The following is a 57,130-nucleotide window of genomic DNA, read 5'->3' as shown; positions in this document are numbered from 1 at the left end:
ATCCGGGACTTTCTCCGTCAGGCCCATACGCAGGAACCAGCGGTAGGCCACGTTGACCTGGATTTCTTTGACCAGGCGACGCTCAGAGGGGATACCGAAGAGGTAGCCCAGCAGCATCATCTTAATCAGGCGGACGGGGTCAATGGCGGGCCTGCCATTATCGGGGCAGTAGAGATGAGCCACAGCATCGCGAATAAATTCAAAGTCGATGACGGCATCGATTTTGCGGACCAGATGGTCCCCGGGAACGAGTTCGTCGAGGGTGATAGTTTCAAACTGGTACTGCTGTGGGGAGGGTTCTCTGAGCATGGCGGTCAGTCCGTTTATTGCACTGACCTTATTAGATCAAAGTCCTGACTTTTCAGCCAGGACTTTGTCAGCAGTCTGAAAGCGCCCTAAAGGCGCTTTTTTGCTATCAGCGATGTAAAGATTTTTACCTGCCACAGTACACGAGCCGCCCGCGGCAACGATAGGCCCACCTCCCTGTGCTAAACCCGCTAACACGCTATAACCCCCAGACGCTGAAGGCCATAAAAACAGGCTAAAAATTTCAGCAAATTTACGCCTCCAACTACCTCGACAAAAATGCCGAATGTCCCTCCGCCCGAACGTTAATGACCATCACTTTTGCCTCTCCCTTTTGAGAATAAAAACACAACCATTTGATTTTATTAAATTTAAATAATGGCATTGTTTGTGCATTACAAAGCTGAACTTTTTGTTTCTTCGTTAAGGAGCCGACATGAACCGCTTTGTGGTTGCCGATCCTCAGTGGTGCATAGGATGTAACACCTGTCTTGCCGCATGTTCCGAGGTGCATAAAACACAAGGTCTACAACGACATCCAAGACTGGCGATGGTAAAGACGACAACACAAACCGCGCCCATCCTCTGTCGTCACTGTGAGGATGCCCCCTGTAAGCAGGTTTGTCCGGTTAACGCCATCTCCCTTCAGAACGATGCGATTCAACTGAACGAAACACTCTGTATCGGTTGCAAACTTTGCGGTCTGGTATGTCCTTTTGGCGCGATTGTTCCTTCCGGAAGCCGACCAGTAAACGCGCCAGAACAGTTTGCGCATCTGGCGCAAGGAGAGCTTAGCGACACACCGGAAAGCACGCCGTCTCTGCATCCTTTTTTACGTTGGGAGGCGGGGGTACAGGCCATCGCAGTGAAATGCGATCTCTGTTATTTCCTTCCGGAAGGGCCAGCCTGCGTGCGTGCGTGCGTTACTCATGCCCTGCACCTGGTTACCGACGATCTCTTAAAACAGCAGGTGAAACAGAAGCAGCGTCTTACCGCAGAGTATTTGAACGACGGCGGTGTGGCTTCTCTTTCCTTTACTTCGGAAAAATTGTAATGGATGCTCTGCAATTATTGATGTGGTCACTGACGCTGTATCTCGTTGGCGGGGTAGCGTCACTGTTGCTCTGTGGACGGGATAAAAGCGCCATTAATATGGCTGGCATTTGCGCCATGCTCGGCGGCATTGCCGGCATTGCTGGCGCCGTCACGCAGCTCAAATCCGGCACAACGCTAACCTGGCACGCTGTAACCCCCTTCCCCTTCGCTGAACTCAGCGTGCGCATGGACACGCTTTCTGCCTTTATGGTGCTGGTCATTTCACTGTTGGTTACGGTCTGCGCGCTCTATTCGCTGGCTTATATGCGCGAATACATCGGCAAAGGTGCGGCGGTAATGGGCTTTTTTATGAATCTCTTTATCGCATCAATGGTCGGATTACTGGTGATAGACAACGCGTTCTGGTTCATCGTGCTGTTTGAAATGATGTCGCTGGCCTCCTGGTTTCTGGTCATTGCTGAGCAAGATGAAGAATCTATCCGGGCGGGGATGCTCTACTTCTTTATCGCCCATGCGGGATCTGTGCTCATTATGATCGCCTTTTTCCTGTTCTGGCGGGAGACCGACAGCCTCGATTTTGCCAGCTTCCGCCAAACTTCGCTTTCACCTGGCGTGGCATCCGCCATCTTCTTGTTAGCATTTTTCGGCTTTGGCGCCAAAGCCGGGATGTTGCCGCTGCACAGTTGGCTACCGCGCGCCCACCCCGCGGCACCGTCGCACGCCTCGGCCCTGATGTCCGGCGTGATGGTGAAAATCGGTATTTTCGGTATGCTGAAAGTCGGTATCGATCTGCTGGGACATAGCGGCATCGCGCTCTGGTGGGGCATTGTCGTTCTGGCATTCGGTGCCGTATCCTCGGTACTGGGCGTGTTATACGCCCTGGCGGAGCACGATATCAAACGCCTGCTGGCATGGCATACCGTCGAAAATATCGGCATCATCCTGCTCGGCGTTGGCGTCGGGATGATTGGACTATCGCTGCACTATCCCGTGCTGGCGGCGGTTGGCCTGCTGGGCGCCCTCTTTCATCTGCTTAATCACGCCCTGTTCAAAGGTCTGCTCTTCCTTGGCGCCGGTTCAATTATCTGGCGTCTGCACACCCGCGATATGGAAAAAATGGGTGCGCTGGCGAAGCGAATGCCGTGGACCGCAGGCGCGTTTCTTGTTGGCTGCCTGGCGATTTCAGCCATGCCGCCACTCAACGGATTTATCAGCGAGTGGTACACCTATCAGTCACTCTTCGCGATGACCCGCATTGACGACATCGTGCTGCGTCTCGCTGGCCCTGTCGCCATTGTGATGCTGGCAATCACCGGGGCGCTGGCGGCAATGTGTTTTGTCAAAGTGTACGGTATCAGTTTCTGCGGCGCGCCGCGAAGTGAAGCAGCAGAAAAGGCGCAGGAAGCCCCCTGGCAGATGACCGTAGCCATGTTGATACTCGCTGCGCTATGTGTATTAACCGGTGTTTTCGCCTGTTGGGTCGCGCCGCAAATCATGTCTGTCGTGCTTACCTTTACCACCGTTTCGGCCATACCGGCGACCCAGGGCGTAGCGCTCATTCCAGGTGAAATGCATCAAACCCTGCTGACGCCCTCGGCAATCTTCCTGTTGCTTATCGCCCTGCCCATTTTGCCGGGCCTGTTCTGGCTGGTAAACCGTCCACGCCGTGGCGCCTTCCGCCGCACCGGCGAGGCCTGGGCCTGCGGGTACGGCTGGGAGAGTCTGATGGCGCCTTCCGCTGGCAGTTTTACCCAGCCGTTGCGCGTCATGTTCTCCGCGCTTTACCGAATGCGTAAACAACTCGACCCCAGCGCCTCACTTGCCGGAGGGCTGGCACACATGACCCATGTGGCGCAACACACCGAACCGTTCTGGGATGAATACATCATTCGCCCGATAGTACAGACGACACACAGGCTGGCGCAACGCGTACAGCACTTGCAAAGCGGCGATTTTCGCCTTTATTGCCTGTACGTTGTCGCCACGCTGATTGTTCTACTGTTGGCTATTGCCGTCTGAGGAAACCGCTATGACACATCAACTCTCCGACGGATATCTGGTGATTTTTGCCCTGTTACAGGCGCTTATATTGCTGTTGATCACGCCATTATTCACGGGCATTTCACGGCAAATCCGCGCCAGAATGCATTCTCGTCGTGGACCGGGCATCTGGCAGGACTACCGGGACCTCAACAAACTATTAAAACGCCAGGAGGTGGCTCCGGCCTCTTCGGGTCTGATGTTCCGCCTGATGCCCTGGGTGCTGTTGAGCAGCATGCTGGTTGTCACGATGGCGCTGCCGCTGTTTGTCCAGGCGTCGCCTCTTGCTGGCGGCGGTGACATCATCACGCTGATCTATTTGTTTGCCTTGTTCCGCTTCTTCTTTGCTCTTTCCGGCCTGGACACCGGTAGCCCGTTCTCCGGGATCGGCGCCAGTCGTGAACTGACGCTGGGCATTCTGGTGGAGCCGATGCTAATCCTCGCTTTACTGGTCGTCGCGTTAATCTCAGGGTCAACCCATATCGCCGCCATCAGCACCACGCTGGCGTCAGGCTGGCTTTCGCCTGTCGCGACGATGCTGGCGTTACTGTCCTGCGCTTTCGCCTGTTTTATCGAAATGGGGAAAATTCCCTTTGACGTGGCCGAAGCCGAGCAAGAACTACAGGAAGGGCCGCTGACAGAGTACTCCGGTGCCGGACTAGCGTTAGTGAAGTGGGGAGTGGGCCTCAAACAAGTGGTGATGGCATCGCTATTTATCACCCTGTTTCTGCCATTTGGCAGCGCTGAAACCCTCTCTTTCGGCTCTCTGCTGCTCTCCCTGGTCGTCACGCTCATCAAGCTACTGCTGATTTTTGTGATTGCATCCATCGTAGAAAACTCGTTAGCGCGGGGACGATTTTTACTGACGCATCATGTGACCTGGCTCGGCTTCGGCCTTGCCGCACTGTCGTATGTCTTTTGGTTAACCGGTCTGTAAGGAGCATCGTCATATTATGGAAACTCTTGCTCTGACGACACTGTTGCTGCCTTTCGTCGGCGCACTCGTCGTTTCGCTCTCGCCCCAGCGCCAGGCCGCGAAACTGGGCACGCTGTTCGCCTTGCTGGCGACCCTTAGCATGTTGTGGCTTGAAGCGGTTTTTTATCTGGCAGGGAAAGCGGCTGTCACCATTTCCCTCGCCAGTATTGGCGATGTCGTGCTTTTTGGCCTTACCATCGACAGGCTCAGCACGCTGATCCTGTTTGTTGTCGTGTTTCTGGGGCTGCTGGTCGCCCTCTATTCCACCGGCTATTTAACGGAAAAGAACCGCGAGCATCCGCATGACGGCGGCAACCGGTACTATGCGTTTCTGCTGATTTTTATCGGCGCTATGTCCGGGCTGGTACTCTCGTCAACGATTCTCGGTCAGCTGATATTCTTCGAAATCACCGGCGGCTGCTCCTGGGCGTTGATTGGCTACTATCAGAGCGAGAAAGCGCAACGTTCGGCACTGAAGGCGCTTCTGCTTACCCATATCGCCTCTCTTGGGCTCTATCTTGCTGCCGCCACGCTGTTCCTGCAAACCGGCACCTTCTCGTTAAGCGCATTGAGTGAGCTGCAGGGAAATGCCCGTTATCTGGTATACGGCGGCATTCTTTTCGCCGCGTGGGGGAAATCGGCCCAGTTGCCGTTGCAGGCCTGGTTACCCGACGCGATGGAAGCGCCGACACCGGTCAGCGCCTATCTCCATGCAGCATCGATGGTTAAAGTCGGGGTCTATATCTTCGCGCGAGCCATTCTTGAGGGCGGAAATATCCCGCATCTCATTGGCGGGATCGGCGCGGTGATGGCGCTGGTAACCCTTATTTATGGTTTCCTGATGTATCTCCCCCAGAAAGACATGAAGCGTTTGCTGGCCTGGTCGACAATTACCCAGCTGGCGTATATTTTCCTCGCACTCTCACTGGCAACCTTTGGATCGCGTCTCGCATTTGAAGGCGGGGTTGCCTATATCGTCAACCACGCTTTCGCTAAGAGTCTGTTCTTCCTGGTGGCGGGTTCTCTCAGCTATAGCTGCGGGACACGTCTCCTGCCTCGTCTACGCGGCGTTTTGCATACGTTGCCGCTGGCTGGCGTGGGTTTCTGCGTCGCTGCGCTGGCGATTACCGGCGTGCCCCCGTTCAATGGATTCTTCAGTAAATACCCGCTGTTTGCCGCGGGCTTCACCCTTTCAAACCAGTACTGGCTACTGTTGCCCGCCATGATTCTGGTTTTGATTGAATCTGTCGCCAGCTTTGGCTGGTTTATTTACTGGTTTGGGCGCGTAGTGCCAGGCAAGCCGAGCGACGAGGTTGCCCACGCGTCGCCGCTGCCGCTTTCTATGCGCGTGGTGTTGGTCGTACTGATTGTGATGTCGCTTGCATCCAGCGTCATCGCCGCAGCCTGGCTTCAGTAAGGAGGTGAAGGATGAGCGGAACAATGATTGTTAATAATCTGGCGGGCCTGATGATGCTGACATCGCTGTTGGTCATCAGTGTAAAAAGCCACCGCCTTTCATGTGTTTTTTATGCCATCCAGTCATTGGTGCTGGTATCTATCTTCGTCACGTTATCCAGAGTCTTTGCGGCTGAACAATTACTCATGTGGTCCATTGGCGCGTTTATCACCAAAGTGGTCATGGTGCCATTAATTATGGGATTCGCCATGCGCAAATTGACCACGATTAATACGCAACCTGCATTGTTCGGACCCGCCATTATGGCGTTACTGGCAGCGCTCATCGTTCTGCTATGCGCTTTCGTCGTTCAGCCGGTGAATTTACCGATGGCGGTTGACCTCAAGCCCGCGCTGGCGGTGGCGTTAGGCCACTTCCTGTTAGGCCTTCTGTGCATCGTCAGCCAGCGCAATATTCTGCGGCAAATCTTTGGCTACTGTCTGATGGAGAACGGTTCCCATCTGGTACTGGCGCTGCTCGCCTGGCGCGCGCCGGAACTGGTGGAGATCGGGATAGCCACCGACGCGATTTTCGCCGTCATTGTGATGGTTCTGCTGGCCAGAAAGATAGGGCGTGTTCACGGCACGCTGGACGTGAACAACCTGACTGCGCTTAAGGGATAATGAAATGAGTCATTCTGTCATCTTCACCTTACTGTTGCTGGTACCACTGGTTTTCTCGTTATTGTGCTTTGCCTGCCGGATAATGGGAAATGCCGCTGTCGGGACAGTCACCATCCTGCATGCGGCGGGCATAACACTGCTGCTGATTCTGGCGCTATGGACGGTAAATGAAGCTTTACGTGAAGGCGAAATATTCGCCGCACACCAGTGGCTGCATATTGATAGCCTGAGCGGATTGTTTCTGGCGATTCTCGGCGCGATCGGCTTTCTCACCGGTATTTATTCGATTGGCTATATGCGCCACGAAGTCGCGCATGGTGAGATCTCACCGGTCACGCTCTGCGACTACTACGGATTCTTCCATCTCTTTTTATTTACCATGCTGCTGGTGGTCACCAGTAACAATCTGATTGTCATGTGGGCGGCGATCGAAGCCACGACGCTAAGTTCGGCGTTTCTGGTGGGTATCTATGGGCAACGTTCCTCGCTCGAAGCGGCATGGAAGTACATTATCATCTGTACGGTCGGCGTCGCCTTCGGCCTGTTTGGCACGGTGCTGGTCTATGCCAACGCCGCCAGTTTTATGCCCGACCCTAATCAGGCGATTTTCTGGACGGAAGTCCTTAAAGAGGCGACGCGGCTGAATCCAACGCTGATGCTGCTGGCTTTTGTATTTATTCTGATTGGTTTTGGTACCAAAACTGGGCTGTTCCCGATGCACGCCTGGCTGCCGGATGCCCATAGCGAAGCGCCGAGTCCGGTCAGCGCCTTGCTCTCAGCGGTGTTGCTGAACTGCGCATTACTGGTGCTGATTCGCTACTACATCATTATCTGCCATGCCATCGGCAGCGATTTCCCCAGCAAGCTACTGCTTATATTTGGTCTGCTTTCGGTCGCCGTGGCAGCATTTTTTATCCTCGTGCAGCAGGATATGAAACGTCTGCTGGCCTATTCCAGCGTGGAAAATATGGGGCTGATTGCCGTCGCGCTGGGGATTGGCGGTCCGCTGGGCATTCTGGCGGCCCTGCTCCATACCCTCAACCACAGTCTAGCGAAAACCCTTCTGTTCTGCGGTTCGGGGAACGTACTGCTGAAGTACGGCACCCGCAATCTGGATGTCGTCTGCGGTATGCTGAAGATCATGCCCTTTAGCGCCGTGTTACTTGGCGGCGGCGCGCTGGCGCTGGGAGGAATGCCGCCGTTCAACATTTTCCTCAGTGAATTCATGACCGTCGCGGCGGGCCTCGCCCGCGATCATATCGCCATCACCATTTTGCTGTTGCTGCTGCTGACGCTGGTACTGGCAGGGCTGGTGCGCATGGTGGCGCGGGTGCTGTTTGCCCACCCGCCGGAAGCCGTGAGCCGCGGCGAACTGGGCTGGCTGACCACTGCCCCGATGGCCATTCTGCTGGTCATGATGCTGGTCATGGGGACGCATATTCCACACCCCGTAAGCCAGATTCTGGAAAATGCCTCGGCCATTGTCCTTTCAGGCTCGCATGAACAGCCTGTGCAAATAAACGGCTGGCAAGATTTTATGAATCCCACGACCGCCTCAGTACCGGAGAATAAAAGTGAACTATTTGGACAGCGTTAATTTATCTTCAAACTGCGGCGAAACCTGTCTGGCCGCGGTAAAAGCACAGTTTCCCGGCGCCATACTGGAGGAAGAGCGACAGACGCCAACGCAGGTTACGATTACCGTGAAGACTAACCTGCTGCCGGATGTGGTGCATTATCTCTATTACCAGCATGAAGGTTGGTTGCCTGTTCTGTTTGGCAACGACGAGCGTAGCCTGAACGGACATTACGCCGTGTACTATGCGCTCTCAATTGAAGGAAAAGAAAAGTGCTGGATTGTGGTTAAAGCACTGGTTGATGCCGATAGCCGGGAGTTCCCCTCCGTCACACCGCGCGTCCCGGCCGCCGTTTGGGGGGAGCGGGAAATTCGCGACATGTACGGTCTGATTCCTGTCGGCCTGCCGGATCAACGCCGTCTGGTGTTACCGGATGACTGGCCAGACGATATGCATCCGCTACGTAAAGATGCGATGGATTATCGTCTGCGGCCGGAACCGACCACTGATACGGAAACATATTCTTTCATTAACGATGGCGACAATGACGCACGGATTGTTCCCATCGGTCCGCTGCATATCACGTCTGACGAACCGGGCCATTTTCGGCTGTTCGTTGATGGTGAGCAGATTGTCGATGCGGACTATCGCCTGTTCTATGTCCATCGTGGTATGGAGAAACTTGCTGAAACGCGCATGGGTTACAACGAAGTAACCTTTTTGTCGGATCGCGTATGCGGCATTTGTGGCTTTGCGCATAGCGTGGCCTACGCCACATCTGTGGAAAATGCGCTGGGTATTGAGGTTCCGCAGCGGGCACACACCATTCGCTCCGTCCTGCTGGAGGTGGAGCGACTGCATAGTCATCTGCTCAATCTTGGTCTTTCCTGCCATTTCGTCGGCTTTGATACCGGCTTTATGCAGTTTTTCCGCGTACGAGAGAAATCAATGACCATAGCGGAACTGTTAACCGGTTCACGCAAAACCTACGGACTTAACCTGATTGGCGGAATTCGCCGGGATATTCTGAAAGAACAGCGCCTGAAAACGCTGCAACTGGTCAGAGAGATGCGCGCGGAAGTCACTGAGCTGGTTGAAATGCTATTAGACACGCCAAATATTGAGCAGCGCACGCAGGGGGTTGGTATCCTTGACCGGCAGATCGCCCGTGATTTCAGCCCCGTGGGGCCGTTGATTCGCGGCAGTGGCTTCTCCCGCGATCTGCGATTCGATCACCCCTACGCCGATTACGGCAACCTGCCAAAAACGCTGTTCACCTTCGCTGGCGGCGATGTTTTCTCCAGAGTGATGGTCAGGGTCAAAGAGACCTTTGATTCGATGGCGATGATCGAATTCGCCCTCGACAACTTGCCCAACACGCCGTTGCTCACAGAAGGCTTCAGCTATCGTCCGCACGCCTTCGCGCTTGGCTACGTTGAAGCGCCGCGTGGCGAAGACGTTCACTGGAGTATGCTCGGCGATAATCAGAAACTGTTTCGCTGGCGATGCCGCGCCGCCACCTATGCCAACTGGCCGGTACTGCGCTACATGTTACGCGGAAACACGGTTTCTGACGCGCCGTTGATTATAGGTAGCCTCGATCCCTGCTATTCATGCACTGACCGTGTGACGCTGGTCGACGTTCGTAAACGTCAGTCCAGGACCGTGCCATATAAAGAGATCGAACGTTATGGCCTGGAGCGAAATCGCTCACCGCTAAAGTAAGGACAGAAAAATGCTGAAATTACTGAAAACAATCATGCGGGCCGGCGAACCGACGGTGAAATACCCTTTTGCCCCACTGGAAGTCTGCCCTGGTTTTCGCGGAAAGCCTGAGCTGGATCCGCGCCAGTGTATTGCTTGTGCGGCCTGCACCTCCGCCTGTCCGGCCAATGCTCTGACAATGGAAACGGACGATAAAAATAACACCCGGACCTGGCAACTCTATCTGGGGCGGTGCATTTATTGTGGGCGCTGTGAAGAAGTGTGCCCTACCCGGGCAATACGTCTGTCGGAAAACTTTGAGCTCGCCGTCACCAATAAGACGGATCTCTATACGCGCGCCACCTTCCGTTTGCAGAAATGTACGCGCTGCCAGCGGCCCTTCGCGGCGGAAAAATCTATTGAGATGGCGGTAGAGCTACTGGCGCAACAGCAACATACCCCGGACCTTCTGGAAACGCTGCGTCAACAGGCATGCATTTGCCCGGAATGCCGACGCCATGCCGCGTTATTTCATGGCGGCAGTGAAAATATTTCCTTTGCGATTAAGGAAAAACTATGACGACCTCGTTTGAAACGCATCGCCATCATGTCAGCCAGCCCATCACCCTGGATGACCAGGCGCAGAAAATGAAACAGCTGCTTCTGCAGGACATTCGCCGCTCAGCGTATGTTTATCGGGTGGATTGCGGCGGTTGCAACGGCTGTGAAATTGAAATTTTCTCAGCCATTACGCCGCTGTTTGATGCCGAACGCTTTGGGATCAAAGTCGTCGCGTCGCCGCGCCATGCCGATATTCTGCTGTTTACCGGCGCGGTAACGCGCGCCATGCGCATGCCTGCGCTGCGGGCGTATCATTCGGCGCCGGACCATAAGATATGCCTCTCCTACGGTGCCTGCGGCGTCGGTGGCGGTATTTTCCACGATCTTTATTGCGTGTGGGGAGGCAGCGACACAATCGTGCCTATCGATGTGTGGATTCCGGGCTGCCCTCCGACGCCTGCCGCCACGATTCATGGTTTTGCGGTCGCGCTTGGCCTGCTTCAGCAAAAGATCCATGCGGTCGATTATCTGGAGGCCGCCGCCGAATCCCCCCAACTCCTGTGGCCGCACATTCCTCCCGCACAGCGTGTTGCCGTAGAACGCGAAGCCAGACGTCTTGCGGGATACCGTCAGGGAAGGGAAATATGCGATCGGCTTTTCACGGTACTTACCCGCGATCCCACCGGAAAGCAGGTTGAACACTGGCTCCGGGAAGCGAACGATCCACGACTGAATGATATTGTCCATCAATTATTACTGACGGTTCGGGGGGGATATGACGGAAAACAGCGGTGAGATCGTCTTCTGGACGCTGCGGAAAAAGTTTATCGACAGCAGTGTCTCCATGCCAGAGAAAAGTCGTCAGGTTATGTATTACTCACTGGCGATTGGCCATCATGTCGGCGTGATTGATTGTCTCAATGTAGCGCTGCGTTGCCCTCTGCAGGAATACCGTGAATGGATTGACTTGTTAAGTGATGAGCAGGCGCGGCGAAAAATGGCTGGCGTCTTAACCTTTGGGGAAATTGTAATTGATGCGTCGCACACCGCCATGCTGACTCACGCCTTCGCGACGCTGGCTGACGATGGCGCGGCCCCCAGGAAATCGCTGAGTATCCAGTTTATTCATTTGTTGGATGATATTGTTCGCGAACCCGCCATTTATCTGATGGCAAAAAAGATCTCGTGAGAAGGATAACATTACAAAATGAAGGGATAGGCTATAGTATTATAAGGCCAGGATAATCAATCTAACGCGCCATCGTTACGTGGAATGTCCCTTCATTAAAAAGGACTCTTGATGACTATGTTTGACGAGGCAACTCCTGCCCCGCCTGAAGAGATACCGCAAGATAATCTCATCAATGCACTGTTACAGTTTTTGACTCAGCAGAATGATAAGGCGTCTCTGTTGCGCGCTTTCATTCCGCTCCCGCCCTCTTTTCGTACTGTACAGCTTATTGAGCTCCACATTATTGGCAGCGAGATTTGGTATCGTTGCTTTGATGACGGAAGCGACGAGACGGCAACAGAAGCCTGGCAAGGTGACTACGCAGACTGTTCGCGACATGTGGTGCAGCCTGACAATGCCCTGATGATAGAACTGCGTTTCATTTGTATCACTGGCGACCCGTTCTCACCCCAGGATATCATGCTGTTCAACTGGCTAACGCGCATCATCACGCCCGTTCTCGCCGCGATGATTGAACAAACCAAACAGCGGGTAACGCTACAGGCAGTGGCGAAAGAGCGCGATCATCACCGGGTGCTGGTCGATATCACCAATTCTGTTCTGTCCCATCTCGATCTGGAAGAACTTGTCGCCGACATCGGCAACGAAATTCATCATTTCTTTGGCACAACATCCGTGAGTCTGGTTTTGCGTGATAGCCGACAGGCGGATAAGTTCCATGTGTGGTGCACCCACTTTTCAGATTCGGAGCCTGAGTACACGCAATATCATCTGCCTGGCAGCAGCGAGATTCTCATGCAAACGCTGCGTGAGAACCAGCATCGCTTACTTCATCTTGCTGAAGATCCGGCCCTGTGGCAACGGGACGCTTTGCTGGAGAAAATCGCGGAACGGGGCCTGGAAGCCGCAGTGATACTCCCAATGACCTTCGGCAATCGTACGCCAGGCATACTGTTCCTGGCACATACTTCAGCCAGTGTATTTAGCAAAGAAAATTGTGAATTACTGCAGCATATTGCCGATCGCATCGCTATTGCTGTCGATAATGCCAACGCCTGGCGCAATATGACAGAGCTGAAGGAAAGTCTTAAACAGGAGAATCGCCAGCTCAGCGAGCAGTTATTTTCCAGCCAGGGGATGGGCGATATTATTTATAAAAGCCGGGCTATGGACGAGCTGCTACAGCAGGTCGAAATTGTGGCGCAAAGCGACAGCACGGTTCTCATCTGCGGAGAAACCGGAACCGGCAAAGAAGTTATCGCCCGCGCCGTACATCAGTTAAGTCTGCGGCGCGATAAACCACTGGTGAAAATTAACTGCGCCGCCATCCCCGCCAGCCTGCTGGAAAGTGAATTATTTGGCCACGATAAAGGGGCCTTTACCGGCGCAATTAACACCCATCGCGGTCGTTTTGAGATTGCCGATGGGGGTACGCTGTTTCTTGATGAGATCGGCGACCTTCCATTAGAGCTACAGCCCAAATTATTGCGCGTATTACAGGAAAGGGAAATTGAGCGCCTCGGCAGCAATAAAACTATTCCGGTTAATGTCAGAGTCATTGCCGCCACCAATCGTGACTTATGGCAAATGGTTGAAGACAGGGAGTTTCGCAGCGATCTTTTTTATCGGCTTAATGTCTTCCCTCTGGAATTACCGCCGTTGCGCGAGCGGCCGGAAGATATTCCTCTGCTGGCGAAATATTTTACGCAAAAAATGGCGAAACGGATGAATCGTACCATTGATAGCATCTCCTCCGAAACGCTCCAGCAACTGATGTCATGGGACTGGCCTGGTAATATACGGGAACTGGAAAACGTTATTGAACGCGCCGTGTTGCTCACTCGCGGCACCACCCTGAATTTACATCTTAATACCCCGCAAACTCACCTGTTGCCGTCTTTAAGTCATGACGTTCAGCCGCGAGGTTCAATGGCGCAAATGTTAAATCCCGCCGCGCCGGAAACCGATGAAGAGGAACGCCAGCGAATTATCCAGGTGCTCAGGGAGACGAATGGTATTGTCGCCGGGCCGCGCGGCGCGGCAACCCGCCTGGGGATGAAGCGCACGACCCTGCTGTCGCGGATGCAGCGTCTGGGCATTGCCGCACGGGAAGTACTCTAGCGGTTGTAAAGTGAAATGGATCACATATTAGCACCGAATGACGAAGGCATTCTGGTACGCACTATGCATATATGAAGGTAATCATGCATGTCTTAATGTAATCCAGGAGCCTTCGATGAAGAATGATATTTCTTTCGATTTGCGCATGCCCGCAGAAATGGCAAAAGTCGCGGAACAGGCCGGTGTCTATAAAGTTTCCAAGAGAAAAGATCTCGCATTTTTTCTGGCTATAACCGCGGGAGTCTTTATTTCTATTGCCTTTGTTTTTTATATCACGGTAACCACGGGGGCAACGCCGGCAACATCATTAACAAAACTCGCCGGTGGCCTCTGTTTTACACTCGGTCTGATTCTGGTTGTCGTATGTGGTGCCGATCTTTTTACGTCGACAGTAATGACGGTCATGGCGAAAGCCAGCGGCTTAATTAGCTGGCGGCAGTTAATTGTGAACTGGATTATTGTTTATTTCGGCAATCTTGTCGGGGCGCTCTTTTTTGTTTTGTTGATCTGGTTTTCCGGACAAGCCATGAGCAGCAATGGCTTATGGGGGCTCAATGTTCTGCAAACCGCCGATCATAAAATGCACCATACCTTTATTGAGGCGGTCTGCCTGGGGACGTTGTGTAATTTAATGGTTTGCCTTGCCGTCTGGATGAGTTATTCCGGCCACTCTCTGACGGACAAAATCGTCGCAATGTTGTTGCCTATCGGCATGTTTGTCGCCAGTGGCTTTGAGCACAGTATTGCCAATATGTTTATCATCCCGCTGGCGATCGTGATTCGCGACTTTTCCCCCGATCAATTCTGGAGTATGACGCAGACCACAGCGGATAATTTCCCGATGCTGACGGTGCATAATTTTATTATCGATAATTTAATCCCGGTAACCATCGGCAATATTATCGGCGGCGGCGTTCTGGTCAGTATTACCTACTGGATAATCTATTTGCGCGAACAGAAACATGAACATTAAGCTATCGCCCCCGCGAGGCGCCTTATTCTGAAGTCAGGCGCCCGCGTCTGAAAAATACGATTCAAAGTCCGGACAACCGTTCGGACTTCAGATGGATATCTCAGTCTGCGAGTCCGTCGGGAGCGTTTTGCGTCTGCCCAGGCCGGGTAACGCGCTCATTTCCCTCGCCCGCGGCATACGGCATTCAATTCGTCAGCACTGAGACCATTTTCTCCAGAGCGGGGGTCACCTGCTGGTGGTCATATACGATGTATAAATCGGCCGGAATACGCTCCTCCAGTGGACGAAACACGACGCCAGGCCATTGCATCTGCGCATAGCTATCGGCGATCAGTGTGATACCCATTCCCATGCTGATCATCGCCAGAACCGTTTGCGGCTCCATCACTTCGCGGACAATCATCGGCAAAAATCCCGCCCGCTGACATACGCGTTGCAAAAACGTCCAGTCGGTATGTATTGACGGCATAGTGACAAAATATTCGTTACGCAGCAACGCAAGAGGGATCTCCTCAAGCACGGTAAGTGAGTGCTCTTCCGGCATTGCAACCAGAAAAGAGGATTCATGCAAACGCTGGCTGGTAAACCCTGGAGAAGGCTCTATTGCCATTCGCCAGATCCCGGCGTCCAGCTCCCGTCGTTCCAGCATCGCCATCTGCATAGCAGGCATGTTCTCTCTAAAAAGGACTTCAACATTCGGATTTTCCTGCAAAAAATGGCGCATCGCCAGGCGCATGTTTCCCCACATTGCCGTGCCGATCACACCTAATTCTATCCGCCCCGCTTCACCCCTCCCAATCTGCTCCACTCGCGCCAGGGCCTGGTTCGCGTTGGTAAGCAGACGGCGGGATTCCTCCATCAGAATTTTTCCGGCATGCGTCAACGCCACGCTGCGGGAATGACGAACAAACAACGGCGTACCGAGGTGCTGTTCCAGATCTTTAATATGAATACTCAGCGGAGGCTGCGACATATTCAGGCGGGCGGCCGCTCGTCCAAAATGCAGCTCTTCTGCGACAGCAAGAAAGTAGCGCAATAACTTCAGATCGATACGATGCGTGCGTTCCATATGTAATGCGTTCCTGAGCGGAAGAGAATACGCAAAGTTACCACATGGCATCATAGAAAATGAAACGGCGGGGAAATGACCCCGCCACCGGAAAGCTACGGCGCCATTTCTTTCTTCGTCAACGCCTCAGGCTCATGCCGCTCTCGGAAAAATAGCGCAAAAAGAACCGCCACCGCCAACGCATAGGCCGCAAACACCAGCCAGATGGTCTGCCAGTCCTTCACGCCATCGACAGAGAAATAATCCACCGCCATGCCGCTCAGAATTGACCCCAGCCACGCGCCGAAACCGTTCACCATTGTCATAAACAGCCCTTGCGCGCTGGCACGAATGTCTGGACTGACGCTCTGCTCCACGAACACCGATCCCGAAATATTAAAGAAATCAAATGCGCACCCGTAGACGATCATCGACATCAGCAGTAGCACAAAACCGAGCGGAGAAGGATCGCCAAAAGCAAAGAAACCGAAGCGCAACGTCCACGCCAGCATACTCATCAGCATCACTGTTTTAATGCCAAAGCGCTTAAGAAAGAACGGAATAGTGAGAATAAAACCGACTTCCGCCATCTGCGAAACCGAAAGCAAAATAGAGGGATACTTCACCACAAAACTATCTGCAAACGCCGGATAGCGGGCAAAATCATGCAGGAACGGGTTACCAAAGACATTCGTAATTTGCAACACCGCCCCCAGCATCATAGCGAACAGGAAGAAAATCGCCATTCGCGCATTTTTAAACAGCACCAGGGCATCCAGCCCCAGTTTACTGGCAAACGTTGCCGCCGATTTTTTCCCGGCAACAGGGATTTTTGGTAGCGTAAACGCATACATCGCCAGAAATAACGAAGCGCCAGAGGCGATATACAGTTGCGCGCTGCTCAGTTCCAGTCCCATCAGGCTCACCGTCCACATCGCGACAATAAAACCCATGGTGCCAAATACGCGAACTGGTGGAAATGCGGTCACCGGATCCTGGCCAGACTGCGCCAGACAAGCGTAGGAGACACTGTTGGACAACGAGATCGTCGGCATATAGGCCATCGCGTTAATGAGCATCACCCAAAACATCGTCTCCGGGTCGGTAACGGTCGTCGCATAAAGCAACACCCCGGCGCAGACCAGATGGCAGAGCATATAGGCGCGTTCCGCACGTAACCATTTGTCGGCAATGATCCCCATAACGCCCGGCATAATAATCGCTGCCAGTCCCTTGGAACTATAAATCATACCGACATTCGCCCCGGTGAAATGCAGGGTGTTGATCATGTAAGAACCCAGAGTTACCAGCCAGCTTCCCCAGATAAAATACTGCAAAAACGACATGAGCTTTAAGCGAGATACGATACCCATTTTCCGTTCCTTGCCCTTAAAGTAAAACTCCGCAAATGGGAGCAATATTATTGGTGTTATGGTTTATTCAGACCAGTTTGCGCAGGAAGCCGCAGATCAGGTTGATAAAGTTCTGCCGGGAAAGTTCTGCCGCCGCCAGGGTTTGCGCATGAGATAATTTCACATCCCCCAGACCTTCAGCCAGATTGGTGATTGCCGCGACGGCCACCACTTTCAACCCGCAATGACGGGCCGTAATCACTTCCGGTACCACGGACATCCCCACCACGTCGCCGCCAATAATCTGCATCATGCGAATCTCTGTCGCGGTTTCAAAATTAGGCCCCGAATAAGAAACAAACACACCTTCGGTAAGCGGAAAACCTTCTTCGGCCGCAACACGCTGCAAAATGGCGCGATAATCCGCGTCATAGGCATTGGCCATAGAAAAGAAACGCTCGCCGAAGCGTTCATCATTCAGGCCAACCATTGGCGTCCCCGGCATGGTGTTAATGTGATCGCTTAACGCCACCAGACTGCCGGGCCCGGTTTCCGGGCGTAAAGAGCCCGCCGCGTTAGTGCAGAACAGCAATTCACACCCCAGAAGTTTTAGCGTCCGGATGGCATCGGTCATCACCGTCATGCCACGCCCTTCATAGAAATGCCCGCGACCTTTCATACATGCGACAGGAACGCCAGCCAAATAGCCGAGTACCAGTTCACCTGCATGTCCATGCACGGTACTGACAGGGAATCCCGGCAGCTTCTCGTAAGAAATCGCCACGGCATCGTCAATTTGTTCTGCCAGCGCCCCGAGGCCTGAGCCAAGAATAAACGCGACCCGCGGCGTAAAATCTGGCTTATAGCCGCGAATAATGTCTGCGCTATACCACGGGTTCTGTGAGAAAAGAGAATGGCTCATGAAATGTCCTTAAAAACTGAAAAATTGATCTGGCACCAGATTGTTATAACGATGCTACGCAATCGATTACCAATACAGTTTTCCAGGACGTTCAATACCTAAAAGCTATTGATTTTATATCTGATACAAGGGGTCATGCTCGCGCAACGCGGTTAATTGGCCGGCCTGATGTCGGACCACCTCCCACAACGCTTCTGCCGCGGTAGATAACGAGCGATTTTTACGTCGTGCCAGCATCAGTTGCCGCTCAACCACCGGCGTAAGCCGTTTCACCTGTAACTGACTGCCTTGCGGAAGCGGCAGAGCTAACGCTGGCAATATGCTGATACCTATCCCCGACTCAACCATGGGAAACAGCGTTGCCGGGTGGCCAATCTCCTGCACAATATTTGCCTCAACCGAAAATCGCGCAAGCGCGGTATCAATAAGCGGACGGCTACCTGATGCATAATCCTGTAACACCAGTCGCTGATGCTGTAGCGCCTGCCAGCTCACCGAGTCACGAGAAGAAAAAGAGTGATCCCGACGGCAAAGCAACAAGAAAGGCTCCGCGAGAACCGTCTCACACTGTAGATCAGTGACAGCGCCGGGATCGATCACAATGCCAAAATCCACCTCGCCCTGACGAATGCTCTCCAGCACCCACTGCTGAGGGCGATCGTGCAGAACGAAATCGATCTCCGGATAATACTGATTACTATAGGCAATGCACTGCGGGATCAGATGCGCAGAAATGGTCTGACTGGCCGCAACCCGGACGGTTCCCGTCAGTTGCTGTCCGACACGGCCCGCTTCGCGCAACGTACTGTTCAGTTCATCTAGCAGACGTTCAAGCCTGACGGCCAGTTGCTGACCGGCCTCCGTGAGTACCACTTCCCGGGTCGTTCGATCGAGCAAACGCACGCCGGTGCGATGCTCCAGGTCTTTAACACTATGGCTGACCGCCGACTGACTGAGACCGATATTCTCCCCCGCCCGACTAAAGCTTTTAGCGCGTGCGACGGCCACAAACACTCTTAATTGACGTAGCGAGTAATTCATTTCTTTTTTTCATGAATAGATGCAATAAATCAATTTTATTTCTCAAACTAAAGAAAGCACAATAGCGGCATCGATTTTCAGGAGCGTTTATGAAATTTTTCCGCATTATTGATCCATTCACTCTCACGTTAGTCACCGTGGTCCTGCTGGCCTCCTTTTTCCCTGCCCGCGGTGGGTTTGTTCCCTTCTTCGAGCATTTGACCACCGCCGCCATTGCCCTGTTATTTTTTATGCATGGTGCGAAACTCTCTCGTGAGGCGATTGTTGCCGGAGGAAGCCACTGGCGCCTGCATCTCTGGGTAATATGCAGCACGTTTATCGTATTCCCTGTGCTCGGCGTACTGTTCGCAAAGTGGGCCCCCATCAACGTTGATCCGGCGCTGTACACCGGTTTTATTTATCTGTGTATTCTGCCCGCGACCGTCCAGTCGGCGATTGCGTTTACTTCGCTGGCTGGCGGTAACGTCGCGGCTGCCGTGTGCTCGGCTTCGGCCTCAAGCCTGCTGGGGATTTTTATTTCGCCCTTGCTGGTCGGTCTGTTGATGAATCTGCACGGCGCAGGCGGAAGTCTGGAGCAGGTCGGAAAAATTATGCTACAACTGCTTCTGCCGTTTGTGCTGGGGCATCTTTCTCGTCCCTGGATTGGCGACTGGGTGGCAAAACATAAAAAGTGGATCTCAAAAACCGACCAGACGTCCATTCTGCTGGTTGTTTATTCGGCCTTCAGCGAAGCGGTCGTTAACGGTATCTGGCATAAAGTCGGTATCGGATCGCTGCTGTTTATCGTCATTGTATGCCTGGTACTTCTGGCCATTGTGATTACGATTAACGTCGTTGTCGCGCGTAAATGCGGCTTCAATAAGGCGGATGAAATTACCATTGTGTTCTGCGGGTCGAAAAAGAGCCTGGCAAACGGGATCCCGATGGCCAATATTCTCTTCCCGACCTCAATACTGGGGATAATGGTGCTGCCGCTGATGATCTTCCATCAGATTCAGTTAATGGTGTGCGCCGTTCTGGCGAGGCGCTATAAACGCCAGAACGAAGCATTACAGGCACAGGAAAAGACCCGCGCCTCCGAGGCTTAACGAGGACGCTTCAGGGGCTGAACCAGGTCGGTCAGCCCCTCCGTTTTAATCAGCAACGTCAACGCCATCAGCTCGCCAAGATGCCCGGCGGGAAATTGATCTTTACGGGCAAACCACAGCAAATACTCTTCCGGCACATCAATTAAACGACGTCCTTTGTATTTACCAAACGGCATTTCCGTGTTGGCAATCTCAATAAGCCGGGCTTTATCCACGCGATTCTCCAAGCAGGCGCAGCATTTCGGCTTCATCAATCACCGTAATCCCCAGTTCCTGCGCTTTGACCAGTTTAGACCCCGCGGCTTCCCCGGCGATGACCAGATCAGTTTTCTTCGACACGCTGCCCGCGACCTTCGCGCCCAACGCAACGAGCTGCGCTTTCGCATCGTCCCGCGACAGCTGGCTCAGACTGCCCGTCAGAACCACCGTTTTACCGGCAAATGGGCTATCAATCTCTTCGGCGTTGACCACGACAGGCGCGGGCCAGCGGACGCCTTCTTTACGCAATTGCGCAATAACGTCACGGTTGCTCTCTTCAGCAAAGAAATTACGCACATGCGTAGCGACAACAATCCCCACATCGGGCACTTTTTGCAGGTCGTCAATGGAAGCCTGTTCCAGTGCCTCAATGGTGGCGAAATGCGCGGCTAAACTTGCTGCCGTGGCCTCCCCAACTTCACGGATACCTAGCGCATAAAGAAAACGGGCAAACGTGGTTTCTTTGGATTTTTCCAGTGCGTCCACGACATTTTGCGCGGATTTCGGCCCCATGCGATCCAGCCCGGTGAGTTTACCCGGCGTCAACCGGAAAAGATCGGCCGGCGTATGCACGTACTCTTTCTCAACCAGTTGATCGATGATCTTATCGCCCATACCATCGACATCTAACGCACGACGAGAGACAAAATGCTTGAGAGACTCTTTACGCTGCGCGCCACAGATCAGACCGCCTGTACAGCGAGTAACGGCTTCACCCTCAACGCGCTCAACATCGGAGTGGCACACCGGGCAATGGGTGGGAAATACAATCTCGCGCGTCCCTTCCGGGCGTTCCGAGAGAACCACATTGACCACCTGGGGGATAACATCCCCGGCCCGGCGAATAACCACCTTGTCACCAATTCGTAGCCCCAGACGTTCGATTTCGTCCGCATTATGCAGCGTCGCATTGCTGACTAACACCCCGGCGACATGGACCGGCTCCAGACGCGCAACGGGCGTAATGGCGCCGGTACGCCCAACCTGAAACTCAACATCGCGTACGAAGGTCATCTGTTCTTGCGCCGGAAACTTAAACGCCACCGCCCAACGCGGCGCGCGGGCCACAAAGCCCAACTGTTCCTGCAATTCCAGTGAATCAACTTTGATAACCACGCCATCAATATCAAACCCCAGACTCGGCCGATCTTCTTCCACTTTGCGATAGTAAGTAAGCACGTCTTCTGGCGTGTGACAGAGCGTTACGCGATCGCTGACCGGCAATCCCCAGGCTTTAAATTGCTGTAAACGCGCTGAATGGCTCTCCGGCAACACGCCGCCTTCCAGCACACCCACGCCATAGCAAAAGAATGTAAGTGGTCGCTTCGCCGTAATGCGCGGATCGAGCTGACGTAAAGAACCGGCAGCCGCGTTACGTGGGTTAGCGAACACTTTCCCGCCGGTTCGGCGAGCCTCTTCATTGATTTTTTCGAATCCAGCCTGAGGGAGAAAAACTTCACCGCGAACTTCCAGCCGCTGTGGGATATTGTCGCCTCTCAGCTTCAGCGGGATAGCGCGAATAGTACGCACGTTGGACGTAATGTCCTCCCCGGTTGTTCCGTCGCCGCGAGTCGCCGCCTGTACCAGTATGCCGTTTTCATACAGAATACTGACGGCCAGGCCATCCAGTTTTAGCTCACAGCAATAGACAAGATCGTCGGTGTTTTTCAGGCGATCCTGAACGCGCTTATTAAACGCGAGGAAGCTCTCTTCATCAAAAACGTTATCCAGCGACAGCATCGGGACTTCATGACGAATCTGGCTAAATGAGGCCAGCGGTTCGGCGCCGACGCGCTGGGTTGGCGAGTCCGGCGTAATCAGTTCAGGATGTTGCGCTTCCAGCTCACGCAGCTCACGCATTAAGCGGTCATATTCAGCATCAGGAATTTCCGGTGCATCCATGACGTGGTACAGATATTCATGATGGCGAAGCGTGGTTCGCAGTTCAGTCAGTTTTTGTTCATTCGATTCCATATCACACCATCAATGATAAAAAACCCCCGACGGGCGGGGGTTCAGGCTCAGCAGACGAAACGCAGGAAGATGAATCAGGCGTTAGCCTCTTTCACTTCACGGATGCGGTCCTGGTATTCACGCAGTTTTTGCGGCGTCATCATGCGACGCTGATCATCCAGCACCACGCCGCCGACTTCATCAGCGATGTATTGGGCGGACTGTAGCATCAGTTTAAAGTTTTGCAGTTCATCGCCAAAGGACGGAACCTGCATAAAGATCGTCACCCCGGGGGTTAGCATATCCGCCATACTATCCGGATTAAAAGTCCCTGGTTTGACCATATTCGCGAGACTAAACAGAACCTGCCCGCTGCCATCCGGGCTTAAATGACGATGGAAAATGTCCATATCACCAAATGTAAAGCCAGCCTGCTGGATGCTGTTGAGCAACAGCTCGCCATTAAGCTGCGAACCATGATGCGCGGCGACGTTCATCACAATCACCGTCTCCTTGCGCTCTTTTGGCTTTGGCGCCGCCGGCGGTGGTTCAGGCGCCTGCGGTTCAGGCGCGGGTTGCGACGGAGGTGCGGCCACCGGCTGGGCAGCAGATTGTTGCGCCGACTGTGGCCGGGGCACAGGTTGTTGTACCGGCTGCGGTTGTTGTACCGGCTGAGGTTGCGTCACCGACTGCGGCTGCTGAACCGGCGCCTGAGTATGAACAACTGGCTGGTGATGTGGCTGCGGCGGATGCGGCTGCTGCGGTGCGCGAACAGGCTCTTCCTGGCGCACTGGCTGCGGTTGCGCCTGACGCTCATAGGGAGGCTGATACTGGTGCTGCCGCGGCTGACGGGGTGCTTCATGCTCCCCATGAGCGCTATTCGGCGCATGATTGGCTCGATGAACCCGAACTTCACCTACACCTTCAATATCATCATCATCAAAGTCATCGCCTTCCAGCGCTTCTTCGTCGCGAGACTTCATACGTTTAAGTGGACGATCGCGAAACATCGAGGAGCGCTCTTTACGGCTGGTCCAGAAACCGTGTACCAGTAAAGCGATTATAGCGATCGCGCCAACAATGATTAATATCAGACGCAAATCCTGCATCATTATATTCTCTGTTGTTCTAACACCTTGCCACCACGGCAAACATTTACTCACTAAGAGTATTTGGCGATTACACCAAGTGCAAGTGCGTCAGGAACTTTCACTACATAAAGATGAACTAAATCGTGCTTTTTGCTGTTTTTTCGAACATTTCCTAACTGGTTATTATCCGTTAACCCGATAAAATAGCCCGGCATTCAGCCCGGATGTTAAAAAAAGGAGCATTACCTGACTATGGTTTCATCATCCGTAACGGCCCCACGTAGTGGCGTTTACTATTTCTCACAAGGCTGGAAACTAATCAGGTTGCCGGGGATCCGTCAATACGTGTTCCTCCCTTTACTCGTCAATATTGTTCTGATGGGCGGCGCATTCTGGTGGTTGTTCAATCGTCTGGGTCATTGGATCCCTTCGCTGATGAACCATGTGCCAGACTGGCTGCACTGGCTCAACTATCTGTTATGGCCAATCGCGGTCATTTCAATCCTGCTGGTTTTTGGCTACTTTTTCTCCACGATTGCCAACTGGATTGCCGCACCCTTCAGCGGCCTGCTGGCCGAACAGCTTGAAGCCCGCCTCACCGGCGCAACACCTCCGGATGTGGGGGTTTTCGGCATAATGAAAGACGTGCCGCGTATTATGAAACGGGAATGGCAAAAATTCGCCTGGTATCTGCCACGCGCGATCGTACTGTTACTCCTCTACTTCATTCCCGGCATCGGCCAGACTGTTGCCCCGGTATTGTGGTTCCTGTTCAGCGCATGGATGCTGGCCATTCAGTACTGCGATTACCCGTTTGATAACCATAAAGTGCCGTTTAAAACCATGCGTGAAGCGCTGCGTACCCGCAAAGTGACCAATATGCAATTTGGCGCCTTAACCAGCTTGTTTACCATGATCCCGGTATTAAATCTGGTCATCCTGCCGGTAGCCATTTGCGGCGCAACGGCTATGTGGGTCGATTGCTATCGCGACAAACACGCCATGTGGAAGTAACACTGTCTTTATTCGGAGCGGCTTATACCGCTCCTTATTACTTCTGGCTTGCCATTATTTCTCTTCCGAATATAGATATGCTAAATCCTTACTTCCGCATATTCTTTAAGCGGGTATGCTGAAGCTGTACTCCCAAATTTCATACAGTTAAGGACGGGCCATGAGTAAGATTTTTGAAGACAACTCCCTGACTATCGGTCATACGCCGCTGGTACGACTGAACCGCATCGGTAACGGGCGCATTCTGGCAAAAGTAGAATCTCGTAACCCAAGCTTTAGCGTTAAATGCCGCATCGGTGCCAATATGATTTGGGATGCCGAAAAACGCGGCGTGCTGAAACCTGGCATTGAGCTGGTCGAGCCGACCAGCGGTAACACCGGTATCGCCCTGGCCTATGTCGCTGCCGCGCGCGGTTATAAGCTCACGCTGACGATGCCGGAAACCATGAGCATCGAACGTCGCAAGTTGCTGAAAGCGCTGGGCGCCAATCTGGTTCTGACCGAAGGCGCGAAAGGCATGAAAGGCGCCATCCAGAAAGCCGAAGAGATCGTCGCCAGCAATCCGGAAAAATACCTCCTGCTTCAGCAGTTCAGCAATCCGGCAAACCCGGAAATTCATGAAAAAACCACCGGCCCGGAAATCTGGGAAGATACTGACGGCCAGGTCGATGTATTCATCTCCGGTGTCGGCACGGGCGGTACGCTGACCGGCGTAAGCCGTTATATCAAAGGCACGAAAGGCAAAAAAAATCTGATTACCGTTGCAGTTGAACCGACCGATTCTCCGGTTATCACCCAGGCGCTGGCCGGTGAAGAACTGAAACCTGGGCCACATAAAATTCAGGGTATCGGTGCCGGCTTTATCCCGGGCAACCTGGATTTGAAGCTGGTTGATAAAGTGGTTACGATTACCAACGAAGAGGCGATTTCCACCGCACGTCGCCTGATGGAAGAAGAAGGTATTCTGGCCGGCATCTCCTCTGGCGCTGCCGTTGCCGCGGCACTGAAGCTACAGGAAGATGAATCCTTTACCAATAAGAATATTGTGGTTATCCTACCTTCCTCAGGTGAACGTTATTTAAGCACCGCATTGTTTGCCGATCTTTTCACTGAGAAAGAACTGCAACAGTAATGCCAGCTTGTTAATATTGTGTAAAAAAGCACCTTTTCAGGTGCTTTTTTGTGGCACAGGTCAAACTTTTACCCCTCCTGGCATTGATTCACTTCGTTGGGTCTGGTATTTAACCAGCACATTTATTTTGATGCGCGAAATTATTCCGATTTGGATTTCCGTAGGCTGAATCGATTTTATGATTTGGTTCAAGTCTTCCTTTAGCGGCATAATGTTTAATGACATGTAGATGTCAACGGCCTGAAGGTTTCCACAGCAATACTCTGCTCCTGGTGCCTGAGCCGGACATGTGATGCCGGCGCTAACGATACAGGCTAAAGTTTAGCCGTTAAGCTAAACTTTAGGTCCACAACACTAAACCTATAAGTTGGGGAAATATAATGTTCCAGCAAGAAGTTACTATTACCGCTCCGAACGGTCTGCACACCCGCCCTGCCGCTCAGTTTGTTAAAGAAGCTAAAGGCTTCACTTCTGAGATCACTGTAACCTCCAACGGCAAAAGCGCCAGCGCCAAAAGCTTGTTCAAACTGCAGACTCTGGGTCTGACTCAGGGGACTGTTGTGACTCTCTCTGCCGAAGGCGAAGATGAGCAAAAAGCCGTTGAGCATCTGGTAAAACTGATGGCTGAGCTCGAATAAGTTCACGGGTTCTTTTTAATATCAGTCACAAGTAAGGTAGGGTTATGATTTCAGGCATTTTAGCATCCCCGGGTATCGCTTTCGGCAAGGCGCTTCTGCTGAAAGAAGATGAAATTGTCATCGACCGGAAAAAAATTTCTGCCGATAAGGTTGATCAGGAAGTTGAACGTTTTCTGAGTGGCCGCGCCAGAGCCTCCGCCCAGCTGGAGGCTATCAAAACCAAAGCTGGTGAAACTTTCGGTGAAGAAAAAGAAGCCATCTTCGAAGGGCACATCATGCTGCTGGAAGATGAGGAGCTGGAGCAGGAAATCATAGCCCTGATTAAAGATAAGAACATGACGGCTGACGCAGCTGCGCATGAAGTTATCGAAGGTCAGGCTTCTGCACTGGAAGAGCTGGATGATGAATACCTGAAAGAGCGTGCGGCTGACGTACGTGATATCGGTAAGCGCCTGTTGCGCAATATTCTTGGTCTGGCGATCATTGATTTGAGCGCGATTCAGGACGAAGTGATCCTGGTTGCCGCCGATCTTACGCCGTCAGAAACCGCACAGCTAAACCTGGACAAAGTGCTGGGTTTTATCACTGATGCAGGCGGTCGTACTTCCCACACCTCCATCATGGCGCGTTCCCTTGAACTGCCAGCCATCGTGGGCACTGGTAACGTGACAGCGCAGGTGAAAAACGGCGACTATCTGATCCTCGACGCGGTGAATAATCAGGTTCTGGTTAACCCAGACAACGAAAAAATCGAAGAGCTGCGCAATCTGCAGTCTCAGGTCGCGGAAGAAAAAGCAGAGCTCGCTAAGCTGAAAGACCTGCCGGCGATTACCCTTGACGGCCATCAGGTTGAAGTCTGCGCCAACATCGGTACCGTTCGTGACGTCGAAGGCGCGGAGCGTAACGGCGCGGAAGGCGTGGGTTTGTATCGTACCGAATTCCTGTTCATGGATCGCGATTCGCTGCCAACGGAAGAAGAACAGTTTTCCGCTTACAAAGCGGTTGCCGAAGCGTGCGGCTCACAGGCCGTTATCGTTCGCACCATGGACATCGGCGGCGACAAAGAGCTGCCGTACATGAATTTCCCGAAAGAAGAGAACCCGTTCCTCGGCTGGCGCGCCGTGCGTATCGCAATGGATCGCAAAGAGATTCTGCGCGATCAGGTGCGCGCAATTCTGCGAGCCTCTGCTTTCGGTAAACTGCGCATCATGTTCCCGATGATCATCTCTGTTGAAGAAGTGCGCGCACTGAAAAAAGAGATTGAGTCCTACAAACAGGAACTGCGCGGCGAAGGTAAAGCTTTTGATGAAGCAATTGAAATTGGCGTCATGGTAGAAACCCCTGCCGCGGCGACCATTGCTCATCACTTAGCCAAAGAAGTTGATTTCTTTAGTATCGGTACCAATGATTTAACGCAGTATACTCTGGCGGTTGACCGTGGTAATGATATGATTTCACATCTTTACCAGCCAATGTCGCCGTCTGTACTGACGCTGATTAAGCAAGTTATTGATGCTTCTCATGCTGAAGGCAAATGGACTGGCATGTGCGGTGAGCTTGCGGGCGATGAACGTGCTACACTTCTGTTGCTGGGGATGGGGCTGGACGAGTTCTCTATGAGCGCCATTTCTATCCCGCGCATTAAGAAGATTATCCGTAACACGAACTTCGAAGATGCGAAGGTATTAGCAGAGCAAGCTCTTGCTCAACCGACAACGGACGAGTTAATGACGCTGGTTAACAAGTTCATTGAAGAAAAAACAATCTGCTAATCCACGAGATGCGGCCCAAATTACTGCTTAGGAGAAGATCATGGGTTTGTTCGATAAATTGAAATCTCTGGTTTCTGATGACAAAAAAGACACCGGAACTATTGAGATTGTTGCTCCGCTCTCTGGCGAGATCGTCAACATCGAAGACGTGCCGGATGTCGTTTTTGCGGAAAAAATTGTGGGTGATGGCATTGCAATCAAACCTACTGGCAACAAAATGGTTGCTCCGGTAGATGGCACCATCGGTAAAATTTTTGAAACTAACCATGCGTTCTCAATCGAATCTGATAGCGGCATTGAACTGTTCGTTCACTTTGGTATTGATACCGTTGAACTGAAAGGTGAAGGTTTCAAACGCATTGCTGAAGAAGGCCAGCGAGTGAAAGTCGGCGATACAGTTATCGAATTCGATCTGCCGCTGCTGGAAGAAAAAGCCAAATCAACGCTGACCCCGGTTGTTATCTCCAACATGGACGAGATCAAAGAGCTGATCAAACTGTCCGGTAGCGTGACCGTCGGTGAAACCCCGGTTATCCGCATTAAGAAGTAATTCTTATTGCAGAAAAATGGCGCCTTCAAGGGCGCCATTTTTTATCACACTCTGTTTTCTCACGCCACGGTATCGCCATTTTCTGTATCCTTCCCCTGCGGAGGAAGAATAAGTTCATCACAACCTTGTTCCTCGGTCCAGGTCATTACCGCCAGTACCCGTCGCGCAGCGGTATGAACCGCATCATGCAATGAGACCCCGCAAACCAGACCGCTCACCAGCTCTGCACAGAACAGGTCACCAGTTCCTTTCAGGTCGGTTTCCACCCGTGGATGCGCCACCACCTCAACCGCTTCAGCGCTGACCACCATCACGTTGATTGTCGAGCTGTCCATTCCCGGCGCGCTGGTAATCACCACCCATTTCAGTGACTCGGATAACAGGCTCCGGGCGGCAACAACCGCTTCCTGTTGATTCGCGCAAGGAAGGCCGCTCAGCATCTCCAGCTCAAACAGGTTTGGCGTAATCCCCTGCGCCAGGGGCAGTAAATGGCTGCGATAGGCTTCCGGGATCTCAGCCTTCACGTAGATACCGCTATCCACATCGCCAATGACCGGATCGACCAGAATACATACTTCAGGGTGGCGTTTGCGGATTCGACGTAACCATTGCGCGAGCCGCGCAATCTGTACCGCACTTCCCATATAGCCGGTCGTCACCGCCTTGAGCTCGCGAAGGGCATCACGCTCTTCCAGCGCCTTTAAATAACCGACAAACCACTCTTCCGGGATCACGCCACCATACCAGGTATCATAATGCGGAGTATTGCTGAACAACACGGTCGGTACCGCCACTACCCGCAGCCCATGCTGCTTGATTGCCGGTATTGCGATACTGTTTCCCACACTACCGTAAACGACCTGCGATTGAACGGCCACGATATCAGCCTGTTGCGCCCGGCTTTTATCGCTAAAGAGCACCGATTGTATTTCGTCTTCTTGCTCCATCCTTTTCTCCCCCACTGGACAGCTTGTCATCCCCTGATTATCATTTGTCCTATGCTAAAATTCATTTTGTCATAGGTCAATAATGATTGGCGGGAAAACAGCCAGTGAAATCTTCGACAACATCCGTCACCTTGTACAAAATGGTGAACTCAAACCAGGGGATGTTTTACCGCCAGTGCGCGACCTGGCGATCGACCTGGCGGTCAATCGCAACACCGTCGCTGCCGCCTATAAGCGACTGGTGACTTCAGGATTGGCTACGGGTCAGGGACGCAATGGTACAGCCATCAAGGCACCGACTCCTCTTCCTGCCCTTGAAGGTGGCGATCCGTCTTCTCCGCTCAAGGATATCTCCAGCGGGAACCCCGACCCTGCCCGCCTGGCGCACATCAAGAACTACTTTGACGCTATCGCAGAGGCGCCGCGTCTGTATGGCGATGCGGCAGTTGAACCACAACTGGCAGCCTGGGCCCGGAACTGGATGAACAACGATCTGGGGATAGACGCCGCGATTAATCTTACCAACGGCGCTATTGATGCGTTTGAACGGTTGCTGTGCGCTCTGCTGCTTCCGGGAGATAGTGTGGCCATCGAAGACCCTTGCTTTCTCAGTAGTATCAATATGCTGCGCTATACCGGCTTTCACCCCTCCCCCGTTCCGGTCGATAGTAAAGGCATGCAGCCAGACGCACTTGAGAAGGCGCTGAGCAACGGCGCCCGGGCGGTGATGATTACCCCCCGGGCGCATAATCCGACCGGCTGTAGCCTCAACGCAACCCGCGCCCGCAAGATACGCCAGATACTCGCCCGTTACCCGCAGGTTCTGGTAATTATTGATGACCATTTCGCGCTGTTATCCGCCACCCCCTGGTACTCACCGCTTCCCCCGGAAACGAAGCGCTGGGCGCTGGTGCGCTCGCTATCGAAAACACTGGGGCCGGACATGCGTCTGGCTATTGTCGCCAGCGATGCTGAGACTTCGGCGACGCTACGCCTTAGGCTCAATTCCGGCAGCCAATGGGTCAGCCATTTATTGCAGGATCTGGTGCTGGCCTGCCTGAACGATGAGATCTTTATGGCATCCCTGGCGACCAGTCGGCGCCACTACCGTCAGCAACATGAAAAACTCATTGCCGCGCTGGTAAAGTGCGGGATCACCCACCTGACGCCAGGGGATGGGCTGAATTTTTGGTTCCCGCTGGAGAAGCCGAGCCAACAGGCGGCACTTCGCCTGGCGCATGCAGGCTGGCGGGTTCGCGAAGGGGAAGCTTTCGGTATTGGCACACCATCCCACGGGCTACGGCTTTCACTTGCAACGCTGAATGATGATGAAATTCACAAACTTGCCAATGATTTATACCAGGTAACAGGCTATATCCCGTAACAGCTCATAATGTCGTCGTTGCGTCCAAACGGGTCACTTGCGTTCAAGCCTGATACACAGAGAACGAATCTGAGGAGCACGAGCCTCCATGCTGACGACGCAGACACCGGTGATACCGCTCAGCCCGACGGCTTAAATCCCCGCGCCCTGGCTGAAATGCTCTTCACCAAAGACGCCGGTAGAAAGGTAGCGATCGCCGCGATCGCAAACGATCGCCACCACCACAGCGCCGGGATTTTCCCGCGCAATACGTAAGGCGCCGGCTACCGCGCCACCTGAGCTCACGCCGCAAAAAATACCTTCCTTCACCGCCAGCATCCGCATGGTGTTTTCTGCATCCCGTTGATGAATATCCAGCACCGCATCCACCAGTTGCGCGTTAAAAATACCCGGCATATATTCAGCAGGCCAGCGGCGGATCCCCGGAATGCTGCTGCCTTCTTCCGGCTGTAACCCGATGATGCTGACCTTTTTATCCTGCTCACGCAGAAAGCGTGAAACACCCGTAATCGTACCGGTGGTGCCCATGCTGGAAACAAAATGCGTAATACGCCCGTAAGTCTGTTGCCAAATTTCCGGCCCGGTGGTGGTGTAGTGCGCGTACGGGTTATCGGGATTATTAAACTGATCGAGCAACTTACCTTCCCCACGCCGGGCCATCTCCAGCGCCAGATCGCGCGCCCCTTCCATCCCCTGCTCTTTGCTGACCAGAATCAGCTCAGCGCCATAGGCGCGCATCGCCGCGCGGCGCTCCTGGCTCATGTTGTCCGGCATCAGCAGTTTCATCTGGTAGCCTTTGAGCGCGGCGATCATCGCCAGCGCAATGCCGGTATTGCCGCTGGTCGCTTCAATCAGCACATCGCCGGGCTTAATCTCTCCGCGTTTTTCCGCTTCGACGATCATCGACAGCGCCGCCCGGTCTTTCACTGACCCGGCAGGGTTATTGCCTTCCAGCTTGACCCAAATTTCACTGCCGTTATCCGGCACCATCCGCTGCAATTTCACCAGAGGCGTATTGCCAATTGTTTGTTCTAATGTGTTCACTTCTCTGTCCAGTAAAAAGCCCGGTGGCGCTTCGCTTACCGGGCCTACGCAGATCATATTGTAGGCCGGGTCAGCGCAGCGCCACCCGGCAAAACTACGTGATATTAACCTATCAGGCTGATTCGGCCAGAGCAAGCTCTTCACGCGGCTCAATGCGCTCATCGCCGTTGTACAAACGGGCGTTCCGCAAGCCGACAAACAGGCGCTCCCCACGATACGGAGCGTCATTATCCTGCAGTACCACGGTTAACGGTTGGTCATACCACCCAAGCGGCTGAACGACGAGTTGGGTATAGTGCCCTTTGGGACTGGCTTCCAGCACCTGTACCGGCAAGGGTGAATCCAGGCTGGTACGGCGGCTGATATCCACTTCCCACGGGCGCAGGAACAGGTCGACCGGCCCCTGGTACGCGGGAGTATAGCCTAACGGCCAGCGATGTGCGCCGACATGAAACTGACCGCCGCGAATTGTGCCCTTCAGGCGATTAACCTCGCCCATAAACTCCAGCACAAAACGGGTGGAAGGTTCACGCCACACCTGCTCCGGCGCATCGGCCTGCTCGATATTCCCCTGACTCATCACCACAACGCGGTCAGCGACTTCCATCGCCTCTTCCTGGTCGTGCGTCACAAATACGCTGGTAAACTTCAACTCTTCATGCAACTGACGCAACCAGCGTCGCAACTCTTTACGTACCTGAGCATCCAGCGCGCCGAAGGGTTCATCCAGCAGCAGAATTTGCGGTTCGACCGCCAGCGCACGCGCTAACGCTACGCGCTGCTTCTGCCCGCCAGAGAGCTGGGCCGGATAGCGATCGGCCAGGTGCGCCAGTTGGACCATTTCCAGCAACTGAGTGACTTTGGCCTTGATTCCGGCTGCATTTGGCCGTTCACGACGCGGCAGCACCGTCAGACCAAAGGCGATATTGTCAAACACCGTCATATGACGAAACAGCGCATAGTGCTGGAACACAAAACCCACTTTACGGTCGCGGGCATGTACCCGGCTGACGTCAGTTCCATGAAAACGAATATGACCGCTGGACTGATTCTCCAGCCCGGCGATGATGCGCAGCAGCGTGGTTTTACCAGAGCCTGACGGCCCCAGTAGCGCAACCATCTGCCCGGAAGGAATATCCAGCGAGATATCATTCAGCACCTGGGTGCGACCAAAAGACTTCTTAATATTGGCAATCTCAATGCTCATGATTTTCCTCCTGTTGCGCGCGTTTTTCCTGATTTTCCAGGCGCCATTGCAACATACTCTTCAAAAACAGGGTAATAATCGCCATCAGCGTCAGCAGCGCGGCGGCGGTAAAGGAGCCGACGGTATTGTAATCCTGCTCCAGTAATTCAATCTGTAATGGCAGTGACAAGGTTTCACCACGAATCGAGCCTGAAACCACCGAAACCGCGCCGAATTCACCGATCGCCCGGGCGTTGGTCAGCACCACACCATAAAGCAGCGCCCAGCGGATATTTGGCAACGTAACCCGACAGAACATCTGCCAGCCTGATGCGCCAAGCAGAATCGCCGCTTCATCTTCATTACTGCCCTGACTCATCATCACCGGCACCAGCTCACGAACCACAAACGGGCAGGTCACGAAAATGCTCGCCAGCACCATACCCGGCCAGGCAAACATGATCTGCAGATTATGCTCGTCAAGCCAGCCGCCAAGCGGACCGTTAGAACCGTAAAACAGCAAATATACCAGCCCCGCCACCACCGGCGAGACGGCAAACGGAATATCCAGCAGCGTCAGCAACAGCTGACGCCCCGGAAAAGTAAAACGCGTCACCAGCCACGCCAGCAATGTGCCAAATACCAGATTTACCGGCACGGTAATTAAGGCGATCATCACCGTCAGCCAGATAGCATTCAGCATGTCCGGGTCGGCAAGGTTTTGCAGCACCGGCATCAGGCCTTTGCTAAAGGCCTGCACGAAGATATAGACCATCGGCACGATCAGAATGAAAGCGGACACCAACATTCCGATACCAATCAGAAACCATTTTCCCCAGTTAATGCGGGGTGCGTCATAGCGCTTCAATTGAGTCACTTCCGCCATTAATGACCTACCACACGTCGACCAAAGCGACTTTGCAGGGTGTTAATCGAGAACAGCAGCAACAACGACGCCGCAAGGATCACCGAGGCAATCGCGCTGGCCGCCGGATAGTCAAACTCCTGCAAACGAACAAAAATCATCAGCGAGGTCACTTCCGTTTTCCACGCGATGTTGCCGGCGATAAAGATCACCGCGCCAAACTCCCCCAGACTACGAGTAAAGGACAGCGCAATACCAGCCAACAGCGCGGGAGAAAGCTCCGGCAGGACGACTTTGCGAAAGCTTTGCCAGCGCGTCGCGCCCAGGGTTTCCGCCGCTTCTTCATACTCCGGCCCGAGCTCTTCCAGTACAGGTTGTACCGTCCGAACCACAAACGGGATACTGGTAAAAGCCATCGCGACCGCGATCCCCAGCCAGGTATAGGTCACTTTGATATCAAACTTCGCCAGCCATTCGCCGTAAAAACCGTTGACCGAAAACAGCGATGCCAGGGTCAGGCCCGCCACCGCTGTCGGTAGCGCAAACGGCAGATCCATCAGCGCATCCAGCAGCGTGCGGCCCGGAAATCGGTAGCGCGTGAGGACCCATGCCATCAGCAGACCAAATACGCCGTTAAAAATCGACGCCGCAAAGGCCGATAGCAAGGTCACTTTATATGCCGCCACAACCTGGGGATTGGTGATCACATCCCAGTATTGGCTCAGGGTCATTTGCGCCAGTTGCATTACCAGCGCGCTCAACGGCAACAGCAGAATCAAGCAAACAAACAGCAGGCTGGTACCAAGACTCAGAGTAAAGCCCGGCAGCACACGCTTTGTCGCAACAGCAAACATTAATTACGCCCCGCAGCCAGCAGTTTGTCCAGTTCACCACCGCTGGCAAAGTGGGTTTTCATCACTTCTGGCCAGGAACCAAACTGGTCTTCCACGCGGAACAGTTTGATCTGCGGGAATTTATCTTTCAGTTTCCCCATGACTTCCGGGTTGTTCACGCGGTAGTAAAAACGGGTAATGATGGCCTGCGCCTGCGGGCTGTAGAGCCAGTTCAGATAGGCTTTAGCCGCTTTTTCAGTCCCGTTGGCCTTCACATTTTTGTCTATCCAGGCCACCGGGAATTCAGCAAGAATATTGGTTTCAGGAATAACGACCTCGAATCCTTGATCCTGGTACTGTTTACGGATGTTATTCACTTCTGATTCAAAGCTAATCAGCACGTCGCCGAGTCCGCGTTCGGCAAAAGTGGTTGTGGCGCCGCGACCGCCGGTATCAAAGACTTCGACATTTTTCAGGAATTGCGTCATGAACTGTTCGGTTTTCGCTTTATCGCCACCGTCCGCTTTATCCGCTGCACCCCACGCAGCTAAATAGGTATAACGCGCGTTACCTGACGTTTTCGGATTCGGAAAAATTAACTTAACGTCGGGACGCACCAGATCATTCCAGCTGTGGATATTTTTCGGATTCCCTTTGCGAACCAGAAATCCCATTGTCGAGTAAAACGGCGAACTGTTATTCGGCAGGCGGCTTTGCCAGTCGGCCGGGATCAGTTTGCCTTTGTCATGCAGAATTTGTACGTCAGTCACCTGGTTATAGGTCACCACATCGGCCTTCAACCCTTGCAGGATCGCCAGCGCCTGTTTTGATGACCCGGCATGAGATTGTTTAATCGTCAGCTTATCGCCGCCGTTATCTTTCGCCCACTGCTGTTCAAACTGCGGGTTAAGGGCGGCAAATAGCTCGCGGGAAACGTCATATGAGCTGTTGAGCAGTTCCGTCGCCTGCGCCTGCGCAACCAACAGCACAGAAGCCGCCAGCGCCAGATATCCTTTTTTCAGTGAATTTATCGCCATTGCGCACCCTTATAAATTTGATGACTTTCTTATAGTCATAATATTTATAACAGGTACGAAAGGAGTAACGGTTTTATATACCGTTTGGCGATTTGGAAGTCGAAAAGAGAATAAGAGAACCGCAACGTTTTTCTGAATCGTGCATCCAGAATCAGGATAGCGTTCTGACAGACGCTGGCAAGCTGGCACAGTACCCGATGGCGGCAAGAGTTCTACGCTTCCGGAATAATACGTTTGCGCATTATGAGAAGGCGGTGATAGCGAGGATATGTGAAGCGCGACGCACTGATACCCTTACCCCGGCCCTCTCTCAGCCTGTGGGGAGAGGGCCAGGATAAGGGGGAATTTACAGCGCCAGCAGCCTGTCCAGCGACGGCGCGAAATAGTACCCGCCAGTGACGGGCTTAGTGAAACGTAACATCGCGTCACGCTTACCATCGGTATCGCCAAACATACTCAGCAGTTGTTGCTCGATGTTGTACAGGCGCGCGCAGTAAGCGCAGAAGTAAAGGCCGTGGGTACCGCTGGCGGTGCCATACGGCAGGCTCTGACGAACAATCTTCAGCCCTTTACCCTCTTCCTTCAGATCCACGCGGCTCAGATGAGAAGTTGCCGGACGCGCATCGCCGTCAATCTCTTCATTGGCTTCTTTGGTGCGGCCAATCATCATTTCCTGATCGGGAATACTCATACGATTAAGCTGGTTAAGATTATGCTCCCAGCGCTGCACCAGAACATAGCTGCCGCCCGCATCCACGCCATCGTTGATTATCGCCACTTCACGGCGCGTCTCTTCGCCAGCCGGGTTTTCCGTACCATCGACAAAGCCGCTCAGATCGCGCTCTTCAATCCAGCGGAAACCATGAACTTCTTCTTTAACGTCCACCACTGCGCCAAACGCCGCCATTGCCGCCTGGGCAACAGAGAAGTTCACCTCATGCTGTGCGGAAAGAATGTGGATCAGCAGATCGTACTGCGTGGACGGGGCCAGCCCCTTGCCGTAGCCCGGGAACGCTTTTAACTCTTCGCCCCCCACGCCGCCGCTCAACTGGCGCCAGATGTTATGGCCGAAAGCCACGACCGCGCCCAGCTTAGCGTCCGGGTATGTTGCCTGAAAGGTCGCTAATTTATCGGCAAAAACCTTACTGCTTTTCCGCAGGGCATCAAGGTCACCTTTGACATTGGCTTCAATCCAAATCGCCGCGCGGCAATGTTCCGGCAAAATGCCACTCTGAACCTGAGACATCGCTCCTCCTGAAATTATACAGCCACCACACGGTGGCCTTTTTAAGGCGCTATTGTACCCGTTTTTTCAGGGAGCCGAATCACTTCAGATCAAATTAGCGGCGCCAGATAATTTCACTCACCTTCCAGTTTTTCAGCGTATCGTCGGCAGGCATTAACGCGTCAGGGCCACTCCAGCTACCGGTAAAAACATAGCTAATATGTTGGCTATCCCTGGCTTTACACTCCACTACGCTGCCGCTGTCGTTATGGCCTTGCTGACAGTTACCAAAAGCTTTGCTGTAGATAGCACTGAACGGCGTACCAATTTTCACCCCACTGGCGGTTGCGATACGGCTATCACGTACGTTAATACGGCTGAGGGTACCGTTGTCGCCATTGATGGTCAGCGCCACTTTGCCATCTTTTAACGCTTCGAAGTAGCGCACAATCCTGCCATTATCCATTTTCATACCGCTGCGCAGATGATAACCGCTACCGATCGCATCACTGATAGCCTGCTCGCTTAGTGGCGTTGCCGCTGTCAGATTACCGACGCCCTGCTCAGTCACTTCCGTCGAAGAACCAAACCAGTTCCACGGATAAGCCGCCGACCAGTTGACCGCGCTCATCGTTGAGCAGCCGGTTAAAGCCAGCGGTAATGCGCAGAGAAGTATACGTAGCGATGTCATGACTCAGTCCTTTCTGATTAATTCAACGCAAGTTGGAGTACGCGATCGGCAAAAAGTGCCGTTAAAGCTGTTCTTCATGGAAACAGGCTTTCAGGCGCCGGTTACTTAACAGCCACCACAACGCATAAAGATCCGCCGCCAGCAGGACGCTGGTCACTGCCGAAGGCGATTCGCCGCCCACCCACAATAGCGGTTGCCAGACCAGCAGCAATAGCTGAGAGATCACCAGAAGCCAACGCATTAATGGCCAGAAGCGGGGAAAGCGCTGACGGTATCCGCTGATAATAAACGCCATAACCGCCGGGATGCCGGGCAGCAATCCCAGCCAAAAGTTATCGTGGTCCGGATAAAACAGATTCAGCAACGCATCCCCCTGCTGACGCGATGCGCCGGCCATCAGAAATAGCACCCATGTTCGGGCCTGCAACAACAGCACGCACCAAAAAAGGAACGGTAAGCGCAGGCGACCGTGGGAATCAAAATCGGCGGGAGTATACTCAATATTCTTCATCTTCAATCAAACGCTTACCGAGGCACAGCACGTCAGAATGCTCATAGCCAAGGCGCTCGTACATCCCCAGAACCATCTCGTTATCTTCGCGCACCATAATGTTAATTTTCGGGCAACCACGCGCGATCAGCTTTTTTTCCAGCCGATTCAACAGGGCATTAGCAATACCGCGACCACGGTATTCAGGGTGAACGCCAAGATAATAAGCAGATCCGCGATGACCGTCATAGCCGCCCATCACCGTACCAACCACCTCACCATTAACCTCGGCAACCAGAAACAGGCTGGCATCGTGGTTCAGCTTACGTTCAATATCCATTTCCGGATCGTTCCACGGCCGCAGAAGATCGCAACGCTCCCACAGGGTTATCACCTCTTCAAAATCTTGCTGGCGAAAAACGCGTATCTCCATGGTATTGCCCACCATTGACGGTTAAAAACTGAGATTATGGCGCGATTGCGCCGGATAGCCAATATCAGGCGCAATGCGTCTCAAAAAATGGCATAATGTGACTTTGTCATGTATTGAAATGAAAAGTAAAACAATTCTTATTTGGAATGGTCGTAACGGAAAACACGATACGATATAACATTGATTACCACTTGTTTGCAATTCAGGCCGAATGAGCACTTTTAAACCATTAAAAATACTTGCTTCGCGCCGCCAGGTACTGAAAGCCGGGCTGGCAGCAATCACGCTTTCAGGGATCGCCTCTCCGGCCAGCGCGAAAGAACAGCCATTGAAGACAGCCAATGGTCACAGCAAACCCGCCGCGAAGAAAAAGGGCGCTAAACGTATCGTCATGCTCGATCCCGGCCATGGCGGCATTGATACCGGCGCTATTGGTCATAACGGTTCAGAAGAGAAACACGTTGTTCTGGCGATCGCGAAAAACGTGCGCAGCATTTTACGCAGCAACGGTATTGACGCGCGGCTTACGCGAACTGACGATACCTTTATCCCGCTATATGACCGCGTAGAGATCGCCCATAAGCATGGCGCCGATCTTTTCATGTCGATTCACGCCGACGGTTTTACCAATCCGAGCGCGGCAGGAGCCTCTGTTTTCGCCCTGTCCAACCGTGGAGCCAGTAGCGCGATGGCGAAGTATCTCTCCGATCGGGAAAACCGCGCCGACGAAGTCGCGGGCAAAAAAACGACAGACAGGGACCACCTTCTGCAGCAGGTACTGTTCGATCTGGTCCAGACTGACACCATCAAAAACAGCCTGACGCTCGGTTCGTATGTTCTGAAAAAAATTAAGCCGGTGCATAAGTTGCACAGCCGTAATACCGAGCAGGCGGCGTTCGTGGTGCTAAAATCGCCCTCGATCCCTTCCGTGCTGGTAGAAACGTCGTTTATTACCAATCCGAACGAAGAAAAGCTGTTAGGGACCACCGCGTTCCGCCACAAAATCGCCACGGCAATTGCTAACGGCATTATGAGTTATTTCCACTGGTTCGATAACCAGAAAGCCCATTCGAAGAGACGTTAATGAAACCCGACGCCCATCAGGTCAAAGCCTTCCTGCTTCAGTTGCAGGACGTCATCTGCCAGAAGCTAAGTACGACCGACGGAAGCAATTTTGTTGAAGATAACTGGCAGCGGGAAGCTGGCGGCGGTGGACGCAGTCGGGTACTGCGCGATGGCGGTATCTTTGAACAGGCAGGCGTTAACTTTTCGCACGTACACGGCGATGCGATGCCGGCGTCCGCTACCGCTCATCGACCTGAGCTGGCGGGTCGCAGCTTCGAAGCGATGGGCGTGTCGCTGGTGGTGCATCCGCTCAATCCCTATATTCCCACCAGCCATGCCAACGTGCGTTTTTTTATCGCCGAGAAACCCGGCGCGGAGCCGGTCTGGTGGTTTGGCGGCGGGTTCGATTTAACGCCATATTATGGTTTTGAGGAAGACGCCGTTCACTGGCACCGCACGGCGCGGGATTTGTGCCAGCCTTTCGGCGAAGCGGTTTATCCGCGTTATAAAAAATGGTGCGACGACTACTTCTTTCTCAAACACCGTAATGAACAGCGCGGCATCGGCGGGATCTTCTTCGATGATCTGAATACGCCAGATTTCGACAGTTGCTTCCGTTTTATGCAGGCGGTAGGAAAAGGCTATACCGACGCGTATCTGCCGATTGTCGGGCAGCGCAAGGAAATGCTCTGGGGTCAACGTGAGCGTGATTTTCAACTCTACCGCCGCGGACGCTACGTCGAGTTCAATCTGGTATGGGACCGCGGCACCCTGTTTGGCCTGCAAACCGGCGGGCGCACAGAGTCGATTCTGATGTCGATGCCGCCGCTGGTGCGCTGGGAATATGACTGGCGGCCAGAAGAAGGCAGCCCGGAAGCGGCGCTGAGCGAATTTATTCAGGTGCGCGACTGGGTGTGAACCCGTATGGGTGACATTTATCTGGCCTGCACGACTCGTCTTGTAGATACGGTTATGACTCAGAATGTTGCAAAGTGAGTTCTTCTGAAATCGCCCGGGCCGCTTCCCTGGCCGGGCCGACAATAGATGCATAACTTGATCATATTGTTGGCTTCACGGCGCGGGAAGAGCGTCAGCCACCACCCGACTATACCCTAAATTATTCGAGTTGCAGGAAGGCGGCGACGCAGTGAATCCCCAGGAGCGTACTCCAGTACGTGACTGGGGTAGCCTACGCACATGCAACTTGAAGTATGACGGGTATAAAACACCAGTACGGTATCTGAACCGGTTTATTATCAGTCTCCGGCTATTTTTTTGTCGATAAAAAAGCGCGGGAGAATTCCCGCGCCTGAATGAATTAAATAGAGATTACAACGGCTGTGTTTGCGCTTCCACGACCGCCAGCGCCACCATATTAACAATACGACGAACAGAAGCGATCGGTGTTAATACGTGAACCGGTTTGGCTACGCCCATTAACACCGGTCCAACCGTCACACCTTCGGAACTGGAGACCCGTAGTAAGTTGTAACTAATACGCGCAGCCTCCATATTCGGCATCACCAGAATATTGGCAGAGCCTTTCAGCGGACTGTCCGGCATCCGGTCATTACGAATGCTTTCCACCAGCGCGGCATCGCCGTGCATTTCCCCGTCAATCATCAGATCGGGCGCGCGGGTTTTGATCAGTTCCAGCGCTGCACGCATTTTGCCGGACGATGGGCATCTGGACGAACCGAAGTTAGAGTGCGACAGAAGCGCCACTTTCGGCTCAATCCCGAAGCGACGCACAGTTTCCGCCGCCATCACGGTGATTTCCGCCAGTTCTTCCGGTGTCGGATCGTCATTGACGTAGGTGTCGGCAATAAAAGTGTTGCCGCTTGGCAGCAGCAATGCGTTCATCGCGCCCGCCGCATGGGTGCCTTCACGGTAGCCAAACACCTCTTTTACCACGCTGAAATGCTCATGGTAATCACCGATAGTGCCGCAAATCATGGCATCCGCTTCACCACGATGCACCATGATCGCGCCGATCACCGTGGTGTTGCTGATAACCGCTCTCTGCGCCTGCTCCTGCGTGATGCCGCGACGCTTCATAATCTGGTAATACTCGTTCCAGTACTCTTTAAAGCGCGGATCGGATTCATTGTTGACGATCTCAAAGTCAATGCCTGATTTGATCTGCAGCCCCAGCTTCTGGATGCGCATTTCGATCACTCCCGGACGACCAATCAGGATCGGTTTCGCCAGCCCCAGAGTGACCAGCTCCTGGGTTGCGTGCAGCACCCGGCTATCTTCCCCTTCCGCCAGCACCACGCGCTTCGGCGCTTTGCGCGCCTGCGAGAAAATCGGTTTCATAAACAGATTGGTTTTGTAAACAAACTCGGTCAGCTTATCGATATAAGCGTCAAAGTCGGCAATCGGACGCTTCGCCACGCCGGAATCCATCGCCGCTTTCGCCACCGCAGGGGCGATCTTGACAATCAGACGCGGATCGAACGGTTTCGGAATAATGTACTCCGGGCCGAAGCTCAGATCCTGATCGCCATAGGCGGAGGCCACCACTTCGCTCTGTTCGGCATGGGCCAGTTCGGCAATGGCGCGAACAGCTGCCAGCTTCATCTCTTCGTTGATCGCGGTTGCGCCAACGTCCAGCGCCCCACGGAAGATGAACGGGAAACACAGCACGTTGTTAACCTGGTTCGGGTAATCAGAACGACCGGTACAGATAATGGCGTCGGCACGCACTTCCTTCGCCAGCGGCGGCAGAATTTCCGGCTCCGGATTGGCCAGCGCCAGAATCATTGGCGCACGAGCCATTTTTTTCACCATCTCCTGCGTCAGCACCCGCGGCCCGGAACAACCAAGGAAAATATCCGCCCCGTCAATCACATCATCCAGCGTGCGCTTACCGCTATCTTCCACCGCATAGGCCGCTTTGGTTTCCACCATATTCGCCTCGCGGCCTTTGTAGATCACGCCTTTCGAGTCGCAGACCACGATGTTGTGTTTCTGCATCCCCAGCGCCACCAGCAGGTTCATACAGGCAATCGCCGCCGCGCCCGCGCCGGAGACCACCATCCGCACGTCAGAGATATTTTTTTCCACCACCCGCAGGCCGTTAAGAATAGCGGCGGTGCTGATAATCGCGGTTCCATGTTGATCGTCATGGAAGACCGGAATATTCATGCGTTCGCGTAGCTTGCGCTCAATGTAGAAGCATTCCGGCGCTTTAATATCTTCGAGGTTAATCCCGCCAAACGTCGGCTCCAGCGCCGCGACAACATTGATAAATTTGTCCGGGTCCAGTTCATCAACCTCAATATCGAAAACATCAATACCGGCGAATTTCTTAAACAAAACACCTTTCCCTTCCATCACCGGTTTACCGGCCAGGGCGCCGATATGGCCCAACCCCAGCACTGCCGTACCATTAGAGACCACCGCCACAAGGTTGCCACGCGCGGTATATTTATAGGCCGCCAGCGGGTCTTTCTCGATTTCAAGACAGGGTGCAGCGACGCCCGGCGAGTAGGCCAGCGCCAAATCGCGCTGGGTCGCAAGGGGCTTGGTCGGGGAAACCTGGATTTTTCCGGGAACCGGGAATTCATGGAAATCAAGGGCGCTTTGTTTTAACTGCTCATCCATTTTATCGTTCCTTTCACGTATCGATCGTAGGGAGGGTGAAACGTAATAGCGTACCTGGTGTTCACCCTAAAGGGTGACCCAGTATCTCGCCTGACGGCGTCGCAAACTTTGAACACCGCCAAACTCTCGCCATAACAACGTTATATTTGTTATAGATTTATAATGTGTATGTAACTTGCCCTTGAAAGCAAGGATGGCCCTGTCTGCTATGCTTTTTAGTTATGCAACTCATCGTCCTCTCTATCCTAAATCAATAAAAACTCATGCAACGTATTGTTTCAGGAGTACATTATGTCCCGTAGAGAACTTGCTAACGCCATCCGCGCCCTCAGTATGGATGCGGTCCAGAAAGCCAACTCAGGCCATCCCGGCGCGCCAATGGGAATGGCGGATATCGCCGAGGTATTGTGGAACGATTTTCTTAAACACAATCCGCAGAATCCTCACTGGTACGATCGCGACCGTTTTATTCTCTCCAACGGTCATGCTTCCATGCTGCTCTATAGCCTGCTGCACCTGACCGGTTATGCGCTGTCGATAGAGGAACTCAAACACTTTCGCCAGCTACATTCGAAAACCCCCGGTCATCCGGAGTATGGCTATACGCCTGGCGTCGAAACCACCACCGGTCCGCTGGGCCAGGGGCTCGCCAACGCCGTGGGAATGGCGATTGCCGAACGCACGCTCGCTGCCCAGTTCAACCGTCCTGGGCATGACGTAGTCGATCATTTCACTTACGTGTTTATGGGCGATGGTTGCCTGATGGAGGGGATTTCTCACGAAGCCAGTTCACTGGCGGGCACCCTGGGGTTAGGGAAACTCATTGGCTTCTACGACCATAACGGCATCTCTATTGATGGTAAAACCGCAGGCTGGTTTACCGATGATACCGCCGCGCGATTCAACGCCTACCACTGGCACGTCATCGGCGATATTGACGGCCACGATCCACTGGCAGTCAAACAGGCCATTGTTGAAGCGCAGGGCGTTAAGGATAAGCCCTCGCTGATTATCTGCCGCACCATTATTGGCTTTGGCTCACCGAATAAAGCCGGTTCCGAAGAGTCACATGGCGCCGCATTAGGGGAAAAAGAGGTCGCTCTGGCCCGCGAGAAACTGGGCTGGAAATATCCGCCGTTTGACATTCCCAAAGAAATCTATCAGGGCTGGGATGCCCGTCCGCGCGGCGAAAAGGCCGAACAGGCGTGGAACGCAAAATTCGCCGATTATCAACAACAATATCCGGAACTGGCAGCGGAACTCACCCGCAGGATGAGCGGCAAGCTTCCGGAAAACTGGACGGAAGTCACTCAGCATTATATCGCCGGATTGCAGGCGGAACCGGCGAAAATTGCCAGCCGAAAAGCCTCACAAAACGCGCTGAACGCATACGGCCCCATCCTGCCTGAACTACTGGGCGGTTCGGCGGATCTCGCGCCCAGCAACCTGACCATCTGGTCCGGTTCGCAGTCAATTAAAGAAGAGCCCGCAGGCAACTATATCCACTATGGCGTACGTGAATTCGGCATGACCGCTATTGCTAACGGCATCGCGTTACACGGCGGCTTTATCCCCTACACCTCCACGTTCCTGATGTTTGTCGAGTATGCCCGCAATGCGGCGCGGATGGCGGCGCTGATGAAAGCGCGACAAATCATGATTTATACCCATGACTCTATCGGTCTTGGCGAAGATGGCCCGACTCATCAGGCGGTTGAACAACTGGCCAGCCTGCGACTGACGCCCAACTTCAGCACCTGGCGACCATGCGATCAGGTCGAAACAGCCGTCGCATGGCAGGCAGCAGTAGCAAGACACTGCGGCCCGACGGCGCTGATCCTCTCAAGGCAAAACCTGGCGCAAATGGCGCGGACGCCGGAACAAGTACAGAATATCGCCCGCGGCGGTTATGTACTGAAAGATGCCGGAGGTAAACCAGACCTGATCCTGATAGCGACCGGTTCAGAAGTAGAGATAACGGTGCTGGCGGCAGAAAAACTGCTCGCCCGGGGAGTGAATGTCCGTGTGGTATCCCTGCCATCGACCGACGTGTTCGATGCTCAGGACGAAACCTATCGGGAATCGGTATTGCCAGCAGACGTCGACGCCCGCGTCGCCGTCGAGGCCGGAATCGCCGACTACTGGTATAAATACGTGGGGCTAAAAGGAAAAATCGTCGGTATGACCAGTTATGGCGAATCAGCACCCGCGGACAAGCTCTTCCCTCACTTCGGCTTTACCGTTGAGCATATTGTTAATGTGGCAAATGAGATACTCAACGGGTAACCCACAGCGTGGGCCAGGCATCTGGCCCCTGCCAGTTATCGCACCGCGGCTGCTGCGCATAACGTACGAGATTAAATCGCTGACCATCGTAACGCCAGCGAGTTTGTGTGCCACAATCGCCGGACGCGCGCCCTTTATCCAGCGTCACCAGTTCCTGACGCTGGTCATCATAGCTGGCATTAACCAGCTCAATGTCGCGCGCGGCATCGCCGGGCGGCTGAAACGGCAACGCCAGATGGAGCGGGCGCGCAATGAATGGCCGCTGACGCGAAACCAGCCAGGCCAGCCAAATGGTGTTGTAAGCGCCCGCTTCACAACTGGTCATCAGTAGAACATTGTCATCGGTCAATGCGCTAACCCGTACTTCGCGGCGAAAAGGGTCCAGTGAACAAGCGCTGCTGTTCATCTTCTCGTTGCCGTAATCCATCAGATCGTTAAGTTCATCGCGACTGAGGGGTGACTGCGCCATATCGACTTTTCCCACCGCGCGTAAAGCGGGCGCGGGCGGAACGCTAAACGACAGAGTCTCTCCCTTACCTACCCACGCGGTTTCATTCCCCACACGCTTTTGTCGGCTGTCAATGAACAATAAAGCGGCTTTCAGCCCTTGCAGAGAAATACTCTGCAGGCCATTCTCCAGGGTAATGGCCTGCGCGTCCTGCACCTGCTGCAGGAAAGCATCAATGGTGAGGCTATCGTCGGTTTTAAGCAGTTTATCGGTGATCTGCCACTGTTTATCGCTGAGGATCAATGGATGGCCGTCAAGCTGGAGACGCGGTGCGATCGGTGCCAGCGCCGAGACGGGGTTGCCCACGCCGCCAAGTTCAATACGCAGACTGGCGTTAGTCGTCGCCCCGGCGCTACGACTGACCGTCATAACCAGACCATAGTGCAGCCCGACGTTGCGGGCGATGCAGAAATTCTGATTATTGCAGGTCACCAGCCAGTCGCTGAATAGCTGTTGGGCAGGTGCCGCCCGCACCTGCGACATCGGCAGCAAACCGAAGAGCAGAAAAAGAATAACCCGATACAACATGAGCGGCACAACCCCGGTGAAAACGCGATAAACAGCGGCCATGTTCACCAGCGGCAAGGTTTTACTCAATCAGATTTATCAGATATCCCGCGTCATCAGCCCGGATGTTTGCAAATATTGCAGGAGGATCACCGCTTTGCCATCGCGAATCTCCCCGTTCGCGACCATCTCCAGCGCCTGGCTAAAAGGCAGTTCCAGCACCTCAATATCTTCATCATCAACGCCGCCACCGCCGTTTGCCCGTTGGGCATCGCTGTATTCGGCGATAAAGAAATGGATAAGCTCGGTGACGCCGCCTGGAGACATATACAGCTCAAACAGTTTACGCACTTCCCCAACCTCGAAACCGGTCTCTTCAATGGCCTCTTTGCGCACACAGACTTCCGGCTCGTCATTATCCAGTAGCCCGGCACAGGTTTCGATCAGCATGCCATCCTGATTACCGTTTACCCAGGTGGCGACGCGGAACTGGCGTACCAGCACGACACTCTGCTTACGCCGGTTATACAGCATGATGGTGGCGCCGTTTCCGCGATCGTAAACCTCACGCTTATGGCGCACCACGCTGCCATCGCTGCGCGTGAGTTCATAGGTCATATTGCGTAAAACAAACCAGTTTTCGGAGAGGATTTTATCTTTGATGACGTTGATATTGAGTGACATACAGGCCCCACAGCATAGAATGACGTCGTCATACTACGCCGCGGGACCCGCTTTGTCGTTAGTGAAGCGGATTCGATTTCACACCGAGGAAATCCATTATCCCCTGCGCAGCATGGCGTCCTTCCGCCATCGCCGTCACCACAAGGTCAGCGCCGCGCACGGCATCCCCCCCGGCAAACACCTTACGATGGGTAGTCTGATAACGATAGCGGCTTTCAACGCTGGCTTTAATCCGACCGCGACTATCAAGCTGTACGCCGATCGACTCCAGCCAGGGCATGCCGTGTGGATGGAAACCAAAAGCCATGATCACCACATCGGCAGGCATCACGAACTCGCTTCCCGGGATCGGCGACGGACGGCGACGCCCCTGAGCATCCGGCTCGCCAAGTTGGGTACGCAGGAAGCGTACGCCGTTAACGTGGCCTTCCGCATCCAGTTCCAGCGTCACTGGCTGGACGTTAAACTCAAACATCGCCCCCTCTTCACGCGCGTTTTTAACCTCTTTCTTCGAGCCCGGCATGTTGGCTTCATCGCGACGATAGGCGCAGGTGACCTGTTTCGCGCCGTGGCGCAGCGAAGTCCGCACACAGTCCATCGCCGTATCGCCGCCGCCCAGCACGACAACATTCAGCCCCTCGGTGTTGATGTAAGACTCATCCTGCAGCTCAGCAAGCCCCATCACCTGCCGGGTGTTGGCAATCAGGAATGGCAACGCATCATACACGCCTGGCGCGTCTTCATTTGGCAGATCCGCTTTCATTGAACGGTAGGTTCCGGTGCCGATAAACACCGCATCGTAGTCGTCAAGCAGCGTGGTCAACGGGAGATCTTTGCCTATCTCGCAGTTAAGCTCAAAGCGCACGCCCATCTGGGTAAAGATTTCACGCCGCCGGGCAAGGAGCGATTTATCCAGCTTAAACGCCGGAATACCAAAGGTCAGCAAGCCGCCGATTTCCGGGTGGCGATCAAACACCACTGGCCGAACGCCGTTGCGCACCAGATTATCAGCGCAGGCAAGCCCGGCGGGGCCGGCGCCGATAATCGCCACTCGCCTGCCGCTTTCAACCACCTGCGAGAGATCCGGCCGCCAGCCGCTGGCCAGCGCCTGGTCGGAAATATAGCGTTCAATGTTGCCGATAGTGACCGAACCGTACTCATCGCGCAGCGTACAGGCCCCTTCGCACAGGCGATCCTGCGGGCAGACACGGCCAGTAATTTCCGGCAGACAGTTGGTCTGATGAGAAAGCTCCACCGCGGCGGAGATATCGCCCGCTTTGACGCGCTCAATCCACTGCGGAATATGGTTATGCAGCGGACAGGTCCATTCGCAAATACTGTGTTCGCCGCACTTCAGGCAGCGTTCCGCCTCACGGCTGGCCTGTCCGGCGCTAAACGGGAGATATATTTCGGCGAAATTAGCTTTACGCGCCTCAGCAGACAGTTTATCGGCCTCGCCACGCGGCGGAGTGGCGGCCATGCGCGCCGCTTTTCCGCCAGAGCGCAGTGGGACCGCCGCGCCGGAATGGCTGTGCCACGGCTGAGCGTCCATCCGCGCCGCGCGTTGCCGGCGCTGTTTCGCCAGATTCAGCAGCGTGTCGTCCGTCGCCAGCTGCAGTGCCTCGGCCGGGCAATTCTGTACGCAAGCAGGCCCCTCTTCACGACCGCTGCACAAATCGCATTTGTGTGCTGTCGCCTTGACGCTTCCCGCCTTTACCGGCGTAAGGACGATTTGCATCACACCAAACGGACAGGCGACCATACAGGATTTACAACCAATGCATTTCTCCTGATTAACCTGGACACTGCCGTTAAGCTGGCTGATGGCGCCATTTGGACAACTGCGGGCACAGGGAGCCCCTTCACAATGATGACATGTTACTGCGTTACGCTTTTGCTCGCCTTTGATAACCGTGATACGCGGCAAAAAACGCTGCGGGGTCAATACATGCTGCTCATCGTTGTGCGCCATAACGCAGGCAACTTCACAAGCCTTGCATCCGATGCACTTATGACTATCGCTTAAAATAAAGTGGTTCATGACATCCTTCAGTATTAGTGGTGAATAACCCCTCAATTCGCATGCCTATCTATTAACCGACAAGGCGGTACCGGAACAATGTACATTTGCCCAGGATGGCGATTTTTTGGTAATAACCCGAGTTGGATCAATTTTTTTGACTTAAATGAAATTGCGTTTTATTTATTCAGGTAATAATTGCTTACGCCAGAGAAGCTGCGGCGACGGGAAGAACGTGGAAATATTGATAAAGGTAGAGAGAGAAGGACGATTCTTTACGCTACCAGAAACGGCGCACGATAACTTACACGTTCTCCTTGCTTTCTCCACAGTTGTCTGAGAGCTTGCCGCTAGAGTGTCACAGGCTGCGCAATAACAAAAAAATGCACACAATGAGGTCCTGATTCTGATGGCGAATTTTTTTATCGATCGCCCCATTTTTGCGTGGGTTCTGGCCATCCTTTTATGCCTGACCGGAACGCTTGCAATCTTATCGCTTCCCGTTGAGCAATATCCCGAACTGGCCCCGCCTAACGTGCGGATCACCGCGAACTATCCCGGCGCTTCAGCACAGACGCTGGAAAATACCGTCACCCAAGTTATCGAACAAAACATGACGGGCCTTGACAACCTGATGTATATGTCATCGCAAAGCAGCGGTTCCGGCCAGGCCACGATTACGCTAAGTTTTACCGCCGGCACCGACCCGGATGAAGCCGTCCAGCAGGTACAAAACCAGTTGCAATCGGCAATGCGCAAGCTCCCCCAGGCCGTACAAAACCAGGGCGTGACGGTGAGAAAAACCGGGGACACCAACATTCTGACCCTTGCTTTCGTCTCCACCGACGGCAGTATGGATAAACAAGACATCGCCGACTACGTCGCCAGTAATATTCAGGAGCCGCTCAGTCGCGTGAACGGCGTCGGCGATATCGACGCTTACGGTTCGCAGTACGCGATGCGCATCTGGCTCGATCCGGCCAAACTCAATAGTTTTCAGATGACGGCGAGCGATGTCACTGACGCCATTTCCGCGCAAAATGCGCAAATCGCTGTCGGTCAACTGGGCGGCACGCCATCGGTGGATAAGCAGGCGCTGAACGCCACCATTAATTCGCAATCGCTGTTACAAACCCCGGAGCAGTTCCGCAATATCACGTTACGAGTGAATCCGGATGGTTCCGAAGTCACCCTTGGCGACGTGGCTACCGTCGAAATGGGCGCGGAGAAATATGATTATCTCAGTCGCTACAACCGCCAGGCGGCCTCCGGCCTGGGGATCAAGCTGGCTTCCGGCGCTAACGAAATGGCAACCGCCGAGCGCGTTATCGATCGCCTGAACGAACTATCGCAATACTTCCCGCACGGCCTGCAATACAAAGTCGCTTACGAGACGACTTCTTTCGTCAAAGCATCCATTACTGACGTCGTCAAAACGCTGCTTGAGGCCATCGTACTGGTGTTCCTCGTGATGTATCTGTTCCTGCAAAACTTCCGCGCCACGCTTATCCCGACGATTGCCGTACCGGTGGTGCTGATGGGCACCTTCGCCATCCTCTATGTCTGCGGTTACAGTATCAACACCTTAACCATGTTCGCCATGGTGCTGGCAATCGGTCTGTTGGTGGATGATGCCATCGTGGTGGTGGAAAACGTCGAACGTATCATGAGCGAGGAGGGCCTCTCGCCGCGCGAAGCGACGCGTAAATCGATGGGGCAGATCCAGGGCGCGCTGGTTGGCATCGCGATGGTCCTGTCGGCGGTATTTGTGCCAATGGCCTTTTTCGGCGGCACAACCGGCGCGATCTATCGTCAGTTCTCAATTACCATTGTTTCAGCGATGGTACTGTCTGTTCTGGTGGCGATGATTCTGACGCCCGCCCTGTGCGCCACCTTACTGAAGCCGATTCACCGCGGAGACGATCACGGGAAACGGGGCTTCTTCGGCGGGTTTAACCGCCTATTTAACCGCAACGCCAGCCGCTACGAATCCGCGGTGGCGAAAATTCTTCATCGTTCGCTGCGCTGGATAATGATCTACATTCTGCTGCTGGGCGGCATGGTCTTTCTGTTTCTGCATCTGCCGACGTCGTTCCTGCCGCAGGAGGACCGTGGAATGTTTATCACTTCAGTACAGTTGCCTGGCGGCTCGACCCAGCAACAAACGCTGAAAGTGGTGCAGAAGGTAGAAGATTATTTCCTGAAAAAGGAGAAAGCGAACGTTGAATCGGTGTTCGCAACAATCGGCGCCGGCCCCGGTGGCAACGGCCAGAACGTGGCGCGAATGTTCATACGCCTGAAAGACTGGAACCAGCGCGATCCGACGAGCGGCTCCTCTTTCGCCATCATCGAACGCGCAACGAAAGCGTTTAACAAGATTAAAGAGGCTCGCGTCTTTGCCAGCAGCCCACCGGCTATCAGCGGACTCGGCAGTTCAGCCGGTTTCGATATGGAACTGGAGGACCACGCGGGCAACGGGCACGATGCGCTGATGGCCGCCCGCGATACTCTGCTGGAACTGGCCGCGCAAAATAAACAGCTAACCCGCGTACGCCACAACGGCCTCGACGATAGCCCACAATTGCAGATCGATATCGATCAACGTAAAGCTCAGGCGCTGGGCCTTTCCATCGACGATATCAACGACACGCTGCAAACCGCATGGGGTTCAAGCTACGTCAATGACTTTATGGATCGTGGGCGCGTAAAGAAAGTCTATGTCCAGGCGGCTGCGCCGTATCGCATGCTACCAGACGATATCAATCTATGGTACGTGCGCAACAGTAGCGGCACAATGGTCCCCTTCTCCGCCTTCGCCACCTCCCACTGGGAGACCGGTTCGCCGCGCCTGGAGCGCTACAACGGCTACTCGGCGGTAGAAATCATCGGCGAAGCCGCGCCCGGTGTCAGTACCGGCACCGCCATGACGATTATGGAAAAACTGGCTCAGCAGTTGCCGAACGGTTTTGGCCTTGAATGGACGGCGATGTCCTTGCAGGAACGTCTCTCCGGCGCGCAGGCGCCGGCCCTGTATGCGATTTCTCTGCTGGTGGTGTTCTTATGCCTGGCGGCGCTGTATGAAAGCTGGTCGGTGCCGTTCTCGGTGATGCTGGTGGTGCCGCTGGGGGTTATTGGCGCGCTACTGGCAACCTGGGCGCGCGGGCTCGACAACGATGTCTACTTCCAGGTGGGCCTGTTGACGGTTATCGGCCTGTCGGCCAAAAACGCTATTCTTATCGTCGAGTTTGCCAATGAGTTAAACCAAAAAGGCGAGGATCTGCTTACCGCGACGTTATCGGCCTGCCGTCAGCGTCTGAGGCCAATTCTGATGACCTCGCTGGCGTTTATCTTCGGCGTACTGCCAATGGCTATCAGCACCGGTGCGGGTTCCGGCAGCCAGCATGCCGTCGGCACCGGTGTTATGGGGGGCATGCTCTCTTCCACCCTACTGGCTATCTTCTTCGTGCCGCTGTTCTTCACGCTTGTGCGACGCCGTTTTCCGCTCAAGGAACGGCCACAATAGCAGAAGCGATGGTGACAGTTTTCACCGGGGCAAATAACAGAAAAGGCGACATATGGTGTCGCCTTTTTCATGTGGCCGCTTCAACTGCATTATTATCCTGCTCGTGGAATCGCCCTGCTCTCATTGTGGAAACTTATTTACGAAGCATACCTTCGATAAAATCTTTCCAGTTCCCCAGTTCATGCTCAATCATACTAACCTCTCTTATTATTATGGGTAATTTTATGCAAATTTGTTGTTAATGAAAAGTTTGTTTTTGCTATCGCTCTCATTGCTTTACTATCGTCTCCGACATGTTCCCCTTTCATTCGTAAGTACTATGAGCCTATTTGTGGCGGTTTAATGTGACCAATAGCAACATTCAGCAACATTCATTCATCTGCTCAATCCGCCAGCCCTGACCCCGGGTCGGGATAAGCACAAACGAGAGGTTAAAAAACAGACGAAAAATATTACATTCAAACTATCCTGCGGGAAAAAAAGATATTTATTACAGTCATTCGCGTATTATTTAGGGTATCTATTCGGAGTATCTCAATCCAAAGATTAAGAGCCTATCCCACCAGGCGTTATTGGCGCAGACAGTTTGAACACGGCCAGCGCGGAAGAACCGGAGCGTACACGTAGTACGTGAGGATTCTGAGCACTGCCCAGGTTCAAAATGACAAGCAAAATAGCCCTAATGGGACAGGCTCTAATTCAAAGAGAAAGGTTTAATCATGCTAACCCTGTACGGAATTAAAAACTGCGACACCATAAAAAAGGCCCGCCGCTGGCTGGACGCCCATCAGCTTGAATATCGCTTTCATGATTATCGTGCTGATGGCCTGAGTCGCGAATTAGTCGACACCTTTATCGCCGAACTCGGCTGGGAAGCCCTACTCAACACCCGAGGGACCACCTGGCGCAAACTGGATGAAACGGTTCGCGCCAGTATCAATAACGCCGACGCCGCAGCGGATCTGATGCTGGAAATGCCGGCAATCATCAAGCGCCCATTGCTCTGTGCGCCTGGTAAGCCTATGCTGCTGGGTTTCAGTGAATCAAGTTATCAGCAGTTTAACGAGGTGTAGTCTATGTCTTGCCCGGTCATTGAGCTTGCTCAGCAGCTTATTCGCCGCCCTTCCCTCAGCCCCGATGACGCGGGGTGTCAGGCATTAATGATTGAACGTCTGCGGGCGATTGGCTTTACCGTCGAACCGATGGATTTCGGCGATACTCAAAATTTCTGGGCCTGGCGTGGGCACGGAGAGACGCTGGCCTTCGCCGGCCACACCGATGTTGTTCCCTCAGGTGACGCTGACCGCTGGATTAACCCACCGTTCGAGCCGACCATTCGTGACGGCATGCTGTTTGGCCGCGGCGCGGCGGATATGAAAGGTTCTCTGGCCGCGATGGTGGTTGCCGCCGAACGTTTTGTCGCTCATCACCCTGACCATAAAGGCCGTCTGGCGTTTCTGATCACTTCTGATGAAGAGGCCAGCGCGAAAAATGGCACCGTCAAGGTCGTTGAAGCGCTGATGGCACGCAACGAACGCCTGGATTACTGCCTCGTCGGCGAACCGTCCAGCACCGAAGTCGTCGGCGATGTGGTCAAAAATGGCCGTCGCGGTTCGCTGACCTGTAACCTGACCATTCACGGCGTTCAGGGGCACGTTGCCTATCCGCATCTCGCCGATAACCCGGTACACCGCGCTGCGCCGATGCTGGCTGAACTGGTGAACATTGAGTGGGATCAAGGCAACGAATTTTTCCCGCCAACCAGTATGCAAATCGCTAATGTGCGCTCAGGAACCGGCAGCAACAATGTGATTCCCGGCGATATGTTTGTGCAGTTCAACTTCCGTTTTAGCACCGAGCTCACCGACGAAATGATTAAAGCGCGCGTCGTGGCCCTGCTGGAGAAGCACGCGCTACGTTACAGCGTTGAGTGGTGGCTTTCAGGCCAGCCATTCCTGACCAGCCGCGGTAAGCTGGTGGATGCCGTCGTAAACGCCATTGAGCACTATAATGAAATAAAGCCGCAGTTGCTGACTAATGGCGGCACTTCCGACGGGCGCTTTATCGCGCGCATGGGCGCGCAGGTGGTTGAACTGGGGCCTGTGAATGCCACCATTCATAAAATCAATGAGTGCGTAAATGCCGCCGACCTCCAGCTGCTGGCGCGGATGTATCAACGCATTATGGAACAACTGATCGCCTGAGGGCATTGCCGGAAAAGGAGTAGCGCATGGAGTGGCTCATCAAACACTGGTGGATCCTGGTATTAGTCTTTTTAGTGGGGGTGATCATCAACGTGATTAAAGATCTTAACCGCGTTGACCACAAAAAATTTCTCAACAATAAGCCGGATTTGCCGCCGCATCGTGACTTCAACGACAAGTGGGACGATGATGACGACTGGCCTAAAAACGACCAGTCAAAGAAATAAGCGTATTGTTCAGCCTGACCAGCCACGCTTTTTAAACATTAACCCCGGTATCTGTTTTTCACTACCGGGGTTTTTATTACAGCAGTTCGATAATATCGTCGTCCTGCGGCTTGCCGCCGCTGAGCGCTTCGTCGAAATAGTGCTTCGGTACGGTAAAACGCAGATGATCGAGGGCAAACTGCATGCTTTGCTCATTAATCGCGTGTCCCAGCCCCTCAACAATATCCAGCGTCACGTCACCGCCTGCCTGCTGTAACGCCTCCTGTCCCGCTACCGCCCATGCCAGATCGATGACACGATCCTCGCCGCCGTGAATCAGGTGGATGGTCGTGGCCGTGCTCGCCGACTCGGGCATCGTCGCATAGCGACCATTAAAGGCAATCACCCGCGAGGCCAGACCCGGCTCCGCCTTAATACTTTCGAGGGACATAATCGCGCCCTGCGAGAAGCCGATCAGCGCCGTCGCCTGCGGACTGACGCCGCTTTGCTGCTGCCAGTAGCGAACCGTGTCAATAAAGGTCGGCATAATGGCATCCACGCGCTGCTGGCGGTTATCTTCAGTAACGCCCTGCACGGAAAACCACTGGCGCCCCGGCGGCGGCCCGCACGGCTCTGCGCCGCCGATGCTGACAATCAGCGCATCAGGAAAGAGCGGGGCAAACCAGCTACCAATTTGCCCCATGGCAACCGGGTTATCGCCGACGCCATGAAACAGCAGCAGCAGTTGCTGTGCAGGTGTCGCAGGGCTTTGAACAATAAAATGATCGTGTTTCATGGCTGTCTCCTTAATGTCTGCAAGGAAGTTTACGCCACAGGCGGAATATGACCATGTCATTTAACTGAAGGAGTTAGTTAAAAAAATTGCAGAATTGTCACCTGCTGGCGCAGGGCATCGGCACGGGTTGCGTTAAGGCTGGATAACGCCTGGGCCGCCTCTTCCCGTAGCCTGACCAGCAGGGCTTTGCGCCCGGATATCTGTAGCGCCCGGCACAGCGTCGACTCGTCCTGCCGCCGCAGACGCGCCCGCAGCGCCGGTAGCGGTAAATCAACCTGCATAAGCAGGCGGTTCAGGCTGCCCGCCGACGCCAGCAACGGACGATGGGCAAAAGCAAAGCCCGCCACCTCCAGCCAGTCCTCCTCCGTAAGGATAGTCGCTTCCTGCATTGTCAGCGGAAAAGCGCCATCCCGCCAGTCACGTAGCCAGTACTCGTCGCGCAACAGTCGCTGCGCTTCCTTATTAACCAGTTGGTGACCCGACTCGCTGAGGGGATAGAGCGCCATCGCGGTATAACAGCCGCTGCTGGCTTCCCGGTGGGTTCCTAAACGTACCAGCGTAAAACCGCAACGCTGCCAGAAACGCCATAGCTCCGGCGTGTAACCAAAACTGACGGAAAGATAATCCCGGTCCGCCGCCAGAGATATCGCCCGGGCCACCAGCCGTTGCCCCAGTCCCTCACGCTGGCGGGCCGGATGCACGGCAATACGGCTGATACGCAGCCCGGTCAACGTTGCCGCCAGCGGACTGCCGCCGTGCGCCGCCAGCGACTGGGCCACCAGATTACCACGCGGTCGACGGAACCCGGCCCACACAGCCTGGCTAAGCGAGGGCTCAAGCCCGCCCTCTTCCACCAGCCACAGCGCCCCGGCAACGCGGTCGCCGCTGCGGGCGCAGACAAAATGCTGTCCTGGCGCATCCATCATACGCCGCAGATCCAGCGGAGAGGTACGATAATGCGCGCCGGAGAGCAACTGGTACATCGCTTCCGGTAGCCCGGGATATTGCCGCCAGAGGGCCTGATCGACGCTTTCCAGCATCACATCGCCAATTGGCTGCTGGCGGAAAGTCTCGTCGCCAAACAGCAGCAGTTGCGCAATCATCGCTTCCAGCGGGCAGCCTGCCGCCCAACGGACAGGCGTC

The 57,130-nt window shown here is 53.9% G+C and carries 50 protein-coding genes and 1 pseudogene (1 of these 51 running past the window's edge); 26 read left to right on the top strand and 25 right to left on the bottom strand.

The features are described from left to right. Nucleotides 1–309: transposase (locus tag FE839_RS12525; RefSeq protein WP_138361130.1), on the bottom strand; the 309-nt coding region annotated here is incomplete at its 3' end. A gap of 433 nt (nucleotides 310–742) precedes the next feature. On the opposite strand from FE839_RS12525, the gene FE839_RS12520 reads away from it, so the two are divergent. The 12 genes from FE839_RS12520 (at nucleotide 743) to focA (ending at nucleotide 14,585) form a co-directional block, all read left to right on the top strand. Beyond that, a complete protein-coding gene (locus tag FE839_RS12520) occupies nucleotides 743–1,360 on the top strand; it encodes a 4Fe-4S dicluster domain-containing protein (protein ID WP_138361129.1) in 618 nt (205 codons plus the stop codon). Then, entirely contained in the window at nucleotides 1,360–3,381 is a 2,022-nt protein-coding gene (hyfB, locus tag FE839_RS12515) for a hydrogenase 4 subunit B (RefSeq protein WP_138361128.1), read from the top strand. The genes FE839_RS12520 and hyfB overlap by 1 nt, the downstream gene beginning before the upstream one ends. 10 nt (nucleotides 3,382–3,391) lie before the next feature. Continuing rightward, on the top strand, nucleotides 3,392–4,339 hold the full coding sequence (locus FE839_RS12510) for a respiratory chain complex I subunit 1 family protein (RefSeq protein ID WP_138361127.1): 948 nt from the start codon (nucleotides 3,392–3,394) through the stop codon (nucleotides 4,337–4,339). Nucleotides 4,340–4,355: 16 nt separating this feature from the next. After that, entirely contained in the window at nucleotides 4,356–5,795 is a 1,440-nt protein-coding gene (locus FE839_RS12505) for a hydrogenase 4 subunit D (RefSeq protein ID WP_138361126.1), read from the top strand. Nucleotides 5,796–5,806: 11 nt separating this feature from the next. After that, nucleotides 5,807–6,457 carry a hydrogenase 4 membrane subunit gene (hyfE, locus tag FE839_RS12500; protein WP_138361125.1) on the top strand — a complete coding sequence of 217 codons (651 nt, stop codon included), beginning with the start codon at nucleotides 5,807–5,809 and terminating at the stop codon, nucleotides 6,455–6,457. A 4-nt stretch (nucleotides 6,458–6,461) separates the two neighbouring features. After that, nucleotides 6,462–8,054, top strand: a complete 1,593-nt coding sequence (hyfF, locus tag FE839_RS12495; RefSeq protein ID WP_138361124.1) for a hydrogenase 4 subunit F — start codon at nucleotides 6,462–6,464, stop codon at nucleotides 8,052–8,054. Further along, on the top strand, nucleotides 8,041–9,759 hold the full coding sequence (locus FE839_RS12490; RefSeq protein WP_171034872.1) for a hydrogenase large subunit: 1,719 nt from the start codon (nucleotides 8,041–8,043) through the stop codon (nucleotides 9,757–9,759). The genes hyfF and FE839_RS12490 overlap by 14 nt, the downstream gene beginning before the upstream one ends. A gap of 10 nt (nucleotides 9,760–9,769) precedes the next feature. After that, nucleotides 9,770–10,318, top strand: coding sequence for a hydrogenase 4 subunit H (gene hyfH / locus FE839_RS12485; RefSeq protein ID WP_138361122.1), 549 nt, complete (start codon nucleotides 9,770–9,772; stop codon nucleotides 10,316–10,318). Next, nucleotides 10,315–11,094, top strand: coding sequence for an NADH-quinone oxidoreductase subunit B family protein (locus FE839_RS12480; RefSeq protein ID WP_138361121.1), 780 nt, complete (start codon nucleotides 10,315–10,317; stop codon nucleotides 11,092–11,094). Before hyfH ends, FE839_RS12480 begins: the two co-directional genes overlap by 4 nt. Then, nucleotides 11,075–11,488 carry a formate hydrogenlyase maturation HycH family protein gene (locus tag FE839_RS12475; RefSeq protein WP_138361120.1) on the top strand — a complete coding sequence of 138 codons (414 nt, stop codon included), beginning with the start codon at nucleotides 11,075–11,077 and terminating at the stop codon, nucleotides 11,486–11,488. Before FE839_RS12480 ends, FE839_RS12475 begins: the two co-directional genes overlap by 20 nt. A gap of 111 nt (nucleotides 11,489–11,599) precedes the next feature. Continuing rightward, nucleotides 11,600–13,612, top strand: a complete 2,013-nt coding sequence (locus FE839_RS12470) for a sigma-54-dependent Fis family transcriptional regulator (protein ID WP_138361119.1) — start codon at nucleotides 11,600–11,602, stop codon at nucleotides 13,610–13,612. A gap of 115 nt (nucleotides 13,613–13,727) precedes the next feature. Beyond that, nucleotides 13,728–14,585: a formate transporter FocA gene (gene focA / locus FE839_RS12465; RefSeq protein ID WP_138361118.1), complete on the top strand. Its 858-nt coding sequence runs from the start codon at nucleotides 13,728–13,730 to the stop codon at nucleotides 14,583–14,585. Between the two features lie 184 nt (nucleotides 14,586–14,769). On the opposite strand, the gene FE839_RS12460 is transcribed toward focA, so the two are convergent. The 4 genes from FE839_RS12460 to FE839_RS12445 form a co-directional block, all read right to left on the bottom strand. Next, the gene (locus tag FE839_RS12460; protein ID WP_138361117.1) at nucleotides 14,770–15,654 is read right to left on the bottom strand and encodes a LysR family transcriptional regulator; all 885 of its coding nucleotides are present in this window, start codon (nucleotides 15,652–15,654) and stop codon (nucleotides 14,770–14,772) included. A gap of 95 nt (nucleotides 15,655–15,749) precedes the next feature. After that, nucleotides 15,750–17,006, bottom strand: a complete 1,257-nt coding sequence (locus FE839_RS12455) for a nucleoside permease (RefSeq protein ID WP_138361116.1) — start codon at nucleotides 17,004–17,006, stop codon at nucleotides 15,750–15,752. Between the two features lie 67 nt (nucleotides 17,007–17,073). Then, nucleotides 17,074–17,907, bottom strand: coding sequence for a xanthosine phosphorylase (gene xapA / locus FE839_RS12450; RefSeq protein ID WP_138361115.1), 834 nt, complete (start codon nucleotides 17,905–17,907; stop codon nucleotides 17,074–17,076). Nucleotides 17,908–18,021: 114 nt separating this feature from the next. Then, complete coding sequence (locus FE839_RS12445; RefSeq protein WP_138361114.1) at nucleotides 18,022–18,948, bottom strand: LysR family transcriptional regulator; 927 nt, start codon at nucleotides 18,946–18,948, stop codon at nucleotides 18,022–18,024. 89 nt (nucleotides 18,949–19,037) lie between these two features. Here FE839_RS12445 and FE839_RS12440 point away from each other — a divergent pair, with 89 nt between their 5' ends. Next, the gene (locus FE839_RS12440) at nucleotides 19,038–20,036 is read left to right on the top strand and encodes a bile acid:sodium symporter family protein (protein WP_138361113.1); all 999 of its coding nucleotides are present in this window, start codon (nucleotides 19,038–19,040) and stop codon (nucleotides 20,034–20,036) included. Here FE839_RS12440 and FE839_RS12435 read toward each other — a convergent pair. The 3 genes from FE839_RS12435 to zipA form a co-directional block, all read right to left on the bottom strand. Then, on the bottom strand, nucleotides 20,033–20,251 hold the full coding sequence (locus tag FE839_RS12435) for a DUF3820 family protein (protein ID WP_138361112.1): 219 nt from the start codon (nucleotides 20,249–20,251) through the stop codon (nucleotides 20,033–20,035). The two genes, FE839_RS12440 and FE839_RS12435, sit on opposite strands and share 4 nt — an antisense overlap. After that, nucleotides 20,244–22,268 carry an NAD-dependent DNA ligase LigA gene (gene ligA, locus FE839_RS12430; RefSeq protein ID WP_138361111.1) on the bottom strand — a complete coding sequence of 675 codons (2,025 nt, stop codon included), beginning with the start codon at nucleotides 22,266–22,268 and terminating at the stop codon, nucleotides 20,244–20,246. The genes FE839_RS12435 and ligA overlap by 8 nt, the downstream gene beginning before the upstream one ends. Before the next feature lie 74 nt (nucleotides 22,269–22,342). Next, nucleotides 22,343–23,359, bottom strand: coding sequence for a cell division protein ZipA (zipA, locus tag FE839_RS12425; protein WP_171034870.1), 1,017 nt, complete (start codon nucleotides 23,357–23,359; stop codon nucleotides 22,343–22,345). A gap of 231 nt (nucleotides 23,360–23,590) precedes the next feature. On the opposite strand from zipA, the gene cysZ reads away from it, so the two are divergent. From cysZ to crr, 5 genes are all read left to right on the top strand, one after another. Further along, on the top strand, nucleotides 23,591–24,352 hold the full coding sequence (cysZ, locus tag FE839_RS12420) for a sulfate transporter CysZ (RefSeq protein WP_138361110.1): 762 nt from the start codon (nucleotides 23,591–23,593) through the stop codon (nucleotides 24,350–24,352). 160 nt (nucleotides 24,353–24,512) lie between these two features. Continuing rightward, nucleotides 24,513–25,484, top strand: a complete 972-nt coding sequence (gene cysK / locus FE839_RS12415; protein WP_138361109.1) for a cysteine synthase A — start codon at nucleotides 24,513–24,515, stop codon at nucleotides 25,482–25,484. 380 nt (nucleotides 25,485–25,864) lie between these two features. After that, complete coding sequence (gene ptsH / locus FE839_RS12410) at nucleotides 25,865–26,122, top strand: phosphocarrier protein Hpr (RefSeq protein ID WP_002913505.1); 258 nt, start codon at nucleotides 25,865–25,867, stop codon at nucleotides 26,120–26,122. A gap of 44 nt (nucleotides 26,123–26,166) precedes the next feature. Continuing rightward, nucleotides 26,167–27,894, top strand: coding sequence for a phosphoenolpyruvate-protein phosphotransferase PtsI (gene ptsI, locus FE839_RS12405; protein WP_138361108.1), 1,728 nt, complete (start codon nucleotides 26,167–26,169; stop codon nucleotides 27,892–27,894). A 40-nt stretch (nucleotides 27,895–27,934) separates the two neighbouring features. After that, complete coding sequence (gene crr, locus FE839_RS12400) at nucleotides 27,935–28,444, top strand: PTS glucose transporter subunit IIA (RefSeq protein ID WP_101978383.1); 510 nt, start codon at nucleotides 27,935–27,937, stop codon at nucleotides 28,442–28,444. 59 nt (nucleotides 28,445–28,503) lie between these two features. Here the strand turns inward: crr and pdxK are convergent, their stop codons facing one another. After that, nucleotides 28,504–29,391 carry a pyridoxine/pyridoxal/pyridoxamine kinase gene (gene pdxK, locus FE839_RS12395; protein WP_138361107.1) on the bottom strand — a complete coding sequence of 296 codons (888 nt, stop codon included), beginning with the start codon at nucleotides 29,389–29,391 and terminating at the stop codon, nucleotides 28,504–28,506. An 82-nt stretch (nucleotides 29,392–29,473) separates the two neighbouring features. Here pdxK and ptsJ point away from each other — a divergent pair, with 82 nt between their 5' ends. Then, nucleotides 29,474–30,775, top strand: a complete 1,302-nt coding sequence (gene ptsJ, locus FE839_RS12390; RefSeq protein ID WP_138361106.1) for a MocR-like B6 salvage transcription factor PtsJ — start codon at nucleotides 29,474–29,476, stop codon at nucleotides 30,773–30,775. Nucleotides 30,776–30,907: 132 nt separating this feature from the next. On the opposite strand, the gene cysM is transcribed toward ptsJ, so the two are convergent. The 9 genes from cysM to FE839_RS12345 form a co-directional block, all read right to left on the bottom strand. Beyond that, a complete protein-coding gene (cysM, locus tag FE839_RS12385; RefSeq protein ID WP_138361105.1) occupies nucleotides 30,908–31,819 on the bottom strand; it encodes a cysteine synthase CysM in 912 nt (303 codons plus the stop codon). A 112-nt stretch (nucleotides 31,820–31,931) separates the two neighbouring features. Continuing rightward, entirely contained in the window at nucleotides 31,932–33,026 is a 1,095-nt protein-coding gene (gene cysA, locus FE839_RS12380) for a sulfate/thiosulfate ABC transporter ATP-binding protein CysA (RefSeq protein WP_138361104.1), read from the bottom strand. Beyond that, nucleotides 33,016–33,891 carry a sulfate/thiosulfate ABC transporter permease CysW gene (gene cysW / locus FE839_RS12375; RefSeq protein ID WP_138361103.1) on the bottom strand — a complete coding sequence of 292 codons (876 nt, stop codon included), beginning with the start codon at nucleotides 33,889–33,891 and terminating at the stop codon, nucleotides 33,016–33,018. Before cysW ends, cysA begins: the two co-directional genes overlap by 11 nt. Next, nucleotides 33,891–34,724, bottom strand: a complete 834-nt coding sequence (gene cysT / locus FE839_RS12370; protein ID WP_138361102.1) for a sulfate/thiosulfate ABC transporter permease CysT — start codon at nucleotides 34,722–34,724, stop codon at nucleotides 33,891–33,893. The genes cysW and cysT overlap by 1 nt, the downstream gene beginning before the upstream one ends. Then, complete coding sequence (locus tag FE839_RS12365) at nucleotides 34,724–35,740, bottom strand: sulfate ABC transporter substrate-binding protein (RefSeq protein ID WP_138361101.1); 1,017 nt, start codon at nucleotides 35,738–35,740, stop codon at nucleotides 34,724–34,726. The genes cysT and FE839_RS12365 overlap by 1 nt, the downstream gene beginning before the upstream one ends. A gap of 346 nt (nucleotides 35,741–36,086) precedes the next feature. After that, on the bottom strand, nucleotides 36,087–36,986 hold the full coding sequence (locus FE839_RS12360; RefSeq protein ID WP_138361100.1) for a Dyp-type peroxidase: 900 nt from the start codon (nucleotides 36,984–36,986) through the stop codon (nucleotides 36,087–36,089). 94 nt (nucleotides 36,987–37,080) lie between these two features. After that, nucleotides 37,081–37,656: an RpoE-regulated lipoprotein gene (locus FE839_RS12355; RefSeq protein ID WP_138361099.1), complete on the bottom strand. Its 576-nt coding sequence runs from the start codon at nucleotides 37,654–37,656 to the stop codon at nucleotides 37,081–37,083. Nucleotides 37,657–37,717: 61 nt separating this feature from the next. After that, nucleotides 37,718–38,167: a DUF2919 domain-containing protein gene (locus FE839_RS12350; protein ID WP_138361098.1), complete on the bottom strand. Its 450-nt coding sequence runs from the start codon at nucleotides 38,165–38,167 to the stop codon at nucleotides 37,718–37,720. Further along, nucleotides 38,154–38,579, bottom strand: a complete 426-nt coding sequence (locus tag FE839_RS12345; RefSeq protein ID WP_138361097.1) for a GNAT family acetyltransferase — start codon at nucleotides 38,577–38,579, stop codon at nucleotides 38,154–38,156. The genes FE839_RS12350 and FE839_RS12345 overlap by 14 nt, the downstream gene beginning before the upstream one ends. Before the next feature lie 211 nt (nucleotides 38,580–38,790). Here FE839_RS12345 and amiA point away from each other — a divergent pair, with 211 nt between their 5' ends. Together amiA and hemF are read left to right on the top strand one after the other, a co-directional pair. Next, nucleotides 38,791–39,663 (top strand): N-acetylmuramoyl-L-alanine amidase AmiA, encoded by an 873-nt coding sequence (gene amiA, locus FE839_RS12340; protein WP_138361096.1) that lies wholly within the window; start codon nucleotides 38,791–38,793, stop codon nucleotides 39,661–39,663. After that, nucleotides 39,663–40,562, top strand: a complete 900-nt coding sequence (hemF, locus tag FE839_RS12335; protein ID WP_138361095.1) for an oxygen-dependent coproporphyrinogen oxidase — start codon at nucleotides 39,663–39,665, stop codon at nucleotides 40,560–40,562. The genes amiA and hemF overlap by 1 nt, the downstream gene beginning before the upstream one ends. 411 nt (nucleotides 40,563–40,973) lie before the next feature. Here hemF and maeB read toward each other — a convergent pair whose 3' ends face one another. Then, nucleotides 40,974–43,253, bottom strand: coding sequence for an NADP-dependent oxaloacetate-decarboxylating malate dehydrogenase (gene maeB / locus FE839_RS12330; RefSeq protein ID WP_138361094.1), 2,280 nt, complete (start codon nucleotides 43,251–43,253; stop codon nucleotides 40,974–40,976). Between the two features lie 291 nt (nucleotides 43,254–43,544). On the opposite strand from maeB, the gene tkt reads away from it, so the two are divergent. Beyond that, nucleotides 43,545–45,539, top strand: a complete 1,995-nt coding sequence (tkt, locus tag FE839_RS12325; protein ID WP_138361093.1) for a transketolase — start codon at nucleotides 43,545–43,547, stop codon at nucleotides 45,537–45,539. Here the strand turns inward: tkt and FE839_RS12320 are convergent. From FE839_RS12320 to aegA, 3 genes and pseudogenes are all read right to left on the bottom strand, one after another. Next, complete coding sequence (locus FE839_RS12320) at nucleotides 45,529–46,575, bottom strand: DUF1176 domain-containing protein (protein WP_138361137.1); 1,047 nt, start codon at nucleotides 46,573–46,575, stop codon at nucleotides 45,529–45,531. The two genes, tkt and FE839_RS12320, sit on opposite strands and share 11 nt — an antisense overlap. Nucleotides 46,576–46,640: 65 nt before the next feature. Then, nucleotides 46,641–47,238: pseudogene (gene nudK, locus FE839_RS12315) on the bottom strand (GDP-mannose pyrophosphatase NudK). 58 nt (nucleotides 47,239–47,296) lie between these two features. Beyond that, complete coding sequence (gene aegA, locus FE839_RS12310) at nucleotides 47,297–49,279, bottom strand: formate-dependent uric acid utilization protein AegA (RefSeq protein WP_138361091.1); 1,983 nt, start codon at nucleotides 49,277–49,279, stop codon at nucleotides 47,297–47,299. 388 nt (nucleotides 49,280–49,667) lie between these two features. Here aegA and acrD point away from each other — a divergent pair, with 388 nt between their 5' ends. Further along, the gene (acrD, locus tag FE839_RS12305) at nucleotides 49,668–52,781 is read left to right on the top strand and encodes a multidrug efflux RND transporter permease AcrD (protein WP_138361090.1); all 3,114 of its coding nucleotides are present in this window, start codon (nucleotides 49,668–49,670) and stop codon (nucleotides 52,779–52,781) included. 133 nt (nucleotides 52,782–52,914) lie between these two features. Here the strand turns inward: acrD and ypfM are convergent, their stop codons facing one another. Then, entirely contained in the window at nucleotides 52,915–52,974 is a 60-nt protein-coding gene (gene ypfM / locus FE839_RS12300; RefSeq protein WP_100181659.1) for a protein YpfM, read from the bottom strand. Nucleotides 52,975–53,500: 526 nt separating this feature from the next. Between ypfM and FE839_RS12295 the strand changes: the two genes are divergently transcribed. From FE839_RS12295 to FE839_RS12285, 3 genes are read left to right on the top strand one after another with little or no spacing between them, the layout of a single operon-like run. Beyond that, nucleotides 53,501–53,854 carry an ArsC family reductase gene (locus FE839_RS12295; protein WP_138361089.1) on the top strand — a complete coding sequence of 118 codons (354 nt, stop codon included), beginning with the start codon at nucleotides 53,501–53,503 and terminating at the stop codon, nucleotides 53,852–53,854. Nucleotides 53,855–53,857: 3 nt separating this feature from the next. Then, complete coding sequence (gene dapE, locus FE839_RS12290; protein WP_138361088.1) at nucleotides 53,858–54,985, top strand: succinyl-diaminopimelate desuccinylase; 1,128 nt, start codon at nucleotides 53,858–53,860, stop codon at nucleotides 54,983–54,985. Between the two features lie 26 nt (nucleotides 54,986–55,011). After that, a complete protein-coding gene (locus tag FE839_RS12285) occupies nucleotides 55,012–55,212 on the top strand; it encodes a YpfN family protein (protein WP_138361087.1) in 201 nt (66 codons plus the stop codon). A gap of 76 nt (nucleotides 55,213–55,288) precedes the next feature. Here the strand turns inward: FE839_RS12285 and ypfH are convergent, their stop codons facing one another. Further along, nucleotides 55,289–55,987 carry an esterase gene (gene ypfH / locus FE839_RS12280; RefSeq protein WP_138361086.1) on the bottom strand — a complete coding sequence of 233 codons (699 nt, stop codon included), beginning with the start codon at nucleotides 55,985–55,987 and terminating at the stop codon, nucleotides 55,289–55,291. A gap of 77 nt (nucleotides 55,988–56,064) precedes the next feature. Next, a protein-coding gene (locus tag FE839_RS12275; RefSeq protein WP_138361085.1) for a tRNA(Met) cytidine acetyltransferase TmcA crosses the window boundary here: on the bottom strand, nucleotides 56,065–57,130 show its 3' portion. Its footprint extends 935 nt past the window's final position; 1,066 of the gene's 2,001 nt are visible here — the last part of the coding sequence; its start codon lies beyond the right edge, outside the window — the gene reads right to left on this strand; it ends in the stop codon at nucleotides 56,065–56,067.

Origin of the sequence: Klebsiella indica (genome assembly GCF_005860775.1) — a bacterium.
GTDB classification, from domain to species: Bacteria; Pseudomonadota; Gammaproteobacteria; order Enterobacterales; family Enterobacteriaceae; genus Klebsiella; species Klebsiella indica.
Note: the sequence above shows the minus strand (reverse complement) of the source record. Positions and strands in the feature narration are given on the sequence as shown.

What these genes read in the sequence shown, in the direction of transcription:
- FE839_RS12505 (WP_138361126.1), top strand. Translation starts at nt 4,356, where the DNA reads ATGGAAACTCTTGCTCTGACGACACTGTTGCTGCCTTTCGTCGGCGCA.
- focA (WP_138361118.1), top strand. Translation starts at nt 13,728, where the DNA reads ATGAAGAATGATATTTCTTTCGATTTGCGCATGCCCGCAGAAATGGCA.
- maeB (WP_138361094.1), bottom strand. Translation starts at nt 43,253, where the DNA reads ATGGATGAGCAGTTAAAACAAAGCGCCCTTGATTTCCATGAATTCCCG.
- FE839_RS12455 (WP_138361116.1), bottom strand. Translation starts at nt 17,006, where the DNA reads ATGGGTATCGTATCTCGCTTAAAGCTCATGTCGTTTTTGCAGTATTTT.
- ptsI (WP_138361108.1), top strand. Translation starts at nt 26,167, where the DNA reads ATGATTTCAGGCATTTTAGCATCCCCGGGTATCGCTTTCGGCAAGGCG.
- ptsJ (WP_138361106.1), top strand. Translation starts at nt 29,474, where the DNA reads ATGATTGGCGGGAAAACAGCCAGTGAAATCTTCGACAACATCCGTCAC.
- xapA (WP_138361115.1), bottom strand. Translation starts at nt 17,907, where the DNA reads ATGAGCCATTCTCTTTTCTCACAGAACCCGTGGTATAGCGCAGACATT.
- FE839_RS12355 (WP_138361099.1), bottom strand. Translation starts at nt 37,656, where the DNA reads ATGACATCGCTACGTATACTTCTCTGCGCATTACCGCTGGCTTTAACC.
- FE839_RS12295 (WP_138361089.1), top strand. Translation starts at nt 53,501, where the DNA reads ATGCTAACCCTGTACGGAATTAAAAACTGCGACACCATAAAAAAGGCC.
- cysT (WP_138361102.1), bottom strand. Translation starts at nt 34,724, where the DNA reads ATGTTTGCTGTTGCGACAAAGCGTGTGCTGCCGGGCTTTACTCTGAGT.
- FE839_RS12320 (WP_138361137.1), bottom strand. Translation starts at nt 46,575, where the DNA reads ATGTTGTATCGGGTTATTCTTTTTCTGCTCTTCGGTTTGCTGCCGATG.
- FE839_RS12460 (WP_138361117.1), bottom strand. Translation starts at nt 15,654, where the DNA reads ATGGAACGCACGCATCGTATCGATCTGAAGTTATTGCGCTACTTTCTT.
- FE839_RS12470 (WP_138361119.1), top strand. Translation starts at nt 11,600, where the DNA reads ATGACTATGTTTGACGAGGCAACTCCTGCCCCGCCTGAAGAGATACCG.
- FE839_RS12440 (WP_138361113.1), top strand. Translation starts at nt 19,038, where the DNA reads ATGAAATTTTTCCGCATTATTGATCCATTCACTCTCACGTTAGTCACC.
- hyfB (WP_138361128.1), top strand. Translation starts at nt 1,360, where the DNA reads ATGGATGCTCTGCAATTATTGATGTGGTCACTGACGCTGTATCTCGTT.
- FE839_RS12285 (WP_138361087.1), top strand. Translation starts at nt 55,012, where the DNA reads ATGGAGTGGCTCATCAAACACTGGTGGATCCTGGTATTAGTCTTTTTA.
- tkt (WP_138361093.1), top strand. Translation starts at nt 43,545, where the DNA reads ATGTCCCGTAGAGAACTTGCTAACGCCATCCGCGCCCTCAGTATGGAT.
- ligA (WP_138361111.1), bottom strand. Translation starts at nt 22,268, where the DNA reads ATGGAATCGAATGAACAAAAACTGACTGAACTGCGAACCACGCTTCGC.
- FE839_RS12520 (WP_138361129.1), top strand. Translation starts at nt 743, where the DNA reads ATGAACCGCTTTGTGGTTGCCGATCCTCAGTGGTGCATAGGATGTAAC.
- aegA (WP_138361091.1), bottom strand. Translation starts at nt 49,279, where the DNA reads ATGAACCACTTTATTTTAAGCGATAGTCATAAGTGCATCGGATGCAAG.
- cysA (WP_138361104.1), bottom strand. Translation starts at nt 33,026, where the DNA reads ATGAGCATTGAGATTGCCAATATTAAGAAGTCTTTTGGTCGCACCCAG.
- FE839_RS12445 (WP_138361114.1), bottom strand. Translation starts at nt 18,948, where the DNA reads ATGAATTACTCGCTACGTCAATTAAGAGTGTTTGTGGCCGTCGCACGC.
- FE839_RS12350 (WP_138361098.1), bottom strand. Translation starts at nt 38,167, where the DNA reads ATGAAGAATATTGAGTATACTCCCGCCGATTTTGATTCCCACGGTCGC.
- amiA (WP_138361096.1), top strand. Translation starts at nt 38,791, where the DNA reads ATGAGCACTTTTAAACCATTAAAAATACTTGCTTCGCGCCGCCAGGTA.
- pdxK (WP_138361107.1), bottom strand. Translation starts at nt 29,391, where the DNA reads ATGGAGCAAGAAGACGAAATACAATCGGTGCTCTTTAGCGATAAAAGC.
- hemF (WP_138361095.1), top strand. Translation starts at nt 39,663, where the DNA reads ATGAAACCCGACGCCCATCAGGTCAAAGCCTTCCTGCTTCAGTTGCAG.
- cysK (WP_138361109.1), top strand. Translation starts at nt 24,513, where the DNA reads ATGAGTAAGATTTTTGAAGACAACTCCCTGACTATCGGTCATACGCCG.
- hyfF (WP_138361124.1), top strand. Translation starts at nt 6,462, where the DNA reads ATGAGTCATTCTGTCATCTTCACCTTACTGTTGCTGGTACCACTGGTT.
- hyfE (WP_138361125.1), top strand. Translation starts at nt 5,807, where the DNA reads ATGAGCGGAACAATGATTGTTAATAATCTGGCGGGCCTGATGATGCTG.
- ypfH (WP_138361086.1), bottom strand. Translation starts at nt 55,987, where the DNA reads ATGAAACACGATCATTTTATTGTTCAAAGCCCTGCGACACCTGCACAG.
- FE839_RS12475 (WP_138361120.1), top strand. Translation starts at nt 11,075, where the DNA reads ATGACGGAAAACAGCGGTGAGATCGTCTTCTGGACGCTGCGGAAAAAG.
- cysW (WP_138361103.1), bottom strand. Translation starts at nt 33,891, where the DNA reads ATGGCGGAAGTGACTCAATTGAAGCGCTATGACGCACCCCGCATTAAC.
- crr (WP_101978383.1), top strand. Translation starts at nt 27,935, where the DNA reads ATGGGTTTGTTCGATAAATTGAAATCTCTGGTTTCTGATGACAAAAAA.
- dapE (WP_138361088.1), top strand. Translation starts at nt 53,858, where the DNA reads ATGTCTTGCCCGGTCATTGAGCTTGCTCAGCAGCTTATTCGCCGCCCT.
- ptsH (WP_002913505.1), top strand. Translation starts at nt 25,865, where the DNA reads ATGTTCCAGCAAGAAGTTACTATTACCGCTCCGAACGGTCTGCACACC.
- hyfH (WP_138361122.1), top strand. Translation starts at nt 9,770, where the DNA reads ATGCTGAAATTACTGAAAACAATCATGCGGGCCGGCGAACCGACGGTG.
- FE839_RS12360 (WP_138361100.1), bottom strand. Translation starts at nt 36,986, where the DNA reads ATGTCTCAGGTTCAGAGTGGCATTTTGCCGGAACATTGCCGCGCGGCG.
- acrD (WP_138361090.1), top strand. Translation starts at nt 49,668, where the DNA reads ATGGCGAATTTTTTTATCGATCGCCCCATTTTTGCGTGGGTTCTGGCC.
- FE839_RS12480 (WP_138361121.1), top strand. Translation starts at nt 10,315, where the DNA reads ATGACGACCTCGTTTGAAACGCATCGCCATCATGTCAGCCAGCCCATC.
- FE839_RS12365 (WP_138361101.1), bottom strand. Translation starts at nt 35,740, where the DNA reads ATGGCGATAAATTCACTGAAAAAAGGATATCTGGCGCTGGCGGCTTCT.
- cysZ (WP_138361110.1), top strand. Translation starts at nt 23,591, where the DNA reads ATGGTTTCATCATCCGTAACGGCCCCACGTAGTGGCGTTTACTATTTC.
- FE839_RS12345 (WP_138361097.1), bottom strand. Translation starts at nt 38,579, where the DNA reads ATGGAGATACGCGTTTTTCGCCAGCAAGATTTTGAAGAGGTGATAACC.
- FE839_RS12510 (WP_138361127.1), top strand. Translation starts at nt 3,392, where the DNA reads ATGACACATCAACTCTCCGACGGATATCTGGTGATTTTTGCCCTGTTA.
- zipA (WP_171034870.1), bottom strand. Translation starts at nt 23,359, where the DNA reads ATGATGCAGGATTTGCGTCTGATATTAATCATTGTTGGCGCGATCGCT.